Consider the following 55,085-nt stretch of genomic DNA (forward strand, 5'->3'; position numbering starts at 1 on the left):
CCGCTACCAATATACGACCGCTCACTCCCTACGCCAGACGGGGTCTCCTTGTCGCTTACGATCGACCGAACGCCCTCTAGGTCTTTCATCAGGCGATGGTTTCTGGGCTAAATCCAAGCTCGTTTAATATCGTCGCCAACGTCATGCCGTAATAACCTGTCCAGTGGAATAGGAAGCCATCGATCCTCGAGATGCCCTGGGCCTCACCAATTCTCGCGATCAACAGCAGGCACCAATAGTGCGCTTCTCTGCAGAAATTCGCGTCTTCGAAGATCGCTTGCGGGTTTTCAACGAGCCCATCAATGTGGATGCCCGGGAGCGACATGGATGACGGTGTCCAACGCGGATGCATTATCGTGTTTCTGAGGTTGGAGAATTGGAATATCCGGTCGATGAGCGTAGCCTGATCAGTGACAAATTGCTCGGGCGTCATTGCGATAAGATCCGCAAATTTCCTGGAGAGAGTCCCGCTGCGCTGTTCAAGGCGCTGCAGGATTGCTGCGCTGCCTAACTGGTTTCCACGCACGTGGAAATAGGTGTTGGCGAACGCCTCCAGGCCGGTGAGGCTCATGACGAAGCTCTGAAGGCCAGAACCACGCAGTTCGTTCGCGCTTTCCTGTTCAGACATCGCCCGCAGATGATCCGAGGCAAGCCGGAAATACGTCGAAACAACCGTGTACACTTGCTCGAGCTGTACCGCCGCCTTATACGGATCGCCATCTTTCCGCACCTGTGTAACGGTCCCGTCTTCCCCAACCTCTAGATCGAAATGCGGCATCTGCTCCTCCAAAATACGGCCTAGTGCGACATAGACTAGAATCTAGTCATTGCTGCCGCGAACGGGAATGAGATTAGTCTGAGGTAGGGTGAGATTCATGTTCGATCATGATGATGTGAAATTCTGAATCGAAATCACATTGAAAGAATTGAAGCATCATCAGGGTGAGCACCGTAAATCATCTCGAAGTGACGATCCGCGAATGTCTTCATTTCCTCGCGGGTGCCGTTCTGGCTCAGCCAACGGTAGTTGTAGTTAAATCGCCCCGGTTTTTGGATCCATTGATCCGTCATGTCGTAAGTAACGTTGGCGGCGTAGAAGCTATCGAACACGTTCTGAACAGACTCTTCACTGCGACCTGAAACCAATCTTGGAAAGATGCCGTCGTCGTCTTCTTTATCAATGAACAAGGCGCCATGCCGATCAAACAAAAATAACGCGTGTTCCGATACGCGCTCACCTGCCATCCAAGCGCCAGGCCAGCAAAAGAACTCTGGTGTCGCGAGCTTATCCTGCATGAATGCAAGAAAATGGGAGAAAAGTACCCGAACGGGGGTATTCCCTACCTTAAAGTCGAACGTTTCAAGCTCACCCATCAAGCCATGGAGAGCAGCATCTTCTCTGATCCAGTCTGTGCACGCCGCGGCGATTTCCAGCGGCGATGCGTTTAATGAGTAACGAGCAAGCTCACTTGTGACGGCGACGTACTCCTCCCGACTGTAGTGCCGGATCGCGGTGGTTGTCCAAGGACATTGAATCCTGATCAAGGTTGCCAGCATCATGAATCTGGCACCTGGATCGGTGTCAGTTATAAATGAGCGGAAATGCGGCCATATCTCAAAAGGAAAACCTGCTCCAGGATTTATGGCCATATCGCATACCAGGAGGAACAGCCCAACGGTTGGGTGGGTCACCGAAGCTGGTCGGTCTAATTGCGTCGCTTCAAGGAACAAGTTAAACGCTGACTCATAGACCCCGTGAAGCATTCCCATTTGTTTAAAGTCGTCAAGCTCCAATCGACCATTAGAAGCGAATGCGAGATATTGCATTTGGCTAAAACAGGCCTGGCCTTCAAATATCTCTCGCGTACCTACTCCCCATAATTCGATGGGAGATTTGAAGTAGAAGCCCGTTTCCTTGGCCGCTCGAAGGGCGTGAAACTCATCTTCCCATCCCTTCGGATGAGGTAGTACCTTAAATTCGGGGTCGACGGTGGCGCCTAAGACGAGGATATTGTTGCCATAAGCTATCTGGTGTGCGTGTCCAACCGATTCAAATAGGGGACTGTTGCTGATATCCTTAGCGGAAGCTGAATTGTACGTTAGAGCCCGGAACGCTCCGAAATCGAAGTGATTATTGACTATACGATTGGCGAGACCGGTAACGTTCTTGACAGTGCTTGGCCCTGGCAGCGTGAGCGCCAGTTCACGGACCGATTTTTGAAAGCCGTATCTCTCCAGCAGCTCCTTTAAGTGCGTGTAGTTCGCGTGTGCTTGTGTCGGGTATGTGAGGCTAAGCATTAAACCATGCGTTGATCCAACATGCTGCCACCAGTGGATCGTCTCGTGAAGAAAAGTCGAGAACGCCTGTACGGTTTCAAAATTCGATCTTTGAGTCGACTGACTGCCGTTGGCAATGCCGCCCAAGGCTTTATGGACCTTCGGAGACAGCCGTAAAACGAATTGAAACGTGTTGTAGGAGCCGTGCCCATCAAGGGTCGCGTGAAAGGAGCCACGTTCGGCGGGGGTCAGAAGGCCGGACTGGAGGTTTATCGCCATCAGCTTCCCAGAATATGCGACGGTGAATTTGTCCGGAGATATCCGGGTTGCATCAGCTCAAATTATTCGGACTTTATCGTAGTTCAAATTCGAAAAATCGACGACGAGCTTCTCGTCGAAATGGTCGCGAAAATCCAACGCATCGGCGCCTTCGAAAATCAATCCTCTGTCCCTAAGGCTTCTAAAGACCCTCGAGACGGCGGAGATGAACACAGGTATCACATTTAAGTAAATCTGCTTCTGAGGATACCTCTCCCGTTCTGCTTTTCGGAGAACGTCGTCGAAATGGAGGCCAGCGCGCAAATGTTGGATGAGAGACTGTCGATTAGCGCTACTTAACTTGTTTTCCAATGCAGGTGATTGGAGCACTGGGTCGACGCGCATGAGGAAGTCTTGGATTTTATAAAACTGTCGTGCTGTCGAAGCTGGGTTCACCAGCCGATGGCTCACCAAAAGAAATTCGGCCCCTAGAAAACGACGAGGACCGCCTGGTTTGTTCATTTCGGCGTTCCAACTGGAAAAAAGCTCATGGTCACGGTGATGGAGCGCATTTCTGAGCATAATCAACACGGCGGTGTCGGGATTTACGAAGTAATCGAAATCGGATTTATCGACATCGTACAGGCTGTGAAGCGCTTCCAATTTTGACTCGAATGCTCGGTCTAAATTTTCAATAGCCTCTTCCAAATCTACATGCTTAAGTGTTTTGAATGCTAGATTTGCTTCGCTATATCGCCTCATGGTGGTCGCAAGAACCCGAACGGCATTTTGTTTGATCTTCATCGCTTTTTGCGGACCACGCCTTCAATAAGATGAGAAGTGATCATTAGGGTTTCTTGCAGACCAGTATCGTTTCCGTTCGCATGCGCTTGCTTAGACTATCGCCCGTGACCGGAAGATAGCGGTTGGCAACGGGCAGGTCTCGTTCCCTCATTTCAACTAGTTCCATTCCCGCAATCCGCGCGCTTTCAGCGACCCCTTGAGCGTTGTTGATAAAGGTACCTTTAATACAGCTGTTGCCCACCACATAAGTCGACGAACCGCCGGACTTCAGCACACGCGCAATTTCGGCGGCCATGCTAAGAAGGTCGAGTGCATATCTTTGGATTATTCCTTCAATCCTACCGGGAAGAGCGGAACGTCCACGCATGGCAGTCACCACGGTGTCTACCTCGTTTTTCTGGTCGTGGCTGTCAGCTTTTCTTTCGGCTCCGATTGACGAAGACCTTACCAAACGGAGCTCCGGGATCGAATGGCCTAACCAAACGAGAGACATGCGGTGACCTCTCAAGTAGTCAATCGCGTTCAGGTAAGGTGGAGATGTGATGACGGCATCGATTGTAGCATCAGGAAGATCGAGCGCCCGAGCATCTCCCTTAGCAATCCTTGCCGTACCCGGCGGCGGATTCTCGACGAGACGCTGACGCAGCTGGCCAACCGAACGCTCGAAATTCGGAACCACCTCGTATTCGGACTCGGTCGCCACCCGGTGAGGGCGGCTATCGGTAGCGGACACGATGAACCGTCGTCTCGTCGCCATGGATGAGAGGCTGCGATCTGAGCCGCAGCTTCAGGGCGTCATAGATGCGGGAGAGATGCTTTTCGCTCGAGCCGATCACCCAGTGGCCCAGAGCGCCACGGCTGACGGGAACGCCGGCGCGTTCGAATGTCTGCGCCAGGCGGTAGAGCGGCGTGCCGTCGACATACTTATGAACGAGCGCGAAGGCCAGCGTCGAAGCCGTGGCGATGCTGCCCGGCAAGGGCTGCGTCGGCATCGGCGCGGTCACGACCGGCGTGTTGATGCCGGTGCGGTCGCAATGGCGGCAAGCATATTTGAAGCGCACATTCTGCAGGACCTTCGCCTTCACCTCGATATGAAGTTGCTCGGTGACGGTCTCGCCCATGCGATGCATCGGGTGACGGCAGCAAGGACAAGCCTTCTCGTCGTCGGCAAGGTCATACTCGACGCGCTCGCGCGGCAGGTTGTCCGGCAAGGCCTTGCGGCCGCGCTTCTTTCCCGTCGCCCCTGGGGTCGCCGGCAAGCCCGTGTCCGGCAGGGCAACGACATCGCCATCTTCGTTGTCGGCGGCGTCCTCATCGCCAAACTGTTCAGCTTCATTGAAGAGGCGATCAACGTGCTTTTCACTGCGTGGCGCAAAACGATGCAGCCGTGCCAGCGCCAGTTCTTCCTCGAGCTTGACGACGCGCTCCGTGAGCTGACGGTTCTCCGCCTGCAGCGCAGCAATGCGCGCCATCAACTCTTCAACAGTCGGTTCGCCGGGTCGATTCATCAGATTCTTGAATCGAAAGCATGCCGCCGCGTCAACCGCTCAATTCGAAAGCCCTCAACCGGCAACCTGATATTGCCGCACCGGATGGCGGACCATCGCATCGATATCGATGCCGTCGAGGATCCAGTGCAATTGCTCGGTCGTAAGCGTGACCACCGCTGCCTCGCGGCGCGGCCACCGGAACTTGTCCTCGGTCAGCCGCTTCAGGACCAGCACAAAGCCGGACCGGTCGAAGAACAAGAGCTTCATCCGGTCGCGACGGCGATTGCAGAACGCAAAAACCACCGGAGCAAACGGATCGAGCGCCATCGTTTCCTGAACCAGAACCGCAAGGCTGTTGATGCCGGCCCGGAAGTCGATCGGCTCACGGTGCAGGTAGACTTTCAGATCAGCGCCCAGTCTGAACATGACCCAACGCTCCGATGATCGCCGTCAATGCATCCACATCACCGCATTCCAGCGTCAACTTCACGCCGTTCGGCAGTGACGCGCTCACCTTGGCTGGAGAGGAAAAAGGCGCAGCCCTTTTCGATGCCGACCCACGCACTCCATCGCAAGTCCCCGGCAAATCCACCGCAGCCATGCTGCTCTGTCGCAGCAAGGCCCGATGGGAAGTGCTTTCAATCTGAACCGGGATAAACGCCGGTGATGAGGACGGCGGGAGAGGCTGGGTCTGCGTGCGTTTCTTTATCCACTTGCGCAGAAGGTTCGCATTGACCCCATGTTCGAGCGCAAGCCTCGATACCGACACGCCAGGCTCGAGGCAGGCCGCGACAAGACGGTCCTTCGATGCGGGGTCGTATCGGCGTCGCCCGTTCCGGCCGACAAGTCTCACACGCAGTTTCTGCTCATCTTCTTCCATCACTTGGTGTCCACCTATTTTGGTGGACACCTCATGCATCAGAGCACTCAATGGCAAAAGGTGCGGGGAAATTCGCGCTTACTCTCCGCAAGCAGAGAGAGCCCATCTTTGGGAATTCCGACATCCCTCAGGCGTACAGGGAGGTTCAGGCGCACAGGCAGCAATGCCAGTCCTTCGATGAAACGGGAAATCCGCTCGGCTTGATCGGCGGCTCAAGGTGAGGAAAAAGGCAAGGCGCCAGCTCGGCATAGGCATCGCCACACGCAGTCGCGTTGAAGCGCAGGACATGCGGCAGCACCAGACTGTTGGAAAGGCCGTGCGCAACATGATAGCGGCCACCGACCGGGTAGGCGAGAGCATGGACGGCAGCGACTGGCGAATTGGCAAAGGCCTGGCCGGCCAGCATGGCGCCGATCAGCATCGCCTGTCGGGCGGCCAGATTGGTTCCGTTCACGACGGCAATCTCGATATTCGCCCCGAGAAGCCGAAGGGCCTCCTTGGCAAGGGCACGGGAAACTGGATTGTTGTTTGCACTCGCGGAGGTGAACGCCTCGATGGCATGCACCATGGCGTCGATCCCCGTCGCAGCCGTCACGACCGGTGGAAGGCCGATGGTCAACTCCGCGTCGAGAAGGGCCGCATCCGGTAGCAGCACCGGCGATACGACGCCCTTTTTCTCGTATGCGCCGGTGGTGACAATGGAAATCGGCGTGACTTCAGACCCGGTGCCCGCCGTTGTCGGCACGAGTACCAGCGGCAGGCGCTGCCCACTGACTTTCCCCACACCATAAATATCGCCGAGTGCTTCACCGCTTTTGCAGAGCAGGGCCACCAGCTTGGCGACATCGAGCGACGAGCCGCCGCCGATGCCAAGCACACCGGTTGCGCCGAAGGCAATCGCCTGCGCCACAGCCGCATGAATGATCGTTTCCGGTGGATCGGCGACAACGCCGGTGAAGGTCGATGTCTCAGCGCCGCCGTTCGCAAGGGTTGCCAGGGCCGGCTGAACGAGTCCAGCTTTGACGACCCCATCGTCCGAAATCACCAGAACACGCGGCCCAAGTCGGGTTTTCGTCAATTCCGAGAGCTTGGCGATGCAACCCGGCCCCGCAATGATCTGCGGGACGGTCGCGAATGTGAATGTGGACATCGTGCCGTTCTCTCACTGATGCCATTTGACGAGCGGCTGGTAGTGATGCGGTTGGCGCATGACAACAAGATCCTTTCGCCGGACGATATTCGTCGGATAGGGCGTCTCGAGATTGGTGGTATCGACCGCTGCCGCAGCAATCCCATCTTCATCCAAAATCGGTGATTCCTTGCGTGGAAAAGATCGTTGTTCAATAAGCCTTCTTCGATACGCTTTGCATCAAAGCCGCAAAGTGACTTCGATTAGAAGTCGCCGAACCCGATTGCGATAGACTGGAATTATGCCGTTTGCCTCCACATGGCTCGTGATGGTAGCGTCGCCTTAACATTTTCGGCGGTATTTATGGGCATGAGCCCGAACCCGCCGACCGATCTTACGACGCCCAGGTATAAGCGTCATCGTTTTCCCGCAGAGATTATAGCGCATGCGGTTTGGCTGTATTTCCGCTGAGCCTGCGCCATGTAGAAGATCTGCTGGCGGAGCGGGGTATTGAAGTCTCGTTCCAGACTGTCGCGGAGTGGGCTGCCAAGTTCGGCCGAGACTATGCCCGCTCCATCCCGGCGGCGGTCCAGGGGAAGTTTTGCCGACAAGTGGCATCTCGACGAAATGGTCGTTTCCATCAAGGGCAAAAAATACTGGTTATGGCGGGCCGTCGACGCTGATGGTTATGTTCTCGACGCTCTGATCCAGAGCCGCCGGAACAAGAAGGCGGCCCTTCGGCTGATGCGAAAGCTACTGAAGGCCCAGTGCGTCACACCGCGTGTTATGATCACCGACAAGCTCAGATCATCCTACGATGTGGCCAGAAGAGAAATCATGCCCGGTGTCGAGCATCGTTCGCATAAGGGGTTGAACAACCGGGCGGAGAACTCACACTTGGCTGTCCGACGACGAGAACGAGGCATGATCCGGTTCAAGTCGGCAGGGCAATGCCAGTCCTTCGTATCCATCCATGGCCCGATCGCCAACCTTTTCCATCTTCACCGCAAACATCTGACAGCCGCCGATCACCACGATATTCGTGCTGCCGCTATGGCGGTCTGGAGCCAAATCGCCTTGACGACTGCCGCATGAAGCGGCCCCGCCCTGGGCATCCTGTGCCCAACCCAGGTTAAGGCGACGCTACCGTTCCATAAATAGGCGTTATCCCACGATTGAGATTGCGCTCGTCGCTTCAGATACCATTCAAAAGCAACTAGAGGAAACGAGAACGGGCGAAGGCGGTCCTAAAAGCGCTATGGCATTTGTCATTCATATGCATTATCATCTCACCGAAAAGTGGAGATCGCTATGGCTGCAAATGCACTGGTGCAAACTCGTATTGATGCCGAGGTTCGGGATCGTGCCTCGGCAGTACTTGGAAATATGGGGCTTACGGTATCGGACGCGGTTCGGATCTTACTCACCCGGACGGCCAACGAGGGTGCGCTGCCGCTTGAACTTCTTTCAGGCAGTGAGGCCCATGACACTTGGTTTCGCACCAAGGTACTTGAAGCGCTGAACGATACTCGGCCGGACGTCTCGGATGACGAAGTCGAGGCACATTTTGCTGAACGTCGAGCGGCAGCCCGCCTTAACGCGGATGCTCGCAAATCGTGAAGCTTGCCTGGGCTGCGTTCGCGTTATCGGATCGCGACGCCATCTTCACATACATAGAAGCAGAAAATCCGTCGGCCGCCATTCTGGTCGACGAACGGATCGTTGCTGCCGTCCGTCGGTTGGTAGATTTCCCCGCGAGCGGTCGTGTTGGCAGAATTGCGGGCACCCGCGAACTGGTAATTAACGGCACGCCGTACGTCGCGGCGTATGCAATTACCGAAACAGCGGTCCGCATTCTTCGCGTCCTCCATGGCGCGCAGGAATGGCCAGACACTTTGCCAACGAGCTAGGCTTTGTTCTCGATGCTGAGAATCAACGGGTCGATGGTTCGAATTGGTTCAAGAGCGCTACGAAAAAACCAACCATTCAGGTGCGCCAAGGAGGCAACAGACGCTAACAGGCCAAAATGTCGAGCCCGGCCACCAAGTTCTGCGATCCGCCTACGAAATTCCTTCCTGCCAGGCTTGGTAGACGGTCCTGATGCTGGGATGAAAACCCAGGCTGCGGGCGAGGGACGTATCGACATGCAGGTACCAGGGATTTGAGAGAGGCTCGCAACTTGAGTCCAACCGCTTCCCCACCATGCCCGCGAGTTCGTAGATGGAGGAGGGCGCCTCGTCGGCCAAGTTCACGATGCGCCGATCGAAATCACCTTTGAGCGCCAGCGTGATTGCTTGTGCGATATCACGATGGTGGATCGTGCTCATGCGTTGCGCCGGATGCCAGGTGCTGACGTGCTTGGGAAGAGATTGGAGATGTCCGTCACCGTCGCCATAGACGAAGGGGAAGCGAAGGATGGACCAGTTCAACCCGCTTTCGCGCAGTTCCTTTTCCGCGGCAACCTTGCTTGCGGGATAGGCGTGCTGGGGATCGACCGGGTCGTCTTCCCTTCCCGGATGCGGATTGTCCTTGTTGTAGACGTGGCTGGTGCTCGACATGATGAACCGCGCGTCGGGAGCGTGGGTCTTCACCGCAGCGATCAAGTTGCGTGTCCCATCGAGGTTGCTTTTCCAGATGAGATCGGTGTCTTGTGTGCGAAACACGGCGGCCAGGTGCACGATTGCGGAAACCCCCTGGGCGGCGTTCGCCAGGGTTGAAGGGTCGAGAATATCGCCCGTTACGGCATCTATTTCTTCAGGGCAGCTTTTGCCCGCCCGGAGCAGGGCTCGGCAAGCGTAGCCGGTCTCCACCAACCGCGGCAGAAGTCGCTCGCCAACGAGCCCGGTGGCTCCGGTGATCAATACGGACATTCGCTCAATCCTTTCGCAACAAGGCCTGCAGTCGTTCGGTCGCAGATCTGAGGACACGGATGGTCGTGGCCAGATCGGCCTCGTCGATCCCGCCGAAGGCAGCATCGTGAATGAAAGAAAGATCAGGCATCCGGCGCCACAGCGCCTCGCCGGCGGCTGTCAAAGTCAGCAGACGTTGACGCTGATCGCCTCCATCCGCGGTCTGCGCGACCAGGTCCTTGCGGACGAGCGTGGCGATGATTCCGCTCAGGGTCGCGCGTTCCAGCTCGAGTGCGCGACCGAGATCACGCTGGACGGACGGGCCGTTGTTGACGAGATACCAGAGGACATACCATTGCGTGGATCCCAGATCGAAAGGCCGCAGGCGCTCGTCCATGAGAGCCCGGCCCGCGAAGTAACATCGCTTCGTCCATGCTCCCACGGAGAGGTCTTTGGTGTCCGCCTGATCATGCATGTAAACGGCCTGCTCATTTTGTTCGCTACCATACGATAATCGCAAGGTAGCGAACGACTGTCAAGGCTCGATGCTGTCGGATTCGGATGAAGCGATCTCAAGGGGCCGGGCCAGAAAGCTGGACAGCCGTCTTAGACGCAAGCGACGCGATCAGGCCGGCAATGACTGTGATGACGACGACGTCGTTGGGGCGCTATCGCCACCGCTTCACATGGTCGACGAGCGCCCGAAGTTTCGGAGCGAGATTGCGCCGGCTGGGGTAATAAAGAAAGAAGCCGGCAAACGGAGGGCAATAGTCCTGAAGGAGAGGGACGAGTTGACCGGATGCGACATAGGGTTTGAACGTGTCTTCCATACCGAAGGTGATGCCGCCACCGGCACAGGCCGTGCGGATCATAAGCCACATGTCGTTGGTGGTGATCTGCGGGTCGACAGCCACGTCGAACTCGCGCCCGTTTTCGCCGAATTCCCAGCGATAGGGTGCGCTGTGTGGCGCTGGTCGCCAGCCGATGCACCGATGCGTTGAGAGTTCCGAAGGATGCTTGGGTCTGCCGAAACGTTCAATGTAGGACGGCGCGGCGAAGGCGCCCTGGCGCTGGTCGCCCGAGACTGGAACGGCAAACATATCCTGATCGATGACCTCGCCCAACCGCACCCCCGCGTCATAGCCTTCCGCCACGATGTCGAATTCCTCGTCCGTGACCGTCACGTCGATCTGAACTGAGGGAAAGGCATCCGCGAAACGCGCCAGAAGTGGCCCCGAAATGAACTGCTCGGCGATGGACGACACTGCCAGCCTCAACAGTCCGCTCGGTGTGCTGTCGCGGTCCGCCGTCGCGTCGAGCGCCAGTCCGACTTCGGAAATCGCCGGCGCCACCCGATGATACAGTTGTTCGCCGGCCTCCGTGAGACTGACACTGCGCGTCGTGCGCCGCACGAGCGCGACGCCCAGCCGATCTTCAAGACGTCGGACAGCCTGGCTGACCGCTGGTCGAGTGACGCCCAGATTCTCCGCGGCCACACGAAAGCTGCGCGCTTCGGCGACAGCCAGGAAAACGGAAATGCCATTCAGATCGATTGCCATTGGTTAGATAGATTTACCAGAGTGGTCATCATTGGGCAAATTGTCCGATCTCATCGAGGCGCCTACCTTAGATCATACGAGCTAGGACGCGAGGCCTGTCGACGGTGCACGCAGCTTCAGTGCCGGTCGATGGGTCTCATCAAACTCTCAGCAGCCAGGAAAGGACTGTACCATGACCATTCTTCCGACACGCCAGTGGGTCGCCGGCGCGAGCCGTAGAGCTCTGATCACACTGGCATTGCTGTCGCTCGCCCTGCCGGGCACAGCCATTGCAAACGCCACGGCAACGCAGGTGCAGGCTGCGGACAGTGCGGCTATCGAGCAACGGAACAAGGCGATAGTCGAAGCCGCCTTCGAAAAATGGCGCGGGGGCACCTATGTCTTCGGGGAGCTTCTCGCTCCCGACGTCGTCTGGACGATCCATGGTTCCGGGCCGGTCGCCGGCACGTATCGCAACCAGAAGGACTTCATCGAGAAGGCCTCGCGTCCCCTGACCAGCCGGCTCGCGACCCCGATCGCGCCGGAGGTGCACAACATCTTTGCGGACGGGGACACGATCATCATCCGCTTCGACGGAACGGCGACCACGACGTCGGGCGCACCTTATCGCAACCAGTTCGTCTGGATACTCAAGATGAAGGACGGCCTCGTCCTCAATGCGGAGGCCTTTCTAGACCTCGTTGCTTATCAGCAGGTGGTCGACAACAACGCCCCGCGGTCACAATGACCGACGCCTGCGGTTCGGCAGACCTGAGCGTCTGCCGACCGATAACCGCGCATCCGTGCGCCATGGCTTCCAAACCGAGAACAGCAACGCTCAATGGAGCAGGACCATGCGACAGGCACTTGTAGCAATCATCACGGCCACCCTTTCATTTCAATCGGCAGAAGCACAGGAGACCAATTTGCAGCCGAACCATCCCTACGCAGGCATGTGGGTCACCGACGACAACCGTGTTCGCCATGAACTTCTGCCGAACGGACGCTATGTCGAGGCCCGCGGCCAGCGGGAGCGAGCTTATGAGGGTCGTTACGAAGTCGACGGGACGCATATCGAGTACTGGGACGACACGGGCTTCACCGCCGATGGCGATTTCGTCGATGCCAACACACTGCACCATGGCGGCATGATCTTACGACGTCAGCCAGCAACGCCTTGACATACCTGTTGACAGGGGCAGCGCCCACTCAGTGCCGCCCTGTCATTGCGACCTGTCCACTTCTCGGAGGAGGTTGATGAAGGCTCGTAGTGGTGACGGCATGTGCCGGCTGCGCGGGTAATAGAGCGCCAGGCCCGATGTCGGCGGACACCAGTCATTGAGCACGGTCACCAATTGGCCAGATTCGAGTAACGGTCGGGCAAAGTATTCAGGTACATAGGCGATACCGCGTCCGTCTGCGGCTGCCTGCACGAGAAGATCGTTGTCGTCGAGAGTGAGATTGCCCGGCACGTCGATCGCCACTTCGGCGCCGCGTCTGGAAAATTCCCAGCGGTAGCGCTTTCCACTGGGCAAACGTTGGCGGATGCAGCGATGCGCATGTAAATCGTCGGGCGTGTTTGGCCTTGCCTTGCCGTCGAGATAGGACGGCGCCGCCACGGCGATGAAACGGACGTCGCCGCCGAACTTCACCGCGACCATGTCTTTCGGAACTGTTTCCAGCAGGCGTATTCCGGCGTCGAAGCCCTGTTCCACGATATCGACCAGCCGGCCTTCCGATACCAGATCAAGCTCGACATCGGGATAGAGATCGAGAAAGCGTGGAACGACGTCGGTGAGCAGGATACGGGCGCCGCTCTTGTTCGCATTGATCCGCAGCGAGCCGCTTGGGGTTCCGCGCTCCTCCGAGAGGGTATCGAGTGCTTGATCGAGATCCTGCAGAACCGGGTCGAGTCGTGCGAGCAGGCGCGCGCCGGCCTGCGTCAGCGATACGCTGCGTGTCGTCCGATTGAAGAGGCGGACGTCCAGCTTTGCTTCCAATCCGATAATCGCGTGGCTGAGGGCGGAGCGCGAGACCCCCATGATGTCGGCCGCTCTGCGGAAGCTTTGGTGATTGGCAACCGCGGCAAAGGCGGCAAGGTCATTCAGACTAGGGCGTATCATTCGTGATTTATCCTCACCACTTCATATCAAATTGGCAGTCTTATATCACCAATGCTGCGGGTCTACATTCGGCGATGAACAGATGAGGAAAATTACATGCCAAAGACATGGTTCATTACCGGCGCTTCTTCCGGGCTCGGTTTCGAGATGGCGCAGCAGTTACTCGCCCAGGGGCACAAGGTGATTGCGACGCTCCGCCGCTCGGGACCGCTGACGCAACTTGAGCAGGAATATCGCGAGCGCCTGGATACCGTTCAGCTCGATCTTGTCGAGCCGGAGAGCATTGTCTCGGCCGTCGAAGGAGCCTTTAAGCGGCATGGCCGCATAGACGTTATCGTCAGCAACGCGGGCTATGGCCTGTTCGGTGCTGCGGAAGAGCTCACGAATGAAGAGATCGACCGGCAGATCGCCACGAACCTTACTGGTTCCATTCATCTGATCCGTGCTGCACTGCCCCTTCTTCGAAAGCAAGGTGGCGGGCGGATCGTTCAGGTCTCGTCCGAAGGTGGGCAGATCGCATATCCAGGCTTCAGCCTCTATCACGCGACCAAGTGGGGCATCGAGGGCTTCCTCGAAGCCGTGGCACAGGAAGTGGCTCCCTTCGGCATCGACGTCATCATCGCCGAGCCGGGACCAACCGGCACGAATTTCGGAGCCAATCTCGTCTGCGCGAAACCGATGGATGCCTATGATGAAACTCCTGCCGGCGCCGTTCGCCGGGCAATCAGCGAGGGCAGCTTCGAGATCAAGGGGGATGCGGCACGCACGGTGTCCGCAATCATAGCGGCCGCCGAGAGCGAGACGCCGCCATTGCGGCTGGCGCTGGGTAGCACGGCCTACTCGTCCATCTCAAAGGCGCTCTCCGCACGCCTGTCTGCCCTTGAGGCACAGCGAGACGTGGCAGATTCCGCCGACAGGCAGGATCTGTGAACCGCAGCGGTTCGGAACCAAGGACCTCGAGAACAGGAAAGAAGATAACATGTCCATTCGACCAGCTATATTGGCTCTCGCCTTCAGTGTCTCGTCTTCTGCTTTCGCGCAGGCAGCCGCTGAAAACCAGGTTGTAGGCACTTGGCGCATGGTATCGGCAACCATCGATCCTGGAGGCAAAAATATCGCTGCCTATGGAGAAAAGCCCAACGGCCTTCTTGTCTTCACTCCCGACATGCACTTCGTGGAGGTTCTGACCGACGCCGACGTCCCGCGGTTTGCTTCCGATGCTCGCGGCGAGGGGACGGACGATGAAAATCGCATTGCCATGTCCCGCAGCATCGGGTTCTTCGGCACCTACACCGTCGATGAGAACGGAGAATTCAGCGGCAATCGCGTGGAGGGGGCGACGTTTCCGAATTGGATCGGCAGCGTGCGAACACGTGATGATCTTACGCTGGTCGTACAGGGCGATCGCATGACGGAACGGTTCCGCAGGCCGGAGGGTACTGAAATCAAAATCGAGTGGCGGCGCGTCGAATGAGGACCGGAGGCCGGGCTCAAGGCGAAGTTTGACTCAAAATGTGGGCAGCGAGCACGAGGCAGTATGGCGCACGTAATGACAACATCATTACAATGCTTGTAAAGATGTTGTCATTACGCTATATGGGGTGAAGATAGGAGTTTGTTATGGCCACGTCACACACCAATAAAAGTCCAGATGTCAGCGTGCCGCTGAATATCCGCATTAAGCCAGCGACCCGTAACCTGATCGACCGTGCCGCCGAGCTGCTTGGCAAGACGCGCACGGATTTCATGCTGGAGGCGTCCGAGCGCCGCGCCGAGGAGGTGCTGCTCGACCGTACCATATTCACGGTCAGCCCCGAAATCTATGCCGAGTACCTTACCCGGCTCGATGCGCCCGCACAGCCTAATGATCGCCTGAAACGCACAATGACGTCCAAAGCTCCGTGGGATGAGGCGTGACCCTCAGCGCACCGGCACCACTTGCCGACCATCACGAGCTGGCTGAATTCAATTCCGGCGTTCCTGAGCTGGATAACTGGTTGCGTCGTCGCGCCCGCGCCAATCAGGCAGGCGGCGCATCGCGCACCTTCGTCGTGTGCGAGGGCAATCGGGTCATCGCCTACTATGCGCTCGCCTCCGGAGCCGTAAAGCAGCCGGAAGCACCAGGCCGTTTCCGGCGCAACATGCCCGACCCGATTCCGGTTGTCGTCCTCGGCCGCCTCGCCATCGACGAGACCTACCAGGGGCGCGGTATCGGCAGAGCATTGGTGCGCGACGCGGGCCTGCGCCTGCTCAATGCCGCTGAAGTTCTCGGTATCCGCGGCGTGCTGGTGCACGCGATCTCCGATAATGCGCGAGCCTTCTACGAGGCGGTCGGCTTCCTGCCTTCTCCGTCCGACCCGATGATGCTGATGGTCGGGCTGCATGATCTCAGTAGCGCGCTGAATCCCTGACCTCCTTCAGCTGGCTCTCACAATTCGGATGTGATTTTGGTCATCGCCGATGACTATTGCGGACGACCTCTTTGCTGAAACTAGCGCCGAAATCAGCGCGGCCGCCGAGACCCTCTTCCCGCCGTGATAGTTGCCATAGCTGGTGTTGCAGCAGAACGTCTCGCTTTGTTATTTTTGCGAGCATTGCCGCAGGAGATTAGGTCCAATCTACATTCAGGGTTCTCAACGCGGTTTGGCGTTGATTCATTGCGTTCCGAAGGTTCTGATTCGGAGCGCGACGAATGGCCAAACGGTACGAACTGACGAACGCCCAGTGGGAGCGCATCGCTGCGCTGTTGCCGGGTAAGGCGGGCGATCCGGGCCGCACTGCCGCCGACAACCGCTTGTTCGTCAACGGTGTCCTGTGGGTGCTGCGCTCCGGCGCCCACTGGCACAATCTGCCGGTGCGGTATGGCAAGTGGAAAAGCGTCCATATCCGCTTCTCGCGCTGGGCCAACAAAGGCGTGTGGGAGCGGGTCTTCAAAGCCCTCATCGACGATCCCAACAACAAATATCTCATGCTCGACACCACCCTGGTTCGCGCCCACCAGCAGGCAGCGACCGGAAAAGGGGGGACCAGAACCAGGCTCTGGGGCGTTCCCGAGGAGGACTGACCACCAAGATCCACATGCTCGCCGATGCGCTCGGCCGGCCACTGCGCTTCATCCTCACCGGCGGGCAAGCGCATGACATCGTCACTGCCCCGGCGTTGCTCAACGGCATGAAGGGCACTGCCGTGATCGCCGACAAAGCTTACGACAGCAACAACTTGCGCCGCATCATCGCCGAGGCAGACATGCTTGCCGTCATCCCTTCCAAACGATCCCGCAAAGTACCGATCCCGCACGACACCATCCTCTACAAGACCCGCAACCGCATCGAACGCTGCTTCAACAAGCTCAAGCACTTCAGACGCTTCGCCACACGCTTCGATCGTCGCGCCGTCCATTTCCTCGCCTTCATCCATCTCGCCGCAGCTATGTTATGGATGCGATGAATGTCGATTCAGCCTAGCTCGATACGGTCCATCGATCTGCGTCTCGTGGATGATCTCGTCGATTTCGTCCGGGGGGCAGGGCTTCGTGCTGGACTTTTCTGACAAGAGCTTTTCCGACTTCTTCGCCTCAGAGCTCAAGGTTAACATCGACGACCCAAGGTATGCCGTGAACGGAGGGTCGAAGGGAAAGCGACTTCGCTATTTCCTGCAGCATTGCGATGATGCCACCGCCGTTCGTACCCTCGCGGCGCTTTGGGAACATCGTTCGGAATATCTCGCGCGCACCGCCAGCAAGGCCCCGATCGTCAATGCCGAAACCCGCTACCAGGGGCTGATTAATCGACTTTCGGGCAATTCCGCTCCGCAACCAACTGCGCCCGGTGCCACGGCTACCGCCATCGATCGTAAGAGGGTTGAGAAGGCCAAGTCGAATCTCCTGCAAATCACCGAGCTTACCCCACAAGCGCGGGGTTACGCTTTCGAAGGCTTTCTCAAGGACCTCTTCGACGCTTTTGGGCTAGCCGCCCAAGAACCCTTCCGCCTCCGCGGCGAGCAGATCGACGGCAGTTTCCAGCTTGGCAGTGAAATCTATCTGCTCGAAGCCAAATGGCAGGGTCAACCCTCTTGGCCAGCCAGATGAACCTCTTGTGCTTCGCCCAAAATCTCAACGGCTCCTCGATCGAATGCTTACGTTAAGATGGCAGGCTGCCGACTACGAACATATTGTTCTGATCATCGAAGTGTACGAGCTGCGTGACGCTGCCCGTGTTGAAATCGAGGATGAGCGGCGGTTGGGCTGTGATTTGGGATGTGCTGCGCTCGTGCTGACTTTGTGACTGGAAATCGGGGATGATTTGGCTTGGAATTGCCATGCCGAGCTGGACACCACCTAGTAAAGTCAACATGATTTCATTGTTGATTTGAAAGCTGCCTTGACCATTATTCAACACCGAGGAAGCGGTTGTGATTGCAAGAGGTTGCAATTGTCCGTTGATGTTGAATCCTCTGGCTAATCCTGAGGTGATGGTGCTGTCGGAGCTGTTGGTAAGCTGAATGGTATCAGGTAGGCTGGTTGTACCGGTTTGATTGATAATACTGCCATCAAAGGTAAATGTCTGTCCGGATAATGCCGGCGCCTGAGAGTTGATCTGCAAAATTTCATAGGCTTGTAAGCCATATGACGATGTATAGACCGATATGGAATCGGTCCAGCTTATGTAGATAGTGCCCACTGCTGAGGTTAAAAGCGCCACAATTTGGTAATCCGCCGAATCTTGAGGCTGCAAAAGCGCCACGGACATTCCAGTATTCGATATGGTTTGAGACCCCGCCTGGTCAATTTGGATTTCGAGGGAAAAGTCAGTCATAGTCGCTATCCGGGACGAAGCGTTGGAAGTCGAGGTTTCGGGGGCATTTTCCGGTGGTGAATGCGTTTGCCCGAAATGCCAAACCGGTCATTCCGGACAAACGATTTTTCTATGCAAGCGTGGCTGCTACCAGCTTATCGTCAAATTGTCCGGGCCGGGCGTGGCCGTAGTGTTTGTTACTGACACACTCTGGCCGTTGATGGGATAGACATCAGCAACGCCTATTGCCGCCACATGCGCAACGGCTGCTCCGCCATTGATCGAAATGGTGTAGGGCGTGGCCACACCAACTACGGTGAGGTTGTTTGTCACGGTGTTTGCACCAAGATTAGCAGTATGCCCGCGTGGGATTACTTGATTTGGCATTGGATGTACTTTCTCGATGGAGTTTTGCAAAAAGAAACATCTGCGTCATTCAGGAGATATGATTTACTGAACGACGCAGATTCGTTGCTAGCTCAGGATAAATTGGTTCTGCTGATCGTTATACGTGATGCCGGCAGTCGTATTCGTCGTATACTGTACGGTCAAAGCGTTGCCGGAGACCTGCGAAATGACGATGCCGTTGTTAGAATAGCTTGACGTAAACACCTGGATAGTTTCGATCGGGGTGAACAATGCCGTCTGATTATACAGCACGCCAGCGGCGCATATGGGGGCGGAAACCGTCGTGCCGTTAACGCTGGCCCCTTGAACCAAACCGGCTGTGACCATTGCCGTCCCACTGATAATAAGACTCGGATCGTTATTGACGATCTGATACTGGGTTGGGCCAACGACCCCAGAAGCACCCGCGTCGAAATAACCGGCAGTGTTGAGGGTGTAGCTGCTGCCGCCAATTGCAGTGGCTTCTGAGCTGGTCACAATCACTGCTCCTGACTGGGCGTTGGTTGTGGAGGAATAGACAGAATATTGTTCCGTCCATGTGATGCTGTTGGCCATTTGTGGTGTAAAGGTGATCCATGCGGTAGGCTTGCCACCTGCGGACTGCTTGACAATAGAAACGCTTTGGCCCGAGGCACTAAGTGCACTTAGTCCGGCTGCGTCAAACGTGATGTTTAGTTCGTAGCTTGGCATTTTACGTTCCTCTACGGGCACCCAACGGCGGCACCCCTGCGTGTTGATCGGGTTTGGTTCGATGAGGCTTTTCGTCAAGATTCCGGCCAATTACATTTGTGATCTCATGCAATGTATGGATTTGCGCTTTCAGAAAGACAACCTCGAGTACATGGTACTCGGATGAACATTTATGTTCTTCTGCGCCATTCACATTAACTTCTGCGAGGTTCAGTCTTTCTGTAATGATGGGGTGTCATGCCGAAATGTCGCCGGAAAGCCGTCGCGAAGTTGCTAGGCAAATCATAGCCGAAATCTGCTGCGATCACGCTGACGGGTGTATTTGTTAGTCTCAATTGACGCGCAGCGCCCTCCAGGCGCACCTTCCGTTGCCACGCCGAGGGCGGCAGGCCCATTTCCCGTTTGAACATCGCGTTCAGTGTGTTGTGATTGGTGTTAAACATCTGCGCCAGCGCCCGTACTGAAGTATCTTCAGCAATATTGCCGACCATGTAGGCACAGCATCTCTCTACCAAGGCGACACGCGAGTACCGATATTGTGGGTCTTTAAGCGACTGGGCCCGACATTGTGCCAAAATGCGCGCATACAGTTCCGATGCTAAAACTGGCCAGCTTAAGTAGTCCGCAAATCCAATCATGAATGCGTCGTGCCGATTACTGGGCTCAGGCTCAATGAGCGCGATGTTGGAATAGGCAGCGCTGAATTGCGGAAGGTGAGCGTTGTTGAGATCGGGAAAGTGGCGTCGGCAGTCGAAAATGACGATCTGCTTGTCCGCTACCTCGCTGTCAGGCTTGGTCTCAACAATATCGAGCTTTGTCGTGCTACGGATATTATGACGTAGTAGCTCATCGAGACCCATATCCTCTGACTGGACCATGAGTTGAAAGGTTTCTAGCCCGCGATGGGTCGTCGTGCGAAAGAAAGCGATATGACGAACAACGCCCCCCAATATCTACAAATTCCCATGCCGAGTGCAGGTTTTCTATAGAGCAACTTAGGGTTAAGGTAGTTGCCTGAGAGGTTAGATTCTTTTGCGCCTAGCATCTTAAATTTTGCGGGATTCATCTTCTCGGCAATCATAGGATCGTCTCGATGCACTGGCCCGTGCGCTCCAGGAATTGGGAGGCCTTATCAAGACGCTTTCTCTGCTGCGCTTCATCGACGACGAGCACTGTCGCCGGCGCATCCTTATCCAACTCAACCGCGGCGAAAGCCGCCACAGGCTACCTCCTGCGCCGCGCTGTCGTCCGCTCCGGCGAGATTTTCGACGACAAAACACTGTTGAGCTGGGTGAAGGACACCACCTCAGTCGTCTCCGATCTTTTGCCAGGGCCAGGCGATCGCCGGAAACGCCTTCGCCGCTACGGTGACGCTCGTTGCACCTGATCGGGTGGCGCCCCGCCTTTATGAAAACGGTTGGTCCCGACGCAGGCCTTCATGTCCGCGCGCCGGAACCAAATGGCGCGTCCGCATCTGAGCGGCGGATTGCCAGCGGTGAAGACGATCTGTTCATCGCTGCGCATGCGCAGCACCTCATGCGGCATGATCAGCGGCCGACGGCTGAGCTGCCTCGATCGCGATCGTGATAATTCTTTCATCCCCGTGGGATGGTTCGTCTGATCCACCTCGACCGTGGTGTCGCCGCAGCGCTTCGAAATGTAATCGGCCGTGTCCGGATCGTTGATCGCGGCAAACGAGATCCACGATGCGGATTCGAGCCATTTGCTCGTCGCGTCACGACCGCCATAGGCTTCGCGCATCTGGCCGATCGGCTGGAAGATCATGGTGAGCGCGATGCCGTATTTCTGGCCGGCGTCGCGAGCGGTTTCAAGGATGCGCAGATATGTGACGCCCAAGCACTTCCTGTCGGCGTTCGGCATGGAAACCCTGCGGGGTTTGCCGGACATCGAGGCGCTGGAGGATGCGGGATTGCTGAGCAGAGCTGCGTGCAAGAGGTGCCGCTTTCAGCCGAGGCGGAGAGCGAGGAGGAATAAGGTTGCTGCCAAGGGTTTGCGAGGGTATTTGGGTTGTCGCGCTCTGTGTGGGCCTCGTCCGATCACTTCAGCCCGGCGATGTTCCGGTGAAGCACGTCTGAAAACTTCTTCAACCCGCCTTGCTGAAGTGCGTCCACGAACGCCTCAACCGATGGCATCGTCTTGCGAAGATTGTGTCGCGCACGTTTGACGCTCGAGACCAGTGCGCCGGGAAACGCCGCATGGAGATCGATCAGGAAATCATCCGGCGACTGGCTGGTTACGCCGTAAGGCATGAGATCTCGTGCTGGAAAATCCTTGAGGTTCCAGGTGACGATGACTGAAGCTTTCCCGGCGATGGCGGCTGCGAGCACATGCCGATCGTCAGAATCCGGTAGTTTGAGATCGGCGACCAACGGACGATAATCCGCCACCTCCGCTTCCGGTAAGACAGCCTTCATCCTGTCACGCGTGGCCTCAAGGCGTTCTATTGGCAAGCCAGTCGTGTTGGCGGCAAGATTGCGCATCCACTCATCATGGATGTCGTCGGTCCAGCGCGCCTCGACGAGGCCGTCGAAGGCGCACTGGATCAGGACGTTGCGCGGATGGAAGGGATAGACGGACGGTTTAGAGGCCATGTGTCTGGATGAGGACCTCTGTGTCCTCAGTAAGCGCTTCCATCGCGGCCTGATGGGTGTCGAGCTTGGATTTCAGTGCGAGCACGTCCTTCAGCAAGGCGCGGCGGTGTTTGCCGACGGCGGCGAAACACGATACTTCTACGAAGATCGGTTTGGTACTTCATGGCTACTTGCGAGACAGGGCGATGGTTCGTTCATCGATCCCCTGAATGGAAGGCAATTCTGGCCCATCAGTCTGAATTCATCATTGTCCCGCATTGCCGCCGACCTATGTGAGGCGACTACTGAGATATATTCAAGGGATAAGGACCACCCCTTTGCAGGAGCAATCATCCAGAAATGGCGGTCCTCCTCATTTTCTGGGCGCGGCTCCAAAATGTTCCACCGGCGAAGCTAGCGGACAGGCCGGGGGAACAGCCAATTACGACATGAACATGCATCGTGCTATGGAAAGAAGGCTCCGGCGGAAACTTGGCACCCTTCGCATTCGGGCTTGATTGGGAGATTGCCTCTTTCGTTCCTGCCCATGCACCGCAGACCTTGCCTAAGACCCGTCGCTAGCTAGCGACGACGTTAAGGACAGTCTTAGGCCATCACCGCGCCATCCAGCAAATAGTACCAACCGCGTGGTTACGGAGGCGCCACGACGTCGGCGGTAGTTGATTGCGAATTTGGGGAGCCGCAATGCTACTACATGTGCGATGTGGCTATGGAAAGGCATCGGTAGCGTAGAGAGGGAGGCACGCAATCCTCAAAGGGTCTTGATGTGCGCAAAAATGTGCATATATTGTGCTTTTAGATGAGTGGAGATTAGTTATGGCGCAGGCTCAGGTAGCACATTCCTACGCAGTTGTTTCCGGCTTTGTCGATAGCCTTCAGGAACCGCGCACGCCCTATATCTCGCCGTCCCGCCTCTCGAAGGCGCTCGGCGTTAAAGTCGCGAATCTTGCAGAATTGACCGGCGTTCATCGCAACACTCTGCGCAATCCCTCTTCAGAACGGCTGCAGGGCAGGATGCGGGAAATGATAAAGGCCATCTCTGCAGTGGCCGAACTGACGGGCGATCTTCAGAAGGCAATCTATTGGTATCGGAACGAACCGATTGCCGATTATGGTCATCGCACGGCCGCAGAGCTCGTTGCCGATGGTGAGATCGAGGCTGTCCTTGCGTATATCCGGGACTTGGAGAATGGAGCGCGCGGGTGAAGATCACTCGCATCGGTCCACACGAGGTTTTTCACCGTTATCTGACACCGAAATGGGCATTTCTTCCTATCAGTGGAGCTGGCGCTGCCGTCGATGGCGGCCGTTTCAATCGTCCCGGCGTGGAGGCTCTTTATCTTTCCGTGGCGCCCCAGACCGCACTTTAGGAATATCGGCAGGGTGCCAGCATCACGCCGCCGGCTACGCTTGCCGCCTACAAGATCACGCTAAGCGAGGTTGCTGACCTGTCGGAGGGCTTCGATCCGCTTTATTGGGATGCGGCTTGGGCTCAGTGGCACTGCGCATGGCGGAAGATCGCCCGCATCGACAAGAAAGTGCCTCCCTCCTGGAAGCTGGCCGACGAGGTTATCTCAGCCGGCTTTCGCGGACTTCTCTTCCCGTCGCTACGCCACGCTGGCGGAACCAATCTGGTGATTTTCACTGCCAACCTCGTTGCGGGCGATGAAGTATATGTTCACGATCCAGATAACCGGTTGCCGCGCGATCAATCGTCTTGGCTGCGGTAGCAGCACATTTTCAACAGACTGCCGTGTCGCGGGGATCCGCTCCAGCAGAGCCGGTCAATGACGGAGATCGCGGAGCCATCAGTTTGGTATCAGATACCGAGGATTCACCCATCCCTCGTAGCCTGAATCCTTCACTCGGATATGCACCCATCCGGCTTCCGTCCCAATGATTACAACCGACACCCGGCGTTGGTGCAGCGATCGCAGTGTAAGCGGATCTCTGTCTTTGATGCCTTTGCTACTCTGTAGCTTGTCTGTAGGAACAGAATTCGGGCGTGCATATTCCAGCATTCGATTGAGAACGGCGCAGCCGATGGCGACCTCTGTCTGCTGAGCGCCGAATGAGCGTGCCCGCAGCCGGCGGCCGATGATCGATTTGTACCGACCGATCGCGGTCTCGACCAGCGATCGCTTGCCATATCCTGTAGCGACTTGCCACTTCAACCGGCCATCGGCGTTTATCGCCCCATGTAGGTGCTCGTCCAAGCGGTGTGGATGACCGCGATTGACGCGCCGCAGCCAGGGCAACGTCGGCCATCCGGCTGCAGGCAATGCCTGCAGCCTTTGTGAAATCTAAATTCCCGATCCGTCGAGTTCCTCTTCATCCTTGCCCTCCCACGCGGAGGGTAAGGTCAACTGATCGAGATTGGCTGCCGGCATGGGCATCCAGCATTTCAGTTCCGGTTCAGCGTATGCGATAATCCGGCCCGGCACGGAATCAGAAGAGCGCCAGGCTTCTCCACCGAATCGATCACCCCTTGACCAGTACACGAGATCAACGGCTCCCGGTCCCTGTTCGGATGGACGGATAGTAACGAGGATGCGACTGCCGTCCCTCGGTGCGGATCGCATATGTCTCCAGCGATCTGGCTCTTCCATTGTTGCCTCCGTCTTAACGAATGGCGAGTGTCACCTCGCAAGCGTAAGCAGTCAACGCCTACTCTCAGCGGGGAGGCTCAGCACTGCAATACCTGCTATTGAGGGAAGAGTGCTTGTCTGTCTTCGGCCGCAAATCGGTCACGCCAGCCAACCCAAGTTTGCACCTTGCTGATAATCTGTCACAGAGCGGAAATAATGAATAAGCGGGTCGTGGGTTCATATCCTTCAACTGCAAAGGATTGTGGAAATGCGGATTCCGACGTGAAGCCGGACGCGGTTCCGATCAATTACCGGACACCATTCCGACATGAAGTCGGACAGGATTCCGATTAATTGCCGGACAGCCTTATCGCGGTGGAATAGCAAATCGTCGGTTCTTATCCCTTCCCTTCGTCCTGAGGACGTGCGGGCACGTCCTTCGGATCAAAGGAAGAAGGCTTCGCCCACAGCGGGTTTTCAAGTCCCGACCAAACGGGAAAATCAGGAGATTGAAGCCATGACGACCACTGTCATCATTGAATTGAACAAGCTGGACGCCGACCCCAGGAACGTCCGCAAGACATACAATCCAGCCTAAATTGCCGACCTCGCCGCCAATATCGACGCGGAAGGGGTTCTGCAAAACCTCGTCGTGCGCGCTGGCGAGAAGCGCGGCCGCTACTATGTGACCGCAGGCGAACGTCGGAGAAAGGCGCTGCTGCTCTTGGTAGAGCACGGCAAGATCGCCAAGAACCATCCGGTCGAATGCAAGGTGCGCGATGGCGCGAAGGCAACGGAAACCAGCCCGTCGGAAAACATCTTTCGCGAGGACATGCACCCGGTCGACCAGTTCAAGGCTTTCTCGGTCATGGCGGACGAGGGGAAGTCCATAGCCGACATTGCCGCCCATTTCAGCGTCACCGAAATCATCGTGCGCCGCCGTCTGGCGCTGGCGAAAGTATCGCCCAAGCTACTTGAGCTTCACCGTGACGGGGCAATGACCTTCGACCAGCTTTCCGCCTTCACGGTTTGCGATGACCATGAGCGACAGGAACAGGTCTGGAACAATATGCCGGGTTGGAACCGTCACGCCAACCGGATCAAGTCCAATCTCGTGACCGGCGAGATTGCCAGCACGGACCGGCGCGTAAGGCTGATCGGTGGGCTGGACACCTATGAACAGGCAGGCGGTGCCGTGCGCCGCGATCTCTTCGATGAGCAGGGCGGCGGTTATGTGCTTGATGTCGCATCGCTCGACAGGCTCGCTTCGCAACGGCTGGACGACGTTGCCGCGCCCTTTCGTGAGCAGGGCTGGAAATGGGTGGAGACGGCATTCGCGCGCCCGGATTGGATTTTCAACATTCCGCGCATCTACCCCCAGGAGGTCGAGCTTTCCGCCGAGGATCAGGCCGACCACGACGCGCTCGTGAGCGAACGCGACGATCTGGCCGAAGTGATCGGCGATGATGACGCCGACGAGAGTGCCGGTGAGCGTCTCGCTGAAATCGACAGGCGATTGGACGAGCTTTCCGGGAAACAGGAGGTCTATCGGCCCGACGATATGGCTCGTAGCGGAGTGCTTGTGTTCATCAACCACTCCGGCAAAGCGGAGGCCGCGATCGGCATCGTCAGGGAAGAGGACGAAGCCGGGGAACCGGAAGGCGATAGCGACGAGAACGGAACCGAAGGCAGCGACGCCAGCGCCGAAACCGTTACCGCCGGCGGGGGAAACATCGAGGCCGGCAAAAGTAGCCCGAAGTTTACCCATCCCCAGGCCCTGATCGAGGTTCTGACCGCCAAGAAAACCGCAGCCTTGCGGGTGGAACTCGCGCACAATCCCGATGTGGCCCTTGCCGCTGTCGTCCACGCGATGCTGTTGCGCGTCAGCTATGGCGGATACCCACGCGGGCGGCTGCATCTTGCAATTCCGGCTTATGCGGATTAAATGTGGTTACGTAACCACGATGTTGGAGGCTCGCGATGACCATCACCACGCTGTCAGGCCGGGAGCTCAATCACGACCTTGGCCGCGCAAAGCGCGCCACCAAAGACGGGCCTGTCATCATCACCGACAGGGGGCGGCCTGCGCATGTCCTTTTGTCGTTCGACGAGTACAAGCGGCTTACAGGCAAAATGCGGACGCTTGGTGACATGCTGGCAGCGCCGGGGGCGGAAGACGTTGACTTGCCGCTCCCTGAGCGCACGGAACGTACCCAGCCGGTCGACCTGTCCTGATGCTGTTGCTCGATACCAATGTCGTGTCCGAACTGCGCAAGGTCGCGAGCGGCAAGGCTGATCCCAATGTTGTGGTCTGGAATGAAACCGTCGATCCGGCCGAGACCTTCATTTCTTCCGTGATCCTGCATGAACTGGAGATCGGCGTCCGGCTGGTGGAGCATAATGATAGAGCCGCCGGCAAGGTGCTGCGCAACTGGCTGGAAAATACTGTTCTCACCGCGTTTTCCGGCCGCATCCTGCCTCTGGACGAGGCGGCGGCCGTTCAGGCGGCCCAATGGCATGTGCCCAATCCGAAACCGATCAATGACGCCTTTATTGCGGCGACGGCCTTCACCCGTCGCATGACGCTGGTCACGCGCAATATCAAGGATTTCGAGGGCATGGGTGTCGCGCTTGTGAATCCCTGGGATATGCCGGCATAGAAATCGTCTGCGCCATATGATTGCATCGCGACCGGTTTTCCAGCCGCAGCGCCGCCGGGCGGTGCGGCCGCGGCCGGAGCGAGCTGCAGGCGAGCGATGAGCCAAGCGGAGGAAACCCGCGCTCCGATATTGCTCTGTAGGGTTTTCCGATAGTCTCGATCTCGGAAGATACCGAGACTGGCGAGGTGCGCGAAACTCATCGGCAGCCCAATCTCCAGCCCTTCCGCGATGACCCCGATTGCTGGCTGGTCGCGTCGATCGAGGACTACGATCTCGAAAACGACACGGCGCGGCCGGGCCCGATCTTTTCCGAACGGGTAATTTCGCCGCCGGCTCCGCCTGATATCACCAGCGCCGCTGATGCGCTCGCCGTCATTCTCAACGACCGCGGCCGCGTTGACGTCGATCATATCGTCGAGCTGCTGCACCGTGACGCGGAGGCGGTGATTGCCAAACTCGGCGAGGCCATCTTTCGCGATCCGGCCGACGGGGCATGGCAGACCTCCGACGCCTATCTTTCCGGCCCGATGAGGCGGAGGCGATCACGCCGGCGCTGATATTTGCGGGTCATCTCGGCGCTCGCATGGCCGAGGTGCTTCTGCATGAAGCGTTCGTCGACTTCGGCCGAGGAGGCGATATTCCACCATCAGAGCTGGGCTGAAGGCCAATTCGAATCCGGGGCAATGTCCACTGTCCGAGGACAAAGGACAACCTGTACCAGTTGCGCGGTTTGACGCGGAAGTCCGCCCGCCGGACATGATAGGGAAGGAAGGAGCGCCAGAGTAGGCCTGGCGCTCGCATTTTTGATCAGAGCACGCGGACGTTTTCCGCTTTGGATTTTCCGGTCTTGCGATCTTGACCCAGGTCATAGCTGACGCGCTGTCCGTCGCTCAATGCGCCGCCCTGAACTGCGGAGATATGCACGAACACATCCGTTCCGCCATTTTCGGGTGTGATGAAACCAAACCCCTTCTCGTTGTTGAAGAATTTGACCGTGCCGTTCGCCATGATGTGATCTCCAGAATTCAGCGATGAACGATGGGCTGGAAACCTATAGGCGTGTGACCATAGCGGCAATACCTTCTTTTTCTCTCGGGCGAGCAAGCGGTAGTTCTTGGATGTCACTGCCGCTTCGGTTGACCGTGACGGCATCCCCAACCCGACCGGCAAGCGCTGGAACGACACCACCATCCGGGGCAACCGTATCATCAGTTCTGGCATCCTCAATTGGGAGCTTAGATCGAGGTCATCCGTTGGAAGTCACGTGCCGCATTAATTCAACGGGTTGCAAGCAGCGTTTTGATGTAGAGCTCGCGCAGTTCAAGCGCGAGCGGGCCGGGCTTGCCGGTGCCGATCGGCTGACCGTCGATGGAAACAACGGGCATGACGATGGTCGAGGCGCTGGTGAAGAAGGCCTCGCGGGCGCGTAGCGCTTCTTCCACCGTAAAGGTGCGTTCGACGAAGGTGAGGTTCTTTTCCTCCACGAGGCGCAGGACGGCACGGCGCGTGACGCCGGGCAGCACCGCATGGGAAAGCGGGCGCGAGACGATTTCATCGGCTTGCGTGACGATGAAGGCCGTCGAGGACGCGCCCTCGGTGATAACACCGTCTTCTATCATCCAGGCCTCGCTGGCGCTGGCTTCAGCCGCCGCCCGCTTCGCCAGCACCTGTGCCAGCAGCGAGACCGACTTGATGTCGCGCCGTGCCCAGCGCAGATCGGGCACGGTGATCACATCGGCGCCTTTGGACAGAGCGGCATTGGCGCGCACTGGTTTGGCTTGCGTGAACATCACCACCGTCGGCTTCAGATCGGCGGGGGAGAGGAAATCGCGCTCGGAGACGCCGCGCGTGACCTCGATATAGATCAGCCCTTCCAAGAGGCCGTTGCGTGTTATCAGCTCATTCTGGATGGCCGTCCATTTCGCCGGCGAATATGGGTTGGGAATGCCGATTTCGCGCAAGGAGCGATCGAGCCGCTGCAGATGCGCCTCGTTGTCGGCCAGCCGACCCTCGATCAGTGCCGTCACCTCATAGATGCCGTCGCCGAAGAGAAATCCCCGGTCCATGACCGGGATGGATGCCTCCTCAAGGGGAAGGAACGTGCCGTTGACATAGGCGATACGGGGAGAAGATGCGGCTGGCATTGGGATGTCTTTCTGGTTCGTGAGGGAGGCAAATCGGGTTCGTTCTTTAGCCGCATGATCTTGTCCGGAAGTCTGCAACTTTTTGCTATCGCTGACCTTCGGTTCGGGATCACGCTTTAGCGCAGCATGGTGGACATGGCGGAGAGGCAGTTGATGATGCGCACCGCAGCCTCGACGGTCGGTGCACGGAAACCGAGTTCGTCGCCTGAGAGCCGCTCGAGATCGGGCCACTGGCAGAAGAGATCGGCGAGCGCCGGCGTCTGTGCCCGGATGCGCGCCTCGATGGGGCCGGTCAGCCTGAAAGGCTGCACCTTTTCCAACTGACTCACCGCGTCCTTCATTCCTTCGCGGATCGCGGTCCGCGCGCGCTCGGGTGAAAGGCTCGTTCCACTGTTGCAGCCATGGGCTCGCTTGGTTTCGACGAAGACCGTGTTCGGGAAAAGCGCGCGGTTTTCTGAAATGAACACATCGTCGCCGCTTCCCAGGATTACGGGCACGTCATACTCTCCGGCGAGCGCGCCGTAGATGCCGGCTTCGCCGAGTTCCATCCCGTTCAACTCGATCCGGGCGAAGGCGAAGCTGTTGATGGTGTGGGCGAGAATGCCGCGGCCATGCGCGCGCGAGTGATAACCGATCAGGCAAACAGCGTCCACGCCCTGCTCGACACCGGACATCATGCTCAGGTAGCGCGGCTTGCCCTGCACGGCGAGCGCGCGCGGATCGAGGAGATCGGGCGGCATGTTGCGGAAATTCCCATGGGAATCGTTGACCAGAACCTCCGTCGCGCCGGCATTGAAGGCGCCCGCGATGGCGGCGTTCGCCTCCGCGATCATCAGAAGGCGGGCGCGCTCATATTCGGCATTGCCGGGACGGGTCTGCTCCGGATGATAGACGCCGGCAACGCCCTCTATGTCGGTGGAGATGAGGATTTTCACTGCGGTTGCTCCATAAGCGTGGCAATATGGCCGCCCATCACGTCGAGAAGCGCGCGGCGGCAATGCCCGTCACGCCCCGTCACCGTTTCGGCGTGCCAGAGCGAATGGATGATCGCCTGCTCGGCGCTGTCCGCCACCGCCTGGAACAGCGGGTCGATAAGCGCGTCGTGCAGCATCGCGACATTTGGCATCGGACGCGCCGGGTCGAGCGGCAGCGTATAGGCGGTCGAAAAGGCGAGCGCGATGTCACCGCTGCCATGGCCGAAGACCGAGCCGGTGCGCGCCAGCCCCGCCCCGGCGCGCAAGGAAAGGCGGCGCAATTGCCGCGCGTCGAGCGGCGCATCGGTGGCGATGACGAGGATAATGGAGCCCTTTTCCGGCTCGCCGGTCGCGGCAAGCCTTTCGACCAGCATCGGCCCGATGGCCCGGCCGGCAAGGCTCAACTGCTGCGGTCTTCCGAAATTCGAGAGAACCAGCGCGCCGACGGTGTACTCCGCACCATCGGCGCTGGGCACCCGCCGCGAGGCGCTGCCGATGCCGCCCTTGACACCGAAGCTCGACATGCCGCGCCCTGCGCCCACAGCGCCTTGCATGAAATCCGGCCCCGCGACGGCATAAGCCGTGAGATAGTGCTCCTCGTTGACCGCCATCGCCTGGATATCGTTCAAATAGCCGTCATTACATTCGAAGACGAGCGGATTGACAGTGGGCAGCCGCCGCCCGCATTGCGGATTGGCCGCCACGCATTGGCGGATCTGCGCCTGCGCGACCGTTCCGACGGAAAAGGTGTTGGTCAGGGCGATCGGCGTTTCCAGTACGCCAAGCTCCTCCACCTGCATCAGGCCGATGCTCTTGCCGAAGCCGTTCAGCACCGTGGCGGCGGCGGGAACGCGGTCGCGATAGGGATCGCCGCCATGCGGGCGCACCACCGTCGCGCCAGTCTGGAGAGGACCTTCGGCAATGGTTGCATGGCCGACTGTGACATCAGCCACATCGCTGATCGCGTTGCGCGGGCCGGCTTTCAGCGCGCCGATGTGAGGCGGCTCTATGGAATCGGGTTTCACTCCCGCCTCCTAGGTGCGATCAATCTTCGGATCGAGCGCGTCGCGCAGGCCATCGCCGAGAAGATTGAACGCCAGCACGGTGAAGAAGATGGCGAGGCTCGGAAACAGCGCCACATGGGGCGCGTTGACCATGTCGGCACGCGCATCGTTGAGCATCGCGCCCCATTCCGGCGTCGGCGGCTGCGCGCCCATGCCGAGGAAGGAGAGGCTGGCGGCGGTGATGATCGAGGTGCCGAGCCGCATGGTGAAATAGACGACGATGGAGGAGATCGTGCCCGGCAGGATGTGCCGTACCAGAATAGTCCAGTCGGACGCGCCGATGCTTTTGACCGCTTCGATATAGGTCATGTGCTTCAACACCAGCGTATTGCCGCGCACCAGGCGGGCGAAAGCAGGGACGGAGAAGACCGACACGGCGACCACTACATTGATCATGGAACTGCCGAGAATGGCGACGACGCCGATCGCCAGCAGGATGCCGGGGAAGGCGAAGAGCACATCCGATATGCGCATGACGATGCGGTCCCACCAGCCTTCGTAATAGCCGGCGAGGAGGCCGAGCGCGGTGCCTACCAGGCCGCCGAGCGCTACAGAGAGAATGCCGGTCGCCAGCGAAATGCGCGCGCCCATCAGGATGCGACTGAAGATATCGCGCCCGAGCGGATCGACGCCCAGCCAGTGCGACCAGGAGGGGCCGGCATTGAGCTGGTCGTAATCGAAATAATTCTCCGCATCGTAAGGGACGATCCAGGGCGCCAGCACGGCGAGGACTATCAGGAGCGCCACGAAGGCGAGCGCGGTGAGCGCCACCGGCTGCTTGCGGAACTTGCGCCAGAATTCACTCCACGGCGTGCGGACGGTCTCGGAAGCAGCGGCGGTGCCGGGGTCGAGCGGAACGGTTTGCGTCATCGTCAGCTCACTTGTAGCGGATGGTTGGGTTGATAAGGCCATAGAGCACATCCACGACGAGGTTGATCAGGATGAATTCCAGCGAGAACAGGAGCACCAGCGCCTGGATCACGGGATAGTCGCGCTGGTTGACGGCGTCGACCAGCAGGCGACCGAGCCCCGGCCAGTTGAAGACCGCTTCCACGACGATCGAGCCGCCGAGGAGGAAGCCGAACTGCAGGCCCATCATGGTTACGACAGGGATCAGCGCATTGCGCAGACAATGTTTAGCGATCACTACACGTTCGTTGAGCCCTTTGGCCCGCGCGGTGCGCACGAAATCCTCCTGGATCACGTCGACGAAAGAGGCTCGCGTGAAGCGCGCCATGACGGCGGCCACGGCAGCGCCGAGCGTCAGCGACGGCAGGATGTAATTTCTCCAGCTGTCGGCGCCGACGGTCGGCAGCCAGCCGAGCTGGACCGAGAAAACCTGCATCAGCAGCATTCCGAGCGCGAAGGCCGGGAAGGAAATGCCCGATACAGCCAGCGTCATGCCGAGCCGGTCCGGCCACTCATTGCGGTAGACGGCGGAAACGATGCCGATACCCATGCCGAAGGCGACGGCCCAAACCATGCTGGTGATGGTCAAAAGAAGCGTCGGCATGAAGCGTTCGGTGATCTCGGTTGAGACCGGACGGCGCGTGCGGATCGACGTGCCGAAATCACCCTGGATGAGATTGCCGAAATAGGTGACGAACTGTTCGGGCAGTGGCCGGTCCAGGCCCAGTTCGCTGCGCACCAGCGCTACCGTCTGTTCGTCGGCATCCTGTCCCGCCGCAAGCCGCGCGGGATCGCCCGGCAGCATGTGCACGAAAAGGAACACGAGTACCGAAACGATCAACAGCGTGGGAAGCAAGCCCGTCAGCCGTTTCAGAAAATAGTAGAGCATGGTTCAAGACCGATCTGCGATGGATGAAGGTGGAGCCCGGCGCGCATCCGGGGGTGTGATGCGCGCCGGGACGGAAAGCCGTTTACTCGGAAACGGCGATCTCGCTTGCGTCGATGTTGCCGTCGGGCTGGACATAGATGCCGGAGAGACGCTGGGAGGTGGCGTAGAGGATCTTCTCGGTCACCAGCGGCGCCCAGGGCGCATCCTTCATGATCTGTTCCTGTGCCTGGCGGTAGAGGTCCGTCTTCTCATCGTCCTTGGTCGTGCGCAGGGCCTTCGCGAGAAGCTCGTCCACCGTCTTGTTGCTGTAGTAAGAGGTGTTGCTCAGTCCGGGAGGCCAGGCTTCCGTCGAGAGCAGCGGACGCAGCGCCCAGTCGGCTTCGCCCGTCGAGGACGACCAGCCAATATAGTACATGCGCACCTTGGCGGTCTGGGGATCGGGCCAGGCGTTCACCAGCTCGGTGCGCTGACCGGGTTCGAGCGCCTGGATCTGCACCTTGATGCCGACCTGGGCCAGCTGCTGCTGCAGGAACTGAATCGTCTTTTGCGCCGTAGTGGTGGTGTAGCCGCTCCAAAGCGTCGATTCGAAGCCATCAGGATACCCTGCTTCCTTCAGCAGTTCGCGCGCCTTGGCCGGATCGTATGGCCAGGGGTCCATCTTGTAGGCAAAGGCCACGCCTTCGGGCACAATACCCTGAGCCGGCGCAGCGAAGCCGTTAAAGGCGACCTTGGCGAGTGCCTCCTTGTTGATGGCGTAGTTGATGGCCTGGCGGACCCGGAGGTCATCGAACGGCTTGTGCAGCATGTTGAAGCTGACATAGCGCAGGATGATCGACGGAGCGGTTGTCACATTGAGCTTGTCGTTGGCCTCCAGCGCGGCCGCCTGCTCATAGGGAAGCGTGAAGGCAAAGTCCGCCTCGCCGGTCTGCAGCATGGCGGCGCGGGTGTTATTCTCCGGCACCGGTTTCCAGGTGATGGAATCGATCTTCGGATAACCCGCCTTCCAATAGCCGTCGAACTTCCTGCCCTTGATGTAGTCAGTCTGCTTCCAGTCCTCGAACACGAAGGGGCCGGTGCCGACCGGATGGAGGGCGATGTCCTTGTTGCCGTATTTGGCGAGCGCGGCCGGCGAGAGCATGGCGGCCGATGCGTGGGCGAGCGAATTGATGAAGGCGCTGAACGGCTCCTTCAGCGTGATCTTCACCTCATGGGGCGCTGTCGCTTCCACCTTTTCGATACGGTTGAACTGGTTGTAGCGCAGCAGCTTGTTGTCCGGGTTCAGCACCCGCTCGAGCGTCACCTTGACGGCTTCGGAATTGAAGTCGGTGCCGTCGTGGAACTTGACGCCTTCGCGTAGCTTGAAGGTGTAGACAAGGCCGTCGTCGGAGACGGTGTAGCTCTCGGCCAGCACCGGCTGCACCTTCAGATCCTTGTCGAAGCCGAACAGGCCTTCGTAGAACGATTTGGTGACGGCGGTCGTCAGCGTCGTGTTGGTGTTATAGGGATCGAGCGTCTCGGGCGGGTTGGAGATGGCCAGCACCGGATCCTTCTCGGCGAGCGCCGGCGTCGCGCCGAGCGCCATTACGGCGAGAAGACCCAAGGCCAATCGTCGACCTCGGTGGAGCAGAGTTTTCATAACATTGTTCCCTCTGTTGTTAGCGGTTGAAATTGCATCAGCGACCGAAGACGCCGACGGGGTGACGGGCGACGAAATGGCCGGGGCCGACCTCGACAAGAGGCTCGACCACGGGCTCGTCGCCGATGGTACGGACGGGGCTTGGCAACTCGTCGGTGGCAGGCTCTCGGCGCAGGTGCCGGCGCGCCGGATCGGCAACGGGGACGGCGGCCATCAGCTTCTTCGTATAGGGGTGCCGCGGATTCTCGAAGATCGCCTGGCGTGGGCCGATCTCGACGATCTGGCCGAGATACATCACCGCCACGCGATGGCTGATACGCTCGACCACCGCCATATCATGCGAAATGAAGAGATAGGCGACCCCGAGCTCGCGCTGCAGGTCGAGCATCAGATTGACGATCTGCGCCTGGATCGAGACGTCGAGCGCCGAGACCGCCTCGTCGGCGATCACGACTTTCGGGTTCAGCGCCAATGCGCGGGCGATGGCGATGCGCTGGCGCTGACCGCCGGAAAATTCATGCGGGTAGCGCTGGGCGTGGGCGGGCGACAGGCCGACTTTTTCCAGCAGCCATTCGACCCGTTCCCGCGCCTGGCGGCCGCTGGCCGTGCCGTGCACCAGGAGCGGCTCCTGAATAGAGAAGCCGACTGTGACGCGCGGGTCGAGCGAGGCGAAGGGATCCTGAAAGATGAACTGGATGTTGCGCCGGAGATTGCGCAATTCGTTCTTCGGCAGGTCGAGGATGTTGCGGCCGTCGAACTCGATCACGCCGCTCTGGCTGTTGACGAGACGGAGCAGCGAACGGCCGGTGGTGGACTTGCCGCAGCCGGATTCACCCACCAGCGACAATGTTTCTCCGGGATGGAGATCGAAGCTGACCTTCTCGACGGCATGGACCCGCCGCGTCACGCGGTTCAGGATGCCGCCGCGCATGTCGAAGCGCGTCACCAAATCCTTCACCCGCAGGATGGGTGCCGCACCCTGTTTCACCTTGTCTTGAGGCGTGGCTTCCTCGGCGGGAGCGTTGCTATCTACACGCAGCAGGTCGAATTTGCGGGGGGCGTCCGTCCCGGTCATCGCGCCAAGTTTGGGCACGGCCGACAGAAGCGCGCGGGTATAGGGATGCCCTGGTGAGGAGAACACCGTTTCGGACCGGCCTTCCTCCACCTTGTCACCGCGACACATCACCAGTACGCGATCGGCCACCTCGGCGACCACGCCCATGTCGTGGGTGATGAACACCACGCCCATTTTCATCTCTTCCTGCAGCATGCGGATCAGTTGCAGGATCTGCGCCTGGATGGTGACGTCGAGCGCGGTGGTCGGTTCGTCGGCGATCAGCAGCGAGGGCTTGCAGGAGAGCGCCATGGCGATCATCACGCGCTGACGCATGCCACCGGAAAGCTGATGCGGATAACGGTCGAGCACGTTGCGCGCCTCGGGGATTCGCACCAGGTCCAGCATCCGGAGCGCTTCCGCCCGCGCGGCGCTCGCGCTCTTGCCCTGGTGCACGCGGATCGCCTCGGCGATCTGGTCGCCGGCGGTGAAGACCGGGTTGAGCGACGTCATCGGCTCCTGGAAGATCATGGCGATATCGGCGCCGCGAATGGAGCGCATCGTCGCATTGTTCGCCCGCGCCAGATCCAGCACCGCGCCGGAACGGCGGCGGAAAGTCATGGCTCCGGAAGCGATGCGCCCGCCGCCATGCTCCACGAGCCGCATCAGGGCGAGCGAGGTGACCGACTTGCCGGAGCCGGACTCGCCGACGATCGCCAGGGTTTCACCGCGTGCGACATTAAAGGAGAGATCGCGCACAGCCGTCACCGTGCGCTCCGACGTGGAGAAGCGCACCGTGAGGTCCTTGACCTCCAGCACCTGTCCTTCGGCCAGGACAGGCGGACGAGCGGCTAGGGGAGCGGTCAGGGTTGCGGAAGAAGACATGGATGATCCACTCGATCAGAACGAAGAGGTGCCGGACGGATGCGCGAAGATAGCCGTGTGAGGAACCTCACCGACACGGGCATAGCCGCGATACATCCCCTCGGTGTTGAAGGGCAGCGAGACATTGCCTTTCGCATCGACCGCGATCAGGCCGCCGCGCCCGCCGACCGGCGGCAAAATCTCCATCACGATCTGCCGCGCCGCCTCGTCCAGTGTCGCGCCCGCATAGGCCATGCGCGCGCAAAGATCATGGCTGGCGACCGTGCGGATGAACGCCTCGCCGTGCCCGGTGCAGGAAACCGCGGCCGTCCGGTTATCGGCATAGGTTCCGGCGCCGATCAGCGCGGAATCGCTGATGCGCCCCGGCCGCTTGTTGGTCATTCCGCCGGTGGAGGTGGCGGCGGCGAGATTGCCGTGGGCGTCGAGCGCGACCGCGCCGACTGTGCCAAATTTACGGTCCTCGTCCAGCGGCTTGCCGCCGCCGTCATGGTCGAGAACGGCCGTTGTCGTGCCCTGGACGCGGTGAAGCTGCTCACGCCGGAATTCGGTGGAGAAATAGCGGGGTTCCACCATCTCCAGCCCCATCTCGCGTGCCATGGCTTCCGCGCCGCTGCCCGCCATCAGCACATGGTCGCCCTGGTCGAGAACCGCGCGCGCGGCCAGAACCGGGTTGCGGATATGGCTGACACCGGCGACGGCGCCCGCACGCAATGTCGCGCCGTCCATCACCGCCGCATCGAGTTCATGGGTGGCGGCGCGGGTGAACACGGAGCCGTGCCCGGCATTGAAGAGCGCGTTGTCCTCAAGCCGCTGCACCGCGCGCCCGACCACGTCAAGCGCCGCCGCACCGTCGCTCAGCGCCTGCTGCGCCTCGGCGAGGATTTCGGCGAGCGCGGCATGATAGGCGGCTTCCTGGGCAGGCTCGATGGCTGCGCGGGTGAGCGTGCCGGCGCCGCCATGAATGGCGATAACGGGTTGTTTAGTGATCATTCCGGTTCCTTGCGGGAGGATGTGGTGGGGCCCGTCTTCTTGGCGGCCGATCTTTCGGCCACAGGACGCAGCCCGTCGGCATGGTTGCCATGAAACCAGGGCAACACGGCCTCGGTGAGTTGTTGCGCCGCCCTGACCGATGCGCCCGAAGCATGGGCCACGGCGCTGTTCAGCGCCTCTATCAGCGCCAGCGAGCTTGCGTCGGAGCTGGCGTAATATTGGCTGTCTGTATTGCCATAGAGCGCGATGCTTGAGAGCGATGCGATGGGCGAATTGGGGCCGTCGGTCAGCGCCAGAAGACCTATTCCTGCCTCGTGTACGCGTCGTGCGAGCAGCACCGTATCGGAAAAATAGCGAGGAAAAGCGATGGCGATCACCAGATCGTCGGGCTTCAGGCGATGAAGGGCGCGCGCGGCGTAGGACGATCCTTCGACATTCGCGAGCAACTGCACATTCTCGCAATAGAGTTCGAGATTGCGTAGAAGCAGGCCGCCAAGCCAACTGCTCGAACCGAAGCCGATGATGAAAATCCGCCGCGCGGCAAGGATGGCGTCGACGGCGCGGGCGCACTCGTTGGGATCAAGTCCCTGCCGGGTCCGTTCGATATTGCCAGCCATATCGGCGAGTGTCGCTGTAAAGACATCGGCAACACCGGCCGATTGGTCCAGCTTGCTGCGCAGCTTCTCCACCGGCGCCAGCGCTGCCTCGAAGCCCAGCACCAGCGCGGCACGGAACTGTGCATAACCCTCAAAACCGAGCGCCCGGGCAAAACGATTGGCGGTGGCGACCGAAACGCCGGTCGCGGCCGCCAGTTCATCGATCGGCATGGCGGCGACCCGCAGGGGATGATCGAGCACGTAATCGGCGATCTGGCGGTGTGACGGCGACAGCGCGGCATGCGCGATACGCTGCGCTATGGAGGGGTTGCCGGGAAGCGTCGCCATCTTGAGTTTTGTTCCACCTCGCCTCCGCCGGTTCAGCCAGCGGATGACTAAAAATTTTCATTTTGAGATTACTAACGATATTTTTTTATCGTGCGCAAGGGGGATTGCTATTTTTTGCACACTGGATCGGCGTGATCGCTTTTCGGGCAAAGCCTGGGAAGCCGACTTTTCAGTGCCGTATGGAATGTGCCCTGCGGTGCATGGTCATCGAACTGTCATTGATATGAGACGCTGCTGTCATCTTGCGGGCCTAGAGAAGCGCACGCTTTGGATCGCGATGGAGCCGGACATCTCCCGGTCGCGCGGTTCATTGGCATTCCGAATTATCGCGAGAGAGCAGACCCGTGCGGATCATCCAGATTACCGACACTCACCTCAGCCCGTCGAAGACCCATTTCCACAGCAACTGGCAGCCGCTGGCCGACTGGATCGCCGGCGAGAAGCCGGAACTTGTGATCCACACGGGCGATCTGTCGGTGGATGGCGCGGGCACCGAGGAGGATCTGGCCTATTCCGTGAAGCTGCTCAACGCGCTTCCCGTTTCCGTGCTCAGCGTGCCGGGCAATCACGATATCGGCCACATGCATGACGAGGCCCAGCCGGTCGATGCGGAGCGCCTGGAGCGCTGGCGCAGGCTGGTGGGGCCGGAATTCTGGTTTCAGGATACCGACAACTGGCGTCTGATCGGCCTCAACAGCCTTGTTTTCGGCATGGACAATGCGGAAGAAGGCGAACAGTTCGCCTGGCTGGCGGATACGCTGGCAAGCGCCGCGGGCCGCCGCATCGCCATCTTCGCCCACAAGCCCTTATTCGTCGACATGCCCGAAGAGGGCGATACCGGCTATTGGGGCGTCCGGCCGATGGCGCGGCAGAAACTGCTGGACCTCTTCGACCGGTACGACATCGCCATGCACGCCAGCGGCCATCTGCATCGCGCCTGGACCGGCCGGCTGCGTGATACCAGCCTGGTCTGGGCGCCCGCGTCCTCCTTCATCGTCGGCGACATGGAACGCGAAATGCCCGGCGAGAGAATATTGGGCGCCGCTGTCCACACTTTCGCGGACGATATCCAGACCGAAATCGTCGAAATCGCGGAACTATCTCCTTTCGTGCTCGACGACGTAGTCGAGGAAGTTTATCCGCGCGCCCGGCCGGAGGTGAAAGAAGCAGCGGTATGAGTGCTTTTTCCCTCAAGAACATCTCAAAAAGTTACGGTCCTTCGCGGATTCTCGACGACATCACGATCGAGGCCGGGGAGGGGGAGTTCATCGCGCTGGTCGGGCCTTCGGGCTGTGGAAAGTCGACCCTGCTGCGTATCGCGGCCGGGCTCGACCATGGCGATGACGGCAGTGTCTCGATGGGTGGTCGCGATATCACCGCCGAACATCCCGCCGACCGCAATGTCGCGATGGTGTTCCAGTCCTACGCCCTTTATCCGCATCTGACGGCGGCGCAAAACATCGCGGTGCCATTGACGATGCGCAACCTCTCCGCGTTGGAGCGCATGCCGTTCGTCGGACGCCTCATCCCCGGCCGTGCCGAGCGGCAGGTGGCGATCCGGCAGCAGGTCGCCACGACGGCGGCCAGTCTCAGGATCGACCATCTGCTTGATCGCAAGCCCGGTCATATGTCGGGCGGCCAGCGCCAGCGCGTGGCCCTGGCGCGGGCGCTGGTGCGCCAGCCCGGCGTCTTTCTCATGGACGAGCCGCTTTCCAATCTCGACGCGAATCTGCGTGTGCATACCCGTGCCGAAATCGTCGAGCTGCACCGGCGTGCTGGCGTGCCGACGCTTTATGTCACGCACGATCAGGCCGAGGCGCTCAGCATGGCGGATCGCGTAGCGGTGATGATGGGCGGCAAGCTTCTGCAGATCGACGAACCATCGCGCATCTATGACGATCCCAGACATATCGAGGTGGCGCAGTTCATCGGCAGCCCGCGCATCAATGTGCTGGATGCCGTCACATCCGAGAACGGCGCCGTCGTTCTGGGCGGCAACGTTCTGGTGGAGGGCGTCGCCGGGCCGGTCGGCACGCCCGTGCAGATCGCGATCAGGCCGGAGCGGATCAAGCTGCGCCCGGCTGGTGGAGGCGGCATCCCGGCTATCGTCTCGCGTCTTGAATTCCTGGGTTCGGAAGTGATCGTGTTCACGCGGATCGATGGCAGCGATGGCAGCTTCACCATGAAAGCCGCGCCGCAGGATGTCGCGCATGTCGCCGCCGGCATGCCGGTTACGCTCGAGGTCGATCCTGGCGCCTGCCTTGTCTTCGGCAAGGATGGTTTGCGTGTTCCCCTGCGCACTCCGATCAAGCAGATGGCCCATGTCTGAGATCGCGGCCGTCATTACAGGACCGTCGGGGCAGTCGCCCGCCCGTCAGGCGGCTGCGCGTGCGGCGAAACGAGAAGAGCGTGTGGCCTGGCAACTGGCCGCGCCAGCCATTATGCTCATCCTGCTGCTGGTGCTGCTGCCGACCCTGGCGGTCTTCGTCTTCAGCCTGACCAATTACGAGCTGGGCTATGACGATTTCCAGTTCATCGGCTTCGAAAACTACGCTGAGCTCTTCGGCGACCGCACCTTTCTGATTTCGCTGAAGAATACCACGCTCTATACGGCAATCGTCGCGCCCCTTTCGGTTCTGATCGGCTTGGGTGTCGCCCTGCTGATCGAAAGCGAGACGCGTGGGCGGGCGTTTTTCCGTACCGCCTATTTTCTCCCGGTTGCTTCGCTGCTCGTCGCCATGGCGACGGTGTTCCAATATCTGCTTCACCCCACCATCGGCCCGGTGAATGCTATTTTGTCGATGCTCGGCATCGCCGGCCCGAACTGGCTGGGAAGCAGCAGCACCGTCCTGATCAGCCTCGCCATCATCGGCGTCTGGCAATCGGTCGGCTTCAACATGGTGTTGTTTCTCGCTGGGCTTACCGCCATTCCGCGCGAGCTCTATGCGGCGGCGCAGGTCGATGGCGCCAAAAGCAGCTGGGAACGCTTCCGGCTCGTTACCTGGCCGATGCTCGGACCGACCACGCTCTTCGTCACCACCATCAGCATCATCAATGCCGTCAAGGTGTTCGAGACCGTCAAGACGCTCACCGAGGGCGGGCCGAACAAGAGCTCGGAAGTGCTTTTGTGGACGATCTATCAGGAGGGCTTCGTCTATCTGCGCGTCGGCTATGCCTCGGCGATGACGGTCATCTTCCTCGCCGTGCTCATCGTCCTGATGATCCTTCAGTACAGGGTTGTCGACCGGAAGGTGCATTACGCATGAGCCTGCTGTCACTCATTTCACCGCGCAACCTGCGCCTCGCCCTCCTCTCTCTGGGAGCGCTCGTCTTCCTGGCGCCCTATATCTGGATGCTTTCGACGGCGGCGAAATCGCGCGAGGAGATCTTCTCCTCGTCACTGTCGCTCTGGCCGCACCACTGGGCCCTTTGGGAGAACCTCGGCAAGGCGTTTTCGCGCGTGCCGATGCTGCAGCTTCTTTTCAACGGCGTTTTCGTCTGCGCGCTGATCTTCTTCGTGCAGGTCGTCATCGCCATCCCCTGCGCCTACGCCATGGCGAAGCTGAAGTTCCGGGCGGCGCAGACGATGATGACGCTGGTCATGCTGGGACTGCTCGTCCCCATCCATGCGACCGCTTTGCCAATCTATGTGGCCCTGAACAAGACAGGCATGCTGAACAGCTATTTCGCCCTTTCGGCACCGTTCTTCATTTCGGTGTTCGGCATCTTTCTGTTCCTGCAGTTCTTCCGCGCGATGCCTGACGATCTGATCTCCGCCGCCCGGCTCGACGGCATGTCGGAGGCGGCGATCGTCAGCCGCGTCATCGTTCCCAATGCCTGGCCGGCGGTAACGGCCTTCGCGATCTTCTCGGTCGTGGCGCATTGGAACGATCTGTTCTGGCCCCTGATCGTCGTCACCAGCACCGAACGTGCCACGCCGCCCCTCGGCCTTCTGTTCTTCCGCGCCGCCGAGGCAGGCGACGATTACGGAGCGCTGATGGCCGCGACGCTCGTCGTGACGCTGCCGTTGGTGGCGGCATTTCTGGCGGCGCAGCGCCGCTTCATCGAAGGCATCACGCTGACAGGCCTGAAGGGCTGACCAGCCGATCGACAACTTGTGCTAACTCAGGAGAGAACCATGCACTTCTTGCGAAAGACGATTGCCGCAGCGGCGATCGCGACGGGGCTTTGCGTGCCGGCCTTCGCCGAGACGACACTCAATGTGCACTATCCGATGCCTGGATTCTTCAAGGATGTGATGGACGTCATCTCCAGGAAGTTCATGGAGGAAAACCCGGATATCCGCATCAACTTCGTCAGCCCGTCGGCGACCTATGAAGAGGGCATCCAGACCATAATGCGCCAGGCCGGGACGTCGGAATCACCCGACATCACCTTTATCGGCCTCAACCGGCTGCGGATGCTCGCCGAGCGCAATGTGAATGTCGATCTCAAGCCGTTCATCACCAGGGATGGCAATATGGCGGAGCAGGGCTTCAGCGACCATATCCTGCGCCTGGCCCGGGTCGGCGATCAGCAGGTCGGCCTCGCCTTCGCGACGTCCAATCCGATCATGTATTACAATGCCGATCTGGTGCGCGCCGCGGGCGGCGATCCCGATCAGCCGCCGAAGACCTGGGACGAGGTCATCGCGCTTGGCGGCAAGATCAAGGCGCTCGGCAACGGCAATGACGGTATCGATTTCCGCTGGCAGGGCGACGACTGGATGTTCTCCGCGCTGCTTTTCGGCGCCGGCGGCACGATGCTCTCTCCTGATGAAAAGAAGGTCGCCTTCAATGGCCCGGAGGGAAAGGCCGCGGTCGAGCTGGTCAGCCGGATGGTCAAGGAAGGCGGCATGCCGGTTTTCACCAAGCAGGCGGGCGAGCAGGCCTTCGTCGCCGGCAAGGTGGGCTTCGCCTTCCAGACGACGGGCGCATTGCGCAACACGATCAAGAATGTCGGTGACAAATTTGATCTGCGCACGGCGCAGATACCGCTGCTCGATCCTGAAAAGGGCAGGCTGCCGACGGGCGGCAATGCTGTCGTGATCCTCACCAGGGATACGGCGAAGCAGGACGCCGCCTGGAAATTCGCCAAATTCGCCGCCGGCCCCTACGGCGCTTCCGTGGTCGTGCCGGGAACGGGCTACGTGCCGAACAACGAGCTTGCCGCGAAATCGGATGAATATCTCGCCGATTTCTACGAGAAGAACCCGCTGTTCAAAGCCGGCCTCAGCCAGATGAACCTGATGATCCCATGGTATGCCTTTCCCGGAACGAACGGCGTGAAGGTGACGCAGACCATCGTCGACAATCTCTCGCGCGTCGTAGAGCAATCGGCGACGCCGGATGAAGCGCTGGCCGATGCGGCCGATGAGGTGCAGAGGCTACTGCCGCGGCGCTGAGCGCCATACCTGATCAAATTGCTTCGCCATATACGGCGGCAACCGATCGACAGAGAGACCGGCGATTCGGCTGGTCTCTTTTTTATCAAGCCGAGTTCTTGCGGCGAAGTTCGGCTCATTTCCCGGCACGTTCCGAAAGACTTCAGTTTCAAGGGTGACGAGCAAGCCCACTACAGGCGTTCAGCGAGCATTCTGACGAGCTTATCTCTTAAACGCCAAGCCATCAGCACCGAGGATGCCGTCAAGCTTTGGAAACGCGGACGGCCCGATGCCATGGAGCTTCGCGAGGTCCGCGCGGGTCCACTTGGCGAGGTCACTGGTGGTGAAAATACCGTTGTTGATCAATGCGCGTTGGGCAGGTTTTGACAACACCGAGAATGACTTGCCGAGACGGGAATAGTCGAATTGGGCTGTCTTTTCCTTGTCGCAGGGTTGCACGTTAACTCTTCCTCCGTCTGCATCTGTAGCCAGACGAGACTATCATAGGGAAACATGTGCGTGGAAGCTGGACGTGTGCGTCGTAACGGATGCACGGCGTATAAGGAATATGCCGAAATTTCCGCGCCTTGCACTGCCGGAAAACCAATGTTAGAGCAACTTTCGATTCAAATTGCGCGATTTTTCCGCCGAAAATTGCGCTAACCTTTTCAAAAAAGCCGAAAAATATCGCGGCATTCGGCCTGATTTCCGCGAAAAACAAAGTGGAGGAATACATGCAACGTCGTCATTTCCTGATGGGAGCTGCGGCCCTTTCCGTATTGGGCGCCTCGAATGTCAAATCCCTGGCGCAGACCGATGGGGCGCTCGAGAAGACCAGCCTGACACTGGGCGTCGGCGGCAAGCCCCTCCTTTACTATCTCCCGCTGACGATCGCCGAGCGCCGCGGCTTCTTCAAGGAAGAAGGGCTCGATGTTGCGGTCAACGATTTCGGCGGCGGCTCGAAATCCCTGCAGGCGCTGATCGGCGGATCGGTGGATGCGGTCACCGGCGCTTATGAACACACCATCCGCATGCAGGTCAAAGGTCAAGATATCCGCGCCCTGTGCGAGCTCGGGCGGTTCCCGGCCATCGTGATTGCCGTGCGCAAGGAACTGGCGGACAAGATCAAGTCGCCCGCCGATTTCGCCGGATACAAGATCGGCGTCACCGCGCCGGGCTCCTCGACGGCGCTCACCGCGCAATATGCCATGGTCAAGGCCGGGCTGAAGGCGAGCGATGCACCGCTCATCGGCGTCGGCGGCGGTGCCAGCGCGGTCGCTGCCGTCAAGCAGGGGCAGGTCGATATCATTTCCCACCTCGATCCGGTTATCGCCAAGCTCGAAGCCGACGGCGATATCGAGGTTGTCATTGACACGCGCACAGAGGAGGGCACGAAGGCGCTGTTCGGCGGCTCGAACCCGGCGGCGGTGCTTTACGTCAAGAAGGAATTCGCCGACGAGAACCCCAATACGTCGCGGGCATTGGTCAGAGCCTTCACCAAATCCCTGAAATGGATCCATGCGGCCTCGCCCGACGAGATCGCCGATACGGTGCCGGCGGAATATCTCCTGGGTGACAGGCCGCTCTATTTGCAGGCGGTCAAGAACTCGATGCCGACCTATTCCCTCGACGGTGTGCTTACCATGGAAGGCATGCAGTCCGTGCTCAACACGCTGAAGACACTCGATCCGCAATTCGCCAATGCCGATGTCGACCTCGCGGCGACCTTCGACGGCCGCTTCGTCCAGGGATAAGCGGTGTCAATGAAGATCGAGCAGGAGCCCCAGGGCGGGGGAGGCGGGCATTCGCAATCCCATGCCGTCGAGCTGCAGGATGTCGCCATTGCGTTTCCGATGACCGACGGCACACGCTATGAGGCCGTCGGACAGACACAGCTGAAGGTAAAGGACCGCGAATTCGTGGCGATCGTCGGGCCGACCGGCTGCGGCAAGTCCACGCTGCTCAATGCGACAGCCGGTCTTCTTGTCCCGGCTGAGGGGCGCGTCAGGATCTTCGGCAAGGATCACACCGGACTGAACAGGCATGCTGGCTATCTCTTTCAGCAGGATTCGCTGATGCCCTGGAAGACCTCGATCGACAATGTGGCGATCGGGCTCGAGATCGCGGGCACGCCGCGCCGCGAGGCGCTGGAGAAAGCGCGCGCCTGGATGGGCAAGGTGGGGCTCGCCGCCTTTTGCGACCGTTATCCGCACATGCTCTCGGGCGGCCAACGCAAGCGCGTCGGCCTGGCGCAGGTATTGATCCGCGATCCCAAGATCATCCTGATGGACGAGCCTTTCGGACCGCTCGATGCGCAGACGCGGCTCATCATGGGTGATCTCCTGCTCGATCTGTGGTCGGCCGACCGCAAGGCGGTGATGTTCGTAACCCATGATCTCGACGAGGCGATCAGCCTTGCCGACCGGGTCATCATCATGTCGGCGGGCCCGTCGTCGCGGATCATCGGGGATTACACCATTCCCCTGCCGCGCCCACGCGAGATAGCCGACATCAAGTCGGAGCCGCAGTTCCAGGAGATACATCGCGAAATCTGGAACGCGCTGAAGGAAGAAGTGCTCAAGGGTTACAGACAGGTGGAAGAGCGGCAATGATCGACAAGCGCATATTGTTCCTGCTGCAACTGTCGGTGGCGGTGATCGTGCTCATCGTCTGGCACGTCGCGTCGACGACAACGCTTTTCGGCGATCCCAAGAACATCCGCTTCTTCTTCGGCGAACCCATTGCGGTGGGCCAGAGGATCATCGACTGGTTCGCCGACGGTTCCATCTGGTATCATCTCGGCATCACGCTGACGGAAGCCGCGCTCGCCTTCATCATCGGCTCCGTAGGCGGCGTGATCATCGGCTTCTGGTTCGCGCGCAAGCCCCTGCTCGCGGCCGTTTTCGACCCCTATGTGAAAGCCGCCAATGCCCTGCCGCGTGTCGTGCTCGCGCCGATATTCGCGCTCTGGCTCGGCCTTGGCATCTGGTCCAAGGTGGCGCTCGGTGTGACGCTGGTCTTCTTCATCGTCTTCTTCAACGTTTATCAGGGCGTCAAGGAAGTGAGCCCCACCATTCTTTCGAATGCCCGGATGCTCGGCATGAACGGGCGCCAGCTCTTGCGCCATGTCTATCTGCCTTCGGCGATGTCGTGGATGTTTTCCTCGCTCCACACCTCCGTCGGCTTCGCCGTGGTCGGCGCCGTGGTCGGCGAGTATCTCGGTTCGGCAGCCGGGCTCGGCTATCTCATCCACGAAGCGGAAAGCGTCTTCGATGTCACGGGCGTTTTCGCCGGCATGGTCGTGTTGACATTCTTCGTGCTGCTTGTCGATTGGGTTGTCAGCCTGGTGGAGAACCGCCTTCTCGTTTGGCGACCGAAGCCGGCTAACTAAAAAGTGTGGCGGAGAGCGATCAGTCGCCCTCCGCCTTTTGAGCAAATCCGAGAAGAGTGGGAGCCGGACCTATCTCAAACGGTCAAGCGGTTATTCGGCGGCGATCCTTGTCACGCCATTCACCTCGATCAGGCGCTTGAGGATCGCGCATTCATCGGCGGTCAGGTCGGTGAGGGGCGGGCGCACCGGTCCGGGGTTCTCGCCCAGAACCTTCAGGCCTGCCTTGATGATGGAGACCGCATAGCCCTTCTTCCTGTTGCGCAGCGCCACCAGCGGAAAGAAGAAGTCCTTCAGGATCTGGTCGACAACCGCCTGGTTGCCGCTACGCAGTGCCCGATAGAACGTCTGGGCGAGTTCCGGCACAAAGTTGAACACGGCGGAAGAATAGGTGGTGACGCCGGCGGCGAAATAGGCCTGGGCGTAGACCTCGTGGGTCGGCATCCCGCCTACATAGACCAGCCGGTCGCCGAGCTTGGTCGTGATCTCGATCACCTTGTCGACATCGCCCACGCCGTCCTTGAAGCCGACCAGATTGGGGCACTCGTCGCAAAGCCTGGCCAGGCTGTCCGCCGTCAGGATCGCATTGTCGCGATTATAGACGACGACGCCGATGCCGACCGCCTGGCAGACGGCCCTGACATGCGCGATCAGGCCTTCCTGTTCGGCAAACATGAGATAGGGCGGCAGGAGCAGCAGCCCGTCGGCGCCGGCTTTTTCGGCGGATTTGGCGATTTCGACGGCCAGAGCGGTACCGTAACCCGTGCCTGATATGATCGGCGTCTTGCCCGCGGAGACTTTCGCGGCGCGAACGACATCCGGTATTTCGGACGGGTTCAGGGAAAAGAACTCGCCTGTACCGCCGGCGGCGAAAAGGACGGCGGCGTCATAACCGGCCAGCCATTCGATATGTCGGCGATACCGTGCCTCGTCAAATTGCAGATTGTCGTCGAAATGCGTGACCGGGAAGGAAAGCAATCCCGAACCGATCGCCTGCTTGAGAGCCTGTAGATCCATAATATCCTCTGGAGCAAACCACGTTGATCCCTGCCTATCATGTCATATGTCATCATACAAGTCAGGATCGATATTCCTTCCGTGCTCGCTCGGTTCAGCCGCTGGACGGCTTCTCCATGGCAAGGCGCAGCCGATCGCGGCTGCTGCCCAGATGCAGCCGCATCGCCGCGCGCGCGGCATCGGGGTCCTGATTTCTGATGGCGAGGTAGATCTGCTGATGTTCCTGGCTGATCCGCTTGAGATATTCCTGCTGGGTCGCGCCGTTGAGCTTGTGCGTCTGCATCCGCGCGCGCGGAATGAGCACCTCGCCCAAATAGTTGAAAATAGATAGAAAATGCTTGTTCTTCGTGGCGCCGGCGATCGCCCGGTGGAAAGCCAGGTCGGGATGAATGGAGCTCTCACCGCGGGATATCGTCTCCTGCATCAGGTCGAGCGCGTCCCGCATTTTCCCGAGATCCTCATCGTCCCGGCGTATGGCCGCAAGTGCCGCCACTTCCAGCTCTATGCTGATGCGCAGTTCCATAACGCTCAGGATTTCTTCCACCAGTTCAAGGTTTTCTTCCTCGATGCGGAAGGCATTCGAGGGGATATCCTTGAGAACGAACACTCCGACACCCTGTTGTGATTGAACCAGGCCCTTGGCCTTGAGGTTGGAAACCGCTTCGCGAACCACGGTGCGGCTGACATTGAATTCGGCAATCAGCTCCTGTTCGGTCGGAAGCTTATCTCCGCGCTTGTAGCGGCCGGCGGCAATCCGCTGCGCGACTTCCTTAACGAGTTGATCCGTAAGCGTTTCTTTTTTTCCAAAGTCTGCCATTCGTTCCACTCTCGCGCCCAGTCGCGTAGGATCATCCTTCATTGCCGTCAGAACCGGCAGGGTGCGCCAATTGGTTATCACATATTCGCGCCGAGGGAAATTTGAGGCAATTGCCAAATACGATGTCATACAAGATCATCGTTGCATCGAATTGCCGTGGCATTCAAGGGACGAGCACGGCCGCGCCCTTGAGGCGGCCGGCGCGCAGATCCGACAGTGCGTCATTGGCGCGTTCCAGCGGGTAGGGGATGGTGTGCGTGCGCACGCCGGCTTTTGCGGCTAAGGGGAAGAACTCGGTCGCGTCCGCGCGGGTCAAGTTGGCCACCGACACGAGCTGGCGCTCCTCCCACAGGATGGAATAGTGCATCGACGGAATGTCGCTCATGTGAATGCCGCCGCACACCACCCGTCCGCCCTTGCGCACGGCTTTCAGCGCCGCCGGAACGAGCGCCCCGACCGGAGCGAAGATGATGGCTGCATCCAGCGGCACCGGCGGTGGCCTGTCGGAGCCGCCTGCCCAGGCTGCGCCGAGGTCCAGGGCAAAGCGCTGCGCCGCTACATCGTCCGGCCGGGTGAAGGCATGGACCTCACGCCCCTGCCAGACGCAGACCTGCGCTATGATATGGGCGGCTGCGCCGAAGCCGTAGAGCCCGATCCGCTTTCCGTTCCCGGCCTTTTTGAGCGACCGCCAGCCGATCAGCCCCGCGCAGAGAAGCGGCGCGAGCGAGACCGGATCGGCTTCCGGATCGAGATCGAAGGCGAAATCCGCATCGGCCACGACATGGTTGGCAAAGCCGCCGTCGCGCGTATAGCCGGTGAACAGGGGCCGGTCGCAAAGGTTTTCCGCGCCCGAAAGACAGAAGGAACATGCGCCGCAGGTGTGGCCGAGCCAGGGCACGCCGACGCGGCGGCCGGTTCTTGCCCGATCGACGCCTTCCCCGACCCGATCAACGATGCCGACGATCTCGTGTCCCGGCACGAGCGGCAGCTTCGGGTTCTTCAGATCGCCGTCGACCACATGAAGATCAGTGCGGCAGACCGCGCAGGCTTCGACCCCGAGCCTTAATTCGCCGCGCCCGGGCAGCGGGTCCGCACGTTCGGTATAGACCAGCGGCTTGCCCACTTCTTCCAGTATCATGGCCTTCATGACGGCTGGTCCTTCATCCCGATTATCCTGCGAATGATGCGATCGAAGACGAAAAGATCAGCAGGCAAGCGTATCCGGCTGCACCCGCCAGCAGGCTGAATGCCGCGAGCGGCATTGAGAACCGCAGCGGGCCGGCGGCCATGGCAAGAGCCAGCCGGACGATCCCGTTGGTGAGGAGTGCCGCAAGCACGGCGATGCCCGCCACTTCGGCGGAAACGGATTGCTTGACCAGGCGAAGGGCGCCCAGTACCGCGACATCCACGTCGAAGGCGCCGGAAAGCGCGGTTGTTGCCAGCAACCCGCTTGTGCCGAAGGCTCCCGATAGCGCGGCGCTCGCCGTTGCCACCACCGCGAAGAGGAGCGCAAAGAGAAGGAGCGCACCTAGTTCGAAAGGGTTGCGGGCCGTGGCGCCGGAGATGCTTTCGTCGCTGCCGCGCATCAGCATGAATGCGCCGCCGAGCCCGAAGCAGGCTGAAGCGACGAGCACCGGCACGGCGATCGTGGCGAGAACCCGGGGTTCGATGATGGCGACGATCGCCGAAACGCGTAATATCGAAACCATGGCGGCCAGGCAGGCCGCGCCGGAAAAGGGCAGGGGGCGTGCATGGCCTTTGGCGGTGCGCGCCAGCGCCAGGGTCATGGCGGTAGACGAGACAAGGGCGCCGGCCAGAACGCTGACGAGCAGGCCGCGGGTCTCGCCAAAAACGCGCACGGCGATATAGCCGAGAAAGGAAATCGCGGCGACAAGGACGGTGAAGAACCAGATTTGCCACGGGTTCAGGCCGCCCCATGGGTCGATGGGGCGATCGGGTAGAAGCGGGAGGATGACGGCGGTCATGACGGCAAGTGTCAGCGCGGAGCGAAGCTCGACCCATGTCAGCTTCCGCAACAGGCCGTGCAGCAATTCCCGGCTGGCAAGGATTGCCGCCAGTCCCGCCCCGCCGCCGGCCGCCGCGCTGACATCGCTCGCGACCGCCAGCGCTCCGAGCGCGAAAACGCAGAGTGCCGCGACAACGCTCGTTACGCTGAAATCCTCGTCACGGGTAGCTTCGCGGGATTTATACCACGCGAAAATGACCGCGAAACCCAGGAAGCCGGCGATGAGCACCGCGGTGGAGCCGAGCGCGCCGCCGAGTGCCGCGAATATCCCACCCAGGAGACCGGAGATGCCGAAGGTGCGGATACCGGCGGTGCGGCTGTGATCAGGTGCGTCCCGCTCGCGCCAGCCGCGTTCGAGGCCGACGAGCAGACCGATGGCGAGCGCCAGGCCGAGCTTGGCGATCAGCGTTTCCATCTGCTTGCATCAGCGGGCGAGATGCGGACGAAGGTGGATGAGAAATATGCGTTTTTCATCAAATCTTCTTCCTTTCGGCAAAAAATAAAATCCTGTCGGTTTTTGTGCAATGCCGCTTTGACGCCAGTCAAGACGAATAGAAAGAGACGTTACGCATCTGTCGCATGATTGAAATGGAACGATGCGACCATCCCCATTTCGGAGGCAAGATCGCATGCGGCTCGCTGTCTACAATGTCGAAAACCTGTTTGACCGCGCCAAGGCTATGAACCTTGGAAGCTGGGAAGAAGGCCGTCCCGTTCTCGACCGCTTCGCGGCGCTCAACGGTCTGCTCGGACAGGTGAGCTATGGCGGCGGCGACAGGGCGAAGATGGCGACGCTGATGATCGAACTCGGGCTGGAGAAATCCGATACCGGGCCGTTCGTTCTCCTGCGTCGCAATCGCGGAGGCCTGCTCAAGCGGCCGAAGACGGGCGGAATAGAGATCACCGCCGGAGGGCGCGCCGATTGGGTCGGTTCCCTGGAGCTCCGCGACGAGCCGATCAACGAGCATGCCATGCGCAACACGGCCCGGGTGATGAGCGACCTCGGCGCCGACGTGCTTGGCGTGGTCGAGGCTGAAAGCCGGCCGGTTCTCTCCGCCTTCAATCGCGAAATCCTCTCCGCCATAGGTGGCGCGCCCTTTCGCCATGTCATGGTGATCGATGGCAATGACGAGCGCGGCATCGATGTCGGGCTGATGAGCCGCGAGGGCTATCCGATCGGCGCAATGCGCAGCCATGTGGACGATCTTCTTCCAAATGGTGAGCCGGTCTTCTCCCGCGATTGTCCCGAGTTCGAGATCACGACACCGGGAGGTGCGCGTCTCGTCGTCATGGTCAATCATCTGAAGAGCAAGGGCTATGGCGGCAAGGCCGCATCCGACGCCAGGCGCAAGGCGCAGGCTCGGCGGATCGCCGAAATCTATGAAGGCCTCATCGGCCAGGGCGTCGAATATATAGCCGTCATCGGCGATCTCAACGACACGCCCGGCAGCGCTCCACTCAAGCCGCTGATCGAGAACACCGATCTGACCGATATATTCGAGCACGTTGCCTTCGATGATGGCGGTTATCCCGGCACTTATGGCTCCTGCACCGCAGCCAACAAGATCGACTATATACTGCTCTCGCCCGCGCTTTATGCCAAGGTCGTCGCCGGCGGCATTTTCCGCAAGGGAATGTGGCCGGGCGTGCGGCCGAAGAAGTGGAATGTCTATGATGAGCTGAAACGCCCCGAGGAGGCGGGCTCGGACCATGCCGCGCTGTGGGTCGATCTCGACATCTAGGAGTTCTTGGCGCTTGGTCATTTATTCGATAGGTTCGCGCGGGCGAGGTGGCAAGATATGAGTGATGCGGCTATGGCGACCGGGGATATGGGCGAGCGGAAGGGGAGCGCGGCCGAAGTTTTCGCCGCCTTCCTCAAGCTTGGGTTGACTTCCTTCGGCGGACCGATCGCGCATCTCGGTTACTTCCGCGACGAATTGGTGGTGCGCCGGCGCTGGATAGACGAGAAGGGCTATGCCGATCTCGTGGCGCTCTGCCAGTTCCTGCCCGGCCCGGCATCGAGCCAGACCGGTTTCGCGCTGGGCCTGGTGCGTGGCGGACCGCTGGGCGCCGCCGCTGCCTGGGCCGCGTTCACTCTTCCTTCGGCAATCCTGCTCGTGCTTTTCGCGTTCGGTGCGGCCTGGTTCGGCGGGCCGGTCGGCTCCGGCATCATCCATGGGCTCAAGGTCGTGGCCGTCGCCATCGTCGCCCAGGCGGTCTGGGGCATGGCGAAAAACCTCTGCCCCGACAAGGAGCGCGCCACCATCGCGCTCGCAGCCGTGCTCATCGTGGTTCTCCTGGCGGGATCGCTCGGACAGATAGCGGCGATCGTCGTTGGCGGCCTTGTCGGTCTCTGGCTGTGCCGGACTTCGGGTGAAGCGATCACCGGGCATGTGCGCTTTCCCGTCTCGCGCGCCGCGGGTGCTGCGGCGCTTGCCGCCTTCTTTATCCTCTTGATCGGTATACCGATCATCGCCGCGGCCATCTCCAGCCAGGGGCTGGCGGTCTTCGACGCGTTCTATCGTGCGGGATCGCTGGTGTTCGGCGGCGGCCATGTCGTCCTGCCGTTGCTCGAGGCGGAAGTGGTGCGGCCCGGCTGGGTATCGGCCGGTGAGTTCCTGGCCGGCTATGGCGCGGCGCAGGCCGTGCCAGGCCCGCTGTTCACCTTCGCCGCCTATCTCGGCACTGTGCTTGGGCCCGAACCCAACGGCCTGCCGGGAGCTGCCATCGCCCTTGTCGCGGTGTTCCTGCCGGGGCTTCTGCTGCTGATCGGAATCATTCCGTTCTGGGATGCGTTCCGTGCGCGGGCGAGCGCCCAGGCGCTCATGCGCGGCGCCAACGCGGCGGTCGTCGGCATTCTGGGAGCCGCGCTCTATAACCCGGTCTGGACCAGCGCCATTGTCGGCCCGTACGAATTCGCGCTGGCGATTACCTGCTTTGTCCTGCTCATGGCATGGAAGTTGCCGCCATGGATCGTCGTCCTGGTCGCGGCGGCGGGCGGTGTGCTTATTGGCTCCGTTGGAGCAGCACCGGGGCCCTGATTTCGGGCCACGGGCTGGTGTGTGGATCGCAGCCGAGCGCTGTCAGAACCGGAGGGTGGCGGAAATCGTGCCGGAAAGATCGTGACCGGCGCGCGACAGGGTGCTGCCGATGCTGGCGGCGAGCGTCAGGTCGGCGCTGACGTCATAGCTCAATCCCGCTTGAACCCGGAAGGCGTCCCGCTCGCCGATCCGCTTGCGGGTTTCGAAACCGGCACCGGGATAGCCGGCAAAGCCAGCCTCCTGCGCCAGTTCCTTGTTCAGCAATTCGTGGTCCCAGGTGAGCTGTGCGGAAGCCTTCACCATGGAACCCGACGGCAGCGGCACATCGAAGCTGCCGTTCATCCCCAGGCTGGAACGCAGCGAATTGAAATCGGTCTCGCCCAGCCATAGGCGGCCGGCATCGCCGTGCTCGGTCAGGTACGGACGCGACAGATGCGTGAAGCTCAGTCCGGCGACCGGACCGAGGCTTATGGTGCCGCTGAGCGCCCAGCGGTAGCCGCCGGCGGCGGCAAGCGTGGTGCTGTAGCCAGTCCAGTCGGCCTCTCCTCTGCCACTATAGCCGTTGAAGCTGAAAGGGCGTGTCATGCTGGCGTCCTCGATCCCCATCCGGGCAAGGCCGGACAGCCAGACGCCCGCCAGCGGGTCTTCCGCATAACGCGCGTGCAGGCCGAGATCGAAGGCGTTGACTTCTCCCTTGCCGGTTTCCGGCGCCTTCACAACGATCGTCTGCTGGCTGAAAGCACCGTGGAAGCCCAGCACCAGATCCGGATAATCGGCCGCCTGCCGTTCTGCTCCGAACACCAGACCATAGCCGGAGCCGTCATA

Annotated in this window: 56 protein-coding genes and 10 pseudogenes (1 of these 66 running past the window's edge); 29 read left to right on the forward strand and 37 right to left on the reverse strand. The window is 59.9% G+C overall.

Going from position 1 to position 55,085, the window contains the following annotated elements; all coding sequences use genetic code 11:
• Positions 1-88: 88 nt before the first annotated feature.
• From ATN84_RS20990 to ATN84_RS27585, 9 genes and pseudogenes are all read right to left on the reverse strand, one after another.
• A complete protein-coding gene (locus ATN84_RS20990; RefSeq protein ID WP_068884443.1) occupies positions 89-778 on the reverse strand; it encodes a hypothetical protein in 690 nt (229 codons plus the stop codon).
• Between the two features lie 134 nt (positions 779-912).
• Positions 913-2,556: a hypothetical protein gene (locus tag ATN84_RS20995; protein WP_068884444.1), complete on the reverse strand. Its 1,644-nt coding sequence runs from the start codon at positions 2,554-2,556 to the stop codon at positions 913-915.
• A gap of 57 nt (positions 2,557-2,613) precedes the next feature.
• On the reverse strand, positions 2,614-3,339 hold the full coding sequence (locus ATN84_RS21000; RefSeq protein ID WP_068884447.1) for a hypothetical protein: 726 nt from the start codon (positions 3,337-3,339) through the stop codon (positions 2,614-2,616).
• 43 nt (positions 3,340-3,382) lie between these two features.
• Positions 3,383-4,072, reverse strand: coding sequence for a hypothetical protein (locus ATN84_RS21005; protein WP_153020330.1), 690 nt, complete (start codon positions 4,070-4,072; stop codon positions 3,383-3,385).
• A 4-nt stretch (positions 4,073-4,076) separates the two neighbouring features.
• Positions 4,077-4,847: pseudogene (locus tag ATN84_RS21010) on the reverse strand (IS66 family transposase); the annotation flags it as partial.
• A 54-nt stretch (positions 4,848-4,901) separates the two neighbouring features.
• Positions 4,902-5,255, reverse strand: coding sequence for an IS66 family insertion sequence element accessory protein TnpB (tnpB, locus tag ATN84_RS21015; RefSeq protein ID WP_068884453.1), 354 nt, complete (start codon positions 5,253-5,255; stop codon positions 4,902-4,904).
• Positions 5,236-5,709, reverse strand: coding sequence for an IS66-like element accessory protein TnpA (tnpA, locus tag ATN84_RS26385; protein WP_161939606.1), 474 nt, complete (start codon positions 5,707-5,709; stop codon positions 5,236-5,238). Before tnpA ends, tnpB begins: the two co-directional genes overlap by 20 nt.
• A gap of 62 nt (positions 5,710-5,771) precedes the next feature.
• A pseudogene (locus ATN84_RS21025) lies at positions 5,772-6,859 on the reverse strand (iron-containing alcohol dehydrogenase); the annotation flags it as partial.
• 12 nt (positions 6,860-6,871) lie between these two features.
• Positions 6,872-7,015: a hypothetical protein gene (locus ATN84_RS27585; protein ID WP_201026420.1), complete on the reverse strand. Its 144-nt coding sequence runs from the start codon at positions 7,013-7,015 to the stop codon at positions 6,872-6,874.
• A gap of 192 nt (positions 7,016-7,207) precedes the next feature.
• On the opposite strand from ATN84_RS27585, the pseudogene ATN84_RS21030 reads away from it, so the two are divergent.
• From ATN84_RS21030 to ATN84_RS26390, 3 genes and pseudogenes are all read left to right on the forward strand, one after another.
• Positions 7,208-7,933: pseudogene (locus tag ATN84_RS21030) on the forward strand (IS6 family transposase).
• 216 nt (positions 7,934-8,149) lie between these two features.
• A complete protein-coding gene (locus ATN84_RS21035) occupies positions 8,150-8,458 on the forward strand; it encodes a type II toxin-antitoxin system RelB/DinJ family antitoxin (protein ID WP_068884458.1) in 309 nt (102 codons plus the stop codon).
• Complete coding sequence (locus tag ATN84_RS26390) at positions 8,455-8,748, forward strand: type II toxin-antitoxin system RelE/ParE family toxin (RefSeq protein ID WP_082766422.1); 294 nt, start codon at positions 8,455-8,457, stop codon at positions 8,746-8,748. The genes ATN84_RS21035 and ATN84_RS26390 overlap by 4 nt, the downstream gene beginning before the upstream one ends.
• A 150-nt stretch (positions 8,749-8,898) precedes the next feature.
• On the opposite strand, the gene ATN84_RS21045 is transcribed toward ATN84_RS26390, so the two are convergent.
• From ATN84_RS21045 to ATN84_RS21055, 3 genes are all read right to left on the reverse strand, one after another.
• On the reverse strand, positions 8,899-9,708 hold the full coding sequence (locus tag ATN84_RS21045; RefSeq protein ID WP_068884464.1) for an NAD-dependent epimerase/dehydratase family protein: 810 nt from the start codon (positions 9,706-9,708) through the stop codon (positions 8,899-8,901).
• Positions 9,709-9,712: 4 nt separating this feature from the next.
• Positions 9,713-10,084, reverse strand: a complete 372-nt coding sequence (locus tag ATN84_RS21050; protein ID WP_244491158.1) for a MarR family winged helix-turn-helix transcriptional regulator — start codon at positions 10,082-10,084, stop codon at positions 9,713-9,715.
• Between the two features lie 271 nt (positions 10,085-10,355).
• Positions 10,356-11,246, reverse strand: a complete 891-nt coding sequence (locus tag ATN84_RS21055; protein ID WP_068884471.1) for a LysR family transcriptional regulator — start codon at positions 11,244-11,246, stop codon at positions 10,356-10,358.
• Between the two features lie 172 nt (positions 11,247-11,418).
• Between ATN84_RS21055 and ATN84_RS21060 the strand changes: the two genes are divergently transcribed.
• Positions 11,419-11,973 carry a nuclear transport factor 2 family protein gene (locus ATN84_RS21060; protein ID WP_068884474.1) on the forward strand — a complete coding sequence of 185 codons (555 nt, stop codon included), beginning with the start codon at positions 11,419-11,421 and terminating at the stop codon, positions 11,971-11,973.
• Positions 11,974-12,079: 106 nt separating this feature from the next.
• Positions 12,080-12,406 (forward strand): Atu4866 domain-containing protein, encoded by a 327-nt coding sequence (locus ATN84_RS21065; protein ID WP_068884475.1) that lies wholly within the window; start codon positions 12,080-12,082, stop codon positions 12,404-12,406.
• Between the two features lie 42 nt (positions 12,407-12,448).
• Here ATN84_RS21065 and ATN84_RS21070 read toward each other — a convergent pair whose 3' ends face one another.
• Positions 12,449-13,348 carry a LysR family transcriptional regulator gene (locus tag ATN84_RS21070; protein WP_068884477.1) on the reverse strand — a complete coding sequence of 300 codons (900 nt, stop codon included), beginning with the start codon at positions 13,346-13,348 and terminating at the stop codon, positions 12,449-12,451.
• A 96-nt stretch (positions 13,349-13,444) separates the two neighbouring features.
• On the opposite strand from ATN84_RS21070, the gene ATN84_RS21075 reads away from it, so the two are divergent.
• The 6 genes and pseudogenes from ATN84_RS21075 (at position 13,445) to ATN84_RS21105 (ending at position 17,435) form a co-directional block, all read left to right on the forward strand.
• On the forward strand, positions 13,445-14,278 hold the full coding sequence (locus tag ATN84_RS21075; protein WP_068884479.1) for an SDR family oxidoreductase: 834 nt from the start codon (positions 13,445-13,447) through the stop codon (positions 14,276-14,278).
• Between the two features lie 70 nt (positions 14,279-14,348).
• The gene (locus tag ATN84_RS21080; protein ID WP_425287437.1) at positions 14,349-14,822 is read left to right on the forward strand and encodes a lipocalin-like domain-containing protein; all 474 of its coding nucleotides are present in this window, start codon (positions 14,349-14,351) and stop codon (positions 14,820-14,822) included.
• Positions 14,823-14,968: 146 nt separating this feature from the next.
• Positions 14,969-15,265: a type II toxin-antitoxin system TacA family antitoxin gene (locus ATN84_RS21085; RefSeq protein WP_068884483.1), complete on the forward strand. Its 297-nt coding sequence runs from the start codon at positions 14,969-14,971 to the stop codon at positions 15,263-15,265.
• The gene (locus tag ATN84_RS21090; protein WP_068884484.1) at positions 15,262-15,759 is read left to right on the forward strand and encodes a GNAT family N-acetyltransferase; all 498 of its coding nucleotides are present in this window, start codon (positions 15,262-15,264) and stop codon (positions 15,757-15,759) included. Before ATN84_RS21085 ends, ATN84_RS21090 begins: the two co-directional genes overlap by 4 nt.
• Before the next feature lie 281 nt (positions 15,760-16,040).
• A pseudogene (locus ATN84_RS26395) lies at positions 16,041-16,795 on the forward strand (IS5 family transposase).
• Positions 16,796-16,844: 49 nt separating this feature from the next.
• Positions 16,845-17,435, forward strand: coding sequence for a hypothetical protein (locus ATN84_RS21105; protein ID WP_244491160.1), 591 nt, complete (start codon positions 16,845-16,847; stop codon positions 17,433-17,435).
• Positions 17,436-17,487: 52 nt separating this feature from the next.
• Here ATN84_RS21105 and ATN84_RS21110 read toward each other — a convergent pair whose 3' ends face one another.
• From ATN84_RS21110 to ATN84_RS21120, 3 genes are all read right to left on the reverse strand, one after another.
• Entirely contained in the window at positions 17,488-18,162 is a 675-nt protein-coding gene (locus tag ATN84_RS21110) for a hypothetical protein (RefSeq protein WP_068884487.1), read from the reverse strand.
• 453 nt (positions 18,163-18,615) lie between these two features.
• A complete protein-coding gene (locus ATN84_RS21115) occupies positions 18,616-19,239 on the reverse strand; it encodes a hypothetical protein (protein ID WP_068884488.1) in 624 nt (207 codons plus the stop codon).
• A 194-nt stretch (positions 19,240-19,433) separates the two neighbouring features.
• Positions 19,434-20,117, reverse strand: coding sequence for a helix-turn-helix transcriptional regulator (locus ATN84_RS21120; protein ID WP_153020332.1), 684 nt, complete (start codon positions 20,115-20,117; stop codon positions 19,434-19,436).
• A gap of 241 nt (positions 20,118-20,358) precedes the next feature.
• Between ATN84_RS21120 and ATN84_RS28175 the strand changes: the two genes are divergently transcribed.
• Entirely contained in the window at positions 20,359-20,610 is a 252-nt protein-coding gene (locus ATN84_RS28175) for a Tn3 family transposase (RefSeq protein WP_425287438.1), read from the forward strand.
• Here the strand turns inward: ATN84_RS28175 and ATN84_RS21125 are convergent.
• Positions 20,602-21,084: pseudogene (locus tag ATN84_RS21125) on the reverse strand (type IV secretory system conjugative DNA transfer family protein); the annotation flags it as partial. The gene ATN84_RS28175 and the pseudogene ATN84_RS21125 sit on opposite strands and share 9 nt — an antisense overlap.
• Between ATN84_RS21125 and ATN84_RS27875 the strand changes: the two are divergent.
• A pseudogene (locus ATN84_RS27875) lies at positions 21,083-21,234 on the forward strand (SMC-Scp complex subunit ScpB); the annotation flags it as partial. The pseudogenes ATN84_RS21125 and ATN84_RS27875 sit on opposite strands and share 2 nt — an antisense overlap.
• A gap of 62 nt (positions 21,235-21,296) precedes the next feature.
• On the opposite strand, the gene ATN84_RS21130 reads toward ATN84_RS27875, so the two are convergent.
• Both ATN84_RS21130 and ATN84_RS27880 read right to left on the reverse strand, forming a co-directional pair.
• Positions 21,297-21,851 (reverse strand): PIN domain-containing protein, encoded by a 555-nt coding sequence (locus ATN84_RS21130; protein WP_068884491.1) that lies wholly within the window; start codon positions 21,849-21,851, stop codon positions 21,297-21,299.
• Positions 21,841-21,978, reverse strand: a pseudogene (locus ATN84_RS27880) (DNA-binding protein); the annotation flags it as partial. The pseudogene ATN84_RS27880 and the gene ATN84_RS21130, both read right to left, overlap by 11 nt.
• Before the next feature lie 689 nt (positions 21,979-22,667).
• Here ATN84_RS27880 and ATN84_RS21140 point away from each other — a divergent pair.
• Positions 22,668-23,057, forward strand: coding sequence for a hypothetical protein (locus ATN84_RS21140; protein ID WP_068884493.1), 390 nt, complete (start codon positions 22,668-22,670; stop codon positions 23,055-23,057).
• Positions 23,054-23,581, forward strand: a pseudogene (locus ATN84_RS27885) (RES family NAD+ phosphorylase). The gene ATN84_RS21140 and the pseudogene ATN84_RS27885 overlap by 4 nt, the downstream one beginning before the upstream one ends.
• Positions 23,582-23,842: 261 nt before the next feature.
• On the opposite strand, the pseudogene ATN84_RS26420 reads toward ATN84_RS27885, so the two are convergent.
• Positions 23,843-24,037: pseudogene (locus ATN84_RS26420) on the reverse strand (IS5/IS1182 family transposase); the annotation flags it as partial.
• A gap of 117 nt (positions 24,038-24,154) precedes the next feature.
• Positions 24,155-24,460, reverse strand: a complete 306-nt coding sequence (locus ATN84_RS21145; RefSeq protein WP_068884494.1) for a hypothetical protein — start codon at positions 24,458-24,460, stop codon at positions 24,155-24,157.
• Between the two features lie 577 nt (positions 24,461-25,037).
• Between ATN84_RS21145 and ATN84_RS21150 the strand changes: the two genes are divergently transcribed.
• The 4 genes and pseudogenes from ATN84_RS21150 to ATN84_RS21165 form a co-directional block, all read left to right on the forward strand.
• Positions 25,038-26,384: a ParB/RepB/Spo0J family partition protein gene (locus ATN84_RS21150; protein WP_082766425.1), complete on the forward strand. Its 1,347-nt coding sequence runs from the start codon at positions 25,038-25,040 to the stop codon at positions 26,382-26,384.
• Positions 26,385-26,419: 35 nt separating this feature from the next.
• Positions 26,420-26,674, forward strand: a complete 255-nt coding sequence (locus ATN84_RS21155; RefSeq protein ID WP_068884496.1) for a type II toxin-antitoxin system Phd/YefM family antitoxin — start codon at positions 26,420-26,422, stop codon at positions 26,672-26,674.
• On the forward strand, positions 26,674-27,099 hold the full coding sequence (locus tag ATN84_RS21160; protein WP_068884497.1) for a type II toxin-antitoxin system VapC family toxin: 426 nt from the start codon (positions 26,674-26,676) through the stop codon (positions 27,097-27,099). Before ATN84_RS21155 ends, ATN84_RS21160 begins: the two co-directional genes overlap by 1 nt.
• Positions 27,100-27,251: 152 nt before the next feature.
• Positions 27,252-27,638, forward strand: a pseudogene (locus ATN84_RS21165) (hypothetical protein); the annotation flags it as partial.
• Positions 27,639-27,906: 268 nt separating this feature from the next.
• On the opposite strand, the gene ATN84_RS21170 reads toward ATN84_RS21165, so the two are convergent.
• From ATN84_RS21170 to ATN84_RS21215, 10 genes are all read right to left on the reverse strand, one after another.
• A complete protein-coding gene (locus ATN84_RS21170; protein ID WP_068884499.1) occupies positions 27,907-28,107 on the reverse strand; it encodes a cold-shock protein in 201 nt (66 codons plus the stop codon).
• A gap of 269 nt (positions 28,108-28,376) precedes the next feature.
• A complete protein-coding gene (locus tag ATN84_RS21175; protein WP_068884500.1) occupies positions 28,377-29,243 on the reverse strand; it encodes a D-amino-acid transaminase in 867 nt (288 codons plus the stop codon).
• 116 nt (positions 29,244-29,359) lie between these two features.
• The gene (locus ATN84_RS21180) at positions 29,360-30,178 is read right to left on the reverse strand and encodes a M55 family metallopeptidase (RefSeq protein WP_068884501.1); all 819 of its coding nucleotides are present in this window, start codon (positions 30,176-30,178) and stop codon (positions 29,360-29,362) included.
• Positions 30,175-31,242, reverse strand: coding sequence for a DmpA family aminopeptidase (locus ATN84_RS21185; protein ID WP_068884502.1), 1,068 nt, complete (start codon positions 31,240-31,242; stop codon positions 30,175-30,177). The genes ATN84_RS21180 and ATN84_RS21185 overlap by 4 nt, the downstream gene beginning before the upstream one ends.
• 9 nt (positions 31,243-31,251) lie before the next feature.
• Positions 31,252-32,151, reverse strand: a complete 900-nt coding sequence (gene gsiD / locus ATN84_RS21190) for a glutathione ABC transporter permease GsiD (RefSeq protein WP_068884503.1) — start codon at positions 32,149-32,151, stop codon at positions 31,252-31,254.
• A gap of 7 nt (positions 32,152-32,158) precedes the next feature.
• Positions 32,159-33,079 carry a glutathione ABC transporter permease GsiC gene (gsiC, locus tag ATN84_RS21195; protein ID WP_068884504.1) on the reverse strand — a complete coding sequence of 307 codons (921 nt, stop codon included), beginning with the start codon at positions 33,077-33,079 and terminating at the stop codon, positions 32,159-32,161.
• Positions 33,080-33,161: 82 nt separating this feature from the next.
• Positions 33,162-34,715, reverse strand: a complete 1,554-nt coding sequence (gene gsiB / locus ATN84_RS21200) for a glutathione ABC transporter substrate-binding protein GsiB (RefSeq protein WP_068884505.1) — start codon at positions 34,713-34,715, stop codon at positions 33,162-33,164.
• Positions 34,716-34,752: 37 nt separating this feature from the next.
• Positions 34,753-36,654, reverse strand: a complete 1,902-nt coding sequence (locus ATN84_RS21205) for a dipeptide ABC transporter ATP-binding protein (RefSeq protein ID WP_068884506.1) — start codon at positions 36,652-36,654, stop codon at positions 34,753-34,755.
• Positions 36,655-36,669: 15 nt separating this feature from the next.
• On the reverse strand, positions 36,670-37,644 hold the full coding sequence (locus ATN84_RS21210; RefSeq protein WP_068884507.1) for an isoaspartyl peptidase/L-asparaginase family protein: 975 nt from the start codon (positions 37,642-37,644) through the stop codon (positions 36,670-36,672).
• On the reverse strand, positions 37,641-38,588 hold the full coding sequence (locus ATN84_RS21215) for a MurR/RpiR family transcriptional regulator (protein WP_068884508.1): 948 nt from the start codon (positions 38,586-38,588) through the stop codon (positions 37,641-37,643). Before ATN84_RS21215 ends, ATN84_RS21210 begins: the two co-directional genes overlap by 4 nt.
• A 344-nt stretch (positions 38,589-38,932) precedes the next feature.
• Here ATN84_RS21215 and ATN84_RS21220 point away from each other — a divergent pair, with 344 nt between their 5' ends.
• From ATN84_RS21220 to ATN84_RS21240, 5 genes are read left to right on the forward strand one after another with little or no spacing between them, the layout of a single operon-like run.
• Positions 38,933-39,766, forward strand: a complete 834-nt coding sequence (locus tag ATN84_RS21220) for a metallophosphoesterase family protein (protein WP_068884509.1) — start codon at positions 38,933-38,935, stop codon at positions 39,764-39,766.
• Positions 39,763-40,917 (forward strand): ABC transporter ATP-binding protein, encoded by a 1,155-nt coding sequence (locus tag ATN84_RS21225; RefSeq protein ID WP_068884510.1) that lies wholly within the window; start codon positions 39,763-39,765, stop codon positions 40,915-40,917. The genes ATN84_RS21220 and ATN84_RS21225 overlap by 4 nt, the downstream gene beginning before the upstream one ends.
• Positions 40,910-41,854: a carbohydrate ABC transporter permease gene (locus ATN84_RS21230; RefSeq protein ID WP_068884511.1), complete on the forward strand. Its 945-nt coding sequence runs from the start codon at positions 40,910-40,912 to the stop codon at positions 41,852-41,854. Before ATN84_RS21225 ends, ATN84_RS21230 begins: the two co-directional genes overlap by 8 nt.
• Positions 41,851-42,687 carry a carbohydrate ABC transporter permease gene (locus tag ATN84_RS21235; protein ID WP_068884512.1) on the forward strand — a complete coding sequence of 279 codons (837 nt, stop codon included), beginning with the start codon at positions 41,851-41,853 and terminating at the stop codon, positions 42,685-42,687. The genes ATN84_RS21230 and ATN84_RS21235 overlap by 4 nt, the downstream gene beginning before the upstream one ends.
• Before the next feature lie 39 nt (positions 42,688-42,726).
• Positions 42,727-43,992 carry an ABC transporter substrate-binding protein gene (locus tag ATN84_RS21240; RefSeq protein WP_068884513.1) on the forward strand — a complete coding sequence of 422 codons (1,266 nt, stop codon included), beginning with the start codon at positions 42,727-42,729 and terminating at the stop codon, positions 43,990-43,992.
• 201 nt (positions 43,993-44,193) lie between these two features.
• Here ATN84_RS21240 and ATN84_RS21245 read toward each other — a convergent pair whose 3' ends face one another.
• The gene (locus tag ATN84_RS21245; protein WP_068884514.1) at positions 44,194-44,430 is read right to left on the reverse strand and encodes a helix-hairpin-helix domain-containing protein; all 237 of its coding nucleotides are present in this window, start codon (positions 44,428-44,430) and stop codon (positions 44,194-44,196) included.
• Positions 44,431-44,705: 275 nt separating this feature from the next.
• On the opposite strand from ATN84_RS21245, the gene ATN84_RS21250 reads away from it, so the two are divergent.
• From ATN84_RS21250 to ATN84_RS21260, 3 genes are read left to right on the forward strand one after another with little or no spacing between them, the layout of a single operon-like run.
• Positions 44,706-45,725 carry an ABC transporter substrate-binding protein gene (locus ATN84_RS21250; RefSeq protein WP_068884752.1) on the forward strand — a complete coding sequence of 340 codons (1,020 nt, stop codon included), beginning with the start codon at positions 44,706-44,708 and terminating at the stop codon, positions 45,723-45,725.
• Positions 45,726-45,734: 9 nt separating this feature from the next.
• The gene (locus ATN84_RS21255; RefSeq protein ID WP_068884515.1) at positions 45,735-46,583 is read left to right on the forward strand and encodes an ABC transporter ATP-binding protein; all 849 of its coding nucleotides are present in this window, start codon (positions 45,735-45,737) and stop codon (positions 46,581-46,583) included.
• The gene (locus ATN84_RS21260; RefSeq protein ID WP_068884753.1) at positions 46,583-47,362 is read left to right on the forward strand and encodes an ABC transporter permease; all 780 of its coding nucleotides are present in this window, start codon (positions 46,583-46,585) and stop codon (positions 47,360-47,362) included. Before ATN84_RS21255 ends, ATN84_RS21260 begins: the two co-directional genes overlap by 1 nt.
• Before the next feature lie 90 nt (positions 47,363-47,452).
• Here ATN84_RS21260 and kdgD read toward each other — a convergent pair whose 3' ends face one another.
• The 4 genes from kdgD to ATN84_RS21280 all read right to left on the reverse strand — a co-directional run bounded on the left by kdgD (position 47,453) and on the right by ATN84_RS21280 (position 51,634).
• The gene (kdgD, locus tag ATN84_RS21265) at positions 47,453-48,376 is read right to left on the reverse strand and encodes a 5-dehydro-4-deoxyglucarate dehydratase (protein WP_068884516.1); all 924 of its coding nucleotides are present in this window, start codon (positions 48,374-48,376) and stop codon (positions 47,453-47,455) included.
• A gap of 94 nt (positions 48,377-48,470) precedes the next feature.
• A complete protein-coding gene (locus ATN84_RS21270; RefSeq protein ID WP_068884517.1) occupies positions 48,471-49,193 on the reverse strand; it encodes a FadR/GntR family transcriptional regulator in 723 nt (240 codons plus the stop codon).
• A 163-nt stretch (positions 49,194-49,356) separates the two neighbouring features.
• The gene (locus tag ATN84_RS21275; RefSeq protein ID WP_068884518.1) at positions 49,357-50,340 is read right to left on the reverse strand and encodes a zinc-dependent alcohol dehydrogenase family protein; all 984 of its coding nucleotides are present in this window, start codon (positions 50,338-50,340) and stop codon (positions 49,357-49,359) included.
• 22 nt (positions 50,341-50,362) lie between these two features.
• Positions 50,363-51,634 carry an MgtC/SapB family protein gene (locus ATN84_RS21280; RefSeq protein ID WP_068884519.1) on the reverse strand — a complete coding sequence of 424 codons (1,272 nt, stop codon included), beginning with the start codon at positions 51,632-51,634 and terminating at the stop codon, positions 50,363-50,365.
• A gap of 214 nt (positions 51,635-51,848) precedes the next feature.
• Between ATN84_RS21280 and ATN84_RS21285 the strand changes: the two genes are divergently transcribed.
• The gene (locus ATN84_RS21285) at positions 51,849-52,961 is read left to right on the forward strand and encodes an endonuclease/exonuclease/phosphatase family protein (RefSeq protein ID WP_068884520.1); all 1,113 of its coding nucleotides are present in this window, start codon (positions 51,849-51,851) and stop codon (positions 52,959-52,961) included.
• Positions 52,962-53,018: 57 nt separating this feature from the next.
• Positions 53,019-54,260 (forward strand): chromate efflux transporter, encoded by a 1,242-nt coding sequence (gene chrA, locus ATN84_RS21290; RefSeq protein WP_068884521.1) that lies wholly within the window; start codon positions 53,019-53,021, stop codon positions 54,258-54,260.
• A 42-nt stretch (positions 54,261-54,302) separates the two neighbouring features.
• Here chrA and ATN84_RS21295 read toward each other — a convergent pair whose 3' ends face one another.
• Positions 54,303-55,085, reverse strand: the 3' end of a protein-coding gene (locus tag ATN84_RS21295) for an autotransporter outer membrane beta-barrel domain-containing protein (protein WP_068884522.1). 2,544 nt of this gene lie beyond the right edge of the window; 783 of the gene's 3,327 nt are visible here — the last part of the coding sequence; the start codon falls outside the window, past its right edge; the stop codon is at positions 54,303-54,305.

Source organism: Paramesorhizobium deserti (assembly GCF_001558695.1).
Lineage (GTDB): Bacteria > Pseudomonadota > Alphaproteobacteria > Rhizobiales > Rhizobiaceae > Paramesorhizobium > Paramesorhizobium deserti.

Excerpts from the sequence above, each read along its gene's own strand:
- ATN84_RS21160 (WP_068884497.1), top strand. The coding sequence starts at position 26,674 with ATGCTGTTGCTCGATACCAATGTCGTGTCCGAACTGCGCAAGGTCGCG.
- ATN84_RS21035 (WP_068884458.1), top strand. The coding sequence starts at position 8,150 with ATGGCTGCAAATGCACTGGTGCAAACTCGTATTGATGCCGAGGTTCGG.
- ATN84_RS21085 (WP_068884483.1), top strand. The coding sequence starts at position 14,969 with ATGGCCACGTCACACACCAATAAAAGTCCAGATGTCAGCGTGCCGCTG.
- gsiC (WP_068884504.1), bottom strand. The coding sequence starts at position 33,079 with ATGCTCTACTATTTTCTGAAACGGCTGACGGGCTTGCTTCCCACGCTG.
- ATN84_RS21275 (WP_068884518.1), bottom strand. The coding sequence starts at position 50,340 with ATGAAGGCCATGATACTGGAAGAAGTGGGCAAGCCGCTGGTCTATACC.
- ATN84_RS21230 (WP_068884511.1), top strand. The coding sequence starts at position 40,910 with ATGTCTGAGATCGCGGCCGTCATTACAGGACCGTCGGGGCAGTCGCCC.
- ATN84_RS21285 (WP_068884520.1), top strand. The coding sequence starts at position 51,849 with ATGCGGCTCGCTGTCTACAATGTCGAAAACCTGTTTGACCGCGCCAAG.
- ATN84_RS21110 (WP_068884487.1), bottom strand. The coding sequence starts at position 18,162 with ATGACTGACTTTTCCCTCGAAATCCAAATTGACCAGGCGGGGTCTCAA.
- ATN84_RS21130 (WP_068884491.1), bottom strand. The coding sequence starts at position 21,851 with ATGGCCTCTAAACCGTCCGTCTATCCCTTCCATCCGCGCAACGTCCTG.
- kdgD (WP_068884516.1), bottom strand. The coding sequence starts at position 48,376 with ATGGATCTACAGGCTCTCAAGCAGGCGATCGGTTCGGGATTGCTTTCC.
- ATN84_RS21075 (WP_068884479.1), top strand. The coding sequence starts at position 13,445 with ATGCCAAAGACATGGTTCATTACCGGCGCTTCTTCCGGGCTCGGTTTC.
- tnpA (WP_161939606.1), bottom strand. The coding sequence starts at position 5,709 with ATGGAAGAAGATGAGCAGAAACTGCGTGTGAGACTTGTCGGCCGGAAC.
- ATN84_RS21105 (WP_244491160.1), top strand. The coding sequence starts at position 16,845 with ATGATCTCGTCGATTTCGTCCGGGGGGCAGGGCTTCGTGCTGGACTTT.
- ATN84_RS21145 (WP_068884494.1), bottom strand. The coding sequence starts at position 24,460 with ATGGAAGAGCCAGATCGCTGGAGACATATGCGATCCGCACCGAGGGAC.
- ATN84_RS21210 (WP_068884507.1), bottom strand. The coding sequence starts at position 37,644 with ATGATCACTAAACAACCCGTTATCGCCATTCATGGCGGCGCCGGCACG.
- chrA (WP_068884521.1), top strand. The coding sequence starts at position 53,019 with ATGAGTGATGCGGCTATGGCGACCGGGGATATGGGCGAGCGGAAGGGG.
- ATN84_RS21240 (WP_068884513.1), top strand. The coding sequence starts at position 42,727 with ATGCACTTCTTGCGAAAGACGATTGCCGCAGCGGCGATCGCGACGGGG.
- ATN84_RS21235 (WP_068884512.1), top strand. The coding sequence starts at position 41,851 with ATGAGCCTGCTGTCACTCATTTCACCGCGCAACCTGCGCCTCGCCCTC.
- gsiD (WP_068884503.1), bottom strand. The coding sequence starts at position 32,151 with ATGACGCAAACCGTTCCGCTCGACCCCGGCACCGCCGCTGCTTCCGAG.
- ATN84_RS21250 (WP_068884752.1), top strand. The coding sequence starts at position 44,706 with ATGCAACGTCGTCATTTCCTGATGGGAGCTGCGGCCCTTTCCGTATTG.
- ATN84_RS21280 (WP_068884519.1), bottom strand. The coding sequence starts at position 51,634 with ATGGAAACGCTGATCGCCAAGCTCGGCCTGGCGCTCGCCATCGGTCTG.
- ATN84_RS21050 (WP_244491158.1), bottom strand. The coding sequence starts at position 10,084 with ATGGACGAGCGCCTGCGGCCTTTCGATCTGGGATCCACGCAATGGTAT.
- ATN84_RS21120 (WP_153020332.1), bottom strand. The coding sequence starts at position 20,117 with ATGGTCCAGTCAGAGGATATGGGTCTCGATGAGCTACTACGTCATAAT.
- ATN84_RS21155 (WP_068884496.1), top strand. The coding sequence starts at position 26,420 with ATGACCATCACCACGCTGTCAGGCCGGGAGCTCAATCACGACCTTGGC.
- gsiB (WP_068884505.1), bottom strand. The coding sequence starts at position 34,715 with ATGAAAACTCTGCTCCACCGAGGTCGACGATTGGCCTTGGGTCTTCTC.
- ATN84_RS21055 (WP_068884471.1), bottom strand. The coding sequence starts at position 11,246 with ATGGCAATCGATCTGAATGGCATTTCCGTTTTCCTGGCTGTCGCCGAA.
- ATN84_RS21045 (WP_068884464.1), bottom strand. The coding sequence starts at position 9,708 with ATGTCCGTATTGATCACCGGAGCCACCGGGCTCGTTGGCGAGCGACTT.
- ATN84_RS21000 (WP_068884447.1), bottom strand. The coding sequence starts at position 3,339 with ATGAAGATCAAACAAAATGCCGTTCGGGTTCTTGCGACCACCATGAGG.
- tnpB (WP_068884453.1), bottom strand. The coding sequence starts at position 5,255 with ATGTTCAGACTGGGCGCTGATCTGAAAGTCTACCTGCACCGTGAGCCG.
- ATN84_RS21270 (WP_068884517.1), bottom strand. The coding sequence starts at position 49,193 with ATGGCAGACTTTGGAAAAAAAGAAACGCTTACGGATCAACTCGTTAAG.
- ATN84_RS21215 (WP_068884508.1), bottom strand. The coding sequence starts at position 38,588 with ATGGCGACGCTTCCCGGCAACCCCTCCATAGCGCAGCGTATCGCGCAT.
- ATN84_RS21115 (WP_068884488.1), bottom strand. The coding sequence starts at position 19,239 with ATGCCAAGCTACGAACTAAACATCACGTTTGACGCAGCCGGACTAAGT.
- ATN84_RS21060 (WP_068884474.1), top strand. The coding sequence starts at position 11,419 with ATGACCATTCTTCCGACACGCCAGTGGGTCGCCGGCGCGAGCCGTAGA.
- ATN84_RS21065 (WP_068884475.1), top strand. The coding sequence starts at position 12,080 with ATGCGACAGGCACTTGTAGCAATCATCACGGCCACCCTTTCATTTCAA.
- ATN84_RS21175 (WP_068884500.1), bottom strand. The coding sequence starts at position 29,243 with ATGCCAGCCGCATCTTCTCCCCGTATCGCCTATGTCAACGGCACGTTC.
- ATN84_RS21225 (WP_068884510.1), top strand. The coding sequence starts at position 39,763 with ATGAGTGCTTTTTCCCTCAAGAACATCTCAAAAAGTTACGGTCCTTCG.
- ATN84_RS21170 (WP_068884499.1), bottom strand. The coding sequence starts at position 28,107 with ATGGCGAACGGCACGGTCAAATTCTTCAACAACGAGAAGGGGTTTGGT.
- ATN84_RS21255 (WP_068884515.1), top strand. The coding sequence starts at position 45,735 with ATGAAGATCGAGCAGGAGCCCCAGGGCGGGGGAGGCGGGCATTCGCAA.
- ATN84_RS21070 (WP_068884477.1), bottom strand. The coding sequence starts at position 13,348 with ATGATACGCCCTAGTCTGAATGACCTTGCCGCCTTTGCCGCGGTTGCC.
- ATN84_RS20990 (WP_068884443.1), bottom strand. The coding sequence starts at position 778 with ATGCCGCATTTCGATCTAGAGGTTGGGGAAGACGGGACCGTTACACAG.
- ATN84_RS21140 (WP_068884493.1), top strand. The coding sequence starts at position 22,668 with ATGGCGCAGGCTCAGGTAGCACATTCCTACGCAGTTGTTTCCGGCTTT.
- ATN84_RS21205 (WP_068884506.1), bottom strand. The coding sequence starts at position 36,654 with ATGTCTTCTTCCGCAACCCTGACCGCTCCCCTAGCCGCTCGTCCGCCT.
- ATN84_RS20995 (WP_068884444.1), bottom strand. The coding sequence starts at position 2,556 with ATGGCGATAAACCTCCAGTCCGGCCTTCTGACCCCCGCCGAACGTGGC.